The 53,341-nt window shown below is 46.0% G+C and carries 37 protein-coding genes (1 of these 37 cut by a window edge); 23 read left to right on the forward strand and 14 right to left on the reverse strand.

Annotated features, from left to right (window positions below; translation table 11 throughout):
* From oadA to R3P39_RS18040, 3 genes are all read left to right on the forward strand, one after another.
* A protein-coding gene (oadA, locus tag R3P39_RS18030; RefSeq protein WP_336569185.1) for a sodium-extruding oxaloacetate decarboxylase subunit alpha crosses the window boundary here: on the forward strand, positions 1 to 1,448 show its 3' portion. The gene continues 334 nt to the left of window position 1, outside the view; 1,448 of the gene's 1,782 nt are visible here — the last part of the coding sequence; its start codon lies off the left edge, out of view; it ends in the stop codon at positions 1,446 to 1,448.
* Between the two features lie 12 nt (positions 1,449 to 1,460).
* Positions 1,461 to 2,591 (forward strand): sodium ion-translocating decarboxylase subunit beta, encoded by a 1,131-nt coding sequence (locus tag R3P39_RS18035; RefSeq protein ID WP_336569186.1) that lies wholly within the window; start codon positions 1,461 to 1,463, stop codon positions 2,589 to 2,591.
* 237 nt (positions 2,592 to 2,828) lie between these two features.
* Complete coding sequence (locus tag R3P39_RS18040) at positions 2,829 to 3,035, forward strand: hypothetical protein (protein ID WP_336569187.1); 207 nt, start codon at positions 2,829 to 2,831, stop codon at positions 3,033 to 3,035.
* 8 nt (positions 3,036 to 3,043) lie between these two features.
* Here the strand turns inward: R3P39_RS18040 and R3P39_RS18045 are convergent, their stop codons facing one another.
* Positions 3,044 to 4,030 (reverse strand): alpha/beta fold hydrolase, encoded by a 987-nt coding sequence (locus tag R3P39_RS18045; RefSeq protein WP_442962044.1) that lies wholly within the window; start codon positions 4,028 to 4,030, stop codon positions 3,044 to 3,046.
* A 183-nt stretch (positions 4,031 to 4,213) separates the two neighbouring features.
* On the opposite strand from R3P39_RS18045, the gene R3P39_RS18050 reads away from it, so the two are divergent.
* Positions 4,214 to 4,396, forward strand: a complete 183-nt coding sequence (locus R3P39_RS18050) for an alternative ribosome-rescue factor A (RefSeq protein WP_336569188.1) — start codon at positions 4,214 to 4,216, stop codon at positions 4,394 to 4,396.
* A 32-nt stretch (positions 4,397 to 4,428) separates the two neighbouring features.
* Here R3P39_RS18050 and R3P39_RS18055 read toward each other — a convergent pair whose 3' ends face one another.
* The 3 genes from R3P39_RS18055 to R3P39_RS18065 all read right to left on the reverse strand — a co-directional run bounded on the left by R3P39_RS18055 (position 4,429) and on the right by R3P39_RS18065 (position 7,277).
* Entirely contained in the window at positions 4,429 to 4,878 is a 450-nt protein-coding gene (locus tag R3P39_RS18055; RefSeq protein ID WP_336569189.1) for a nuclear transport factor 2 family protein, read from the reverse strand.
* Positions 4,879 to 4,993: 115 nt separating this feature from the next.
* The gene (locus tag R3P39_RS18060; RefSeq protein WP_336569190.1) at positions 4,994 to 6,568 is read right to left on the reverse strand and encodes a sensor domain-containing diguanylate cyclase; all 1,575 of its coding nucleotides are present in this window, start codon (positions 6,566 to 6,568) and stop codon (positions 4,994 to 4,996) included.
* A 148-nt stretch (positions 6,569 to 6,716) separates the two neighbouring features.
* Complete coding sequence (locus R3P39_RS18065; protein WP_336569191.1) at positions 6,717 to 7,277, reverse strand: hypothetical protein; 561 nt, start codon at positions 7,275 to 7,277, stop codon at positions 6,717 to 6,719.
* A gap of 443 nt (positions 7,278 to 7,720) precedes the next feature.
* On the opposite strand from R3P39_RS18065, the gene R3P39_RS18070 reads away from it, so the two are divergent.
* The gene (locus R3P39_RS18070; RefSeq protein ID WP_336569192.1) at positions 7,721 to 9,184 is read left to right on the forward strand and encodes a serine hydrolase domain-containing protein; all 1,464 of its coding nucleotides are present in this window, start codon (positions 7,721 to 7,723) and stop codon (positions 9,182 to 9,184) included.
* A gap of 20 nt (positions 9,185 to 9,204) precedes the next feature.
* Here the strand turns inward: R3P39_RS18070 and R3P39_RS18075 are convergent, their stop codons facing one another.
* Complete coding sequence (locus R3P39_RS18075) at positions 9,205 to 11,358, reverse strand: tetratricopeptide repeat protein (RefSeq protein WP_336569193.1); 2,154 nt, start codon at positions 11,356 to 11,358, stop codon at positions 9,205 to 9,207.
* A 178-nt stretch (positions 11,359 to 11,536) separates the two neighbouring features.
* On the opposite strand from R3P39_RS18075, the gene R3P39_RS18080 reads away from it, so the two are divergent.
* The gene (locus R3P39_RS18080) at positions 11,537 to 12,115 is read left to right on the forward strand and encodes a YqaA family protein (protein ID WP_336569194.1); all 579 of its coding nucleotides are present in this window, start codon (positions 11,537 to 11,539) and stop codon (positions 12,113 to 12,115) included.
* Here the strand turns inward: R3P39_RS18080 and R3P39_RS18085 are convergent.
* Positions 12,112 to 13,167 (reverse strand): hypothetical protein, encoded by a 1,056-nt coding sequence (locus tag R3P39_RS18085; RefSeq protein ID WP_336569195.1) that lies wholly within the window; start codon positions 13,165 to 13,167, stop codon positions 12,112 to 12,114. The genes R3P39_RS18080 and R3P39_RS18085 overlap by 4 nt on opposite strands.
* Before the next feature lie 189 nt (positions 13,168 to 13,356).
* On the opposite strand from R3P39_RS18085, the gene R3P39_RS18090 reads away from it, so the two are divergent.
* The 4 genes from R3P39_RS18090 (at position 13,357) to R3P39_RS18105 (ending at position 17,513) form a co-directional block, all read left to right on the forward strand.
* Positions 13,357 to 13,821 (forward strand): CreA family protein, encoded by a 465-nt coding sequence (locus tag R3P39_RS18090; RefSeq protein ID WP_336569196.1) that lies wholly within the window; start codon positions 13,357 to 13,359, stop codon positions 13,819 to 13,821.
* Positions 13,822 to 13,891: 70 nt separating this feature from the next.
* Positions 13,892 to 14,065: a hypothetical protein gene (locus R3P39_RS18095; protein WP_336569198.1), complete on the forward strand. Its 174-nt coding sequence runs from the start codon at positions 13,892 to 13,894 to the stop codon at positions 14,063 to 14,065.
* Between the two features lie 597 nt (positions 14,066 to 14,662).
* Positions 14,663 to 15,349, forward strand: coding sequence for a transposase (locus R3P39_RS18100; protein ID WP_336569199.1), 687 nt, complete (start codon positions 14,663 to 14,665; stop codon positions 15,347 to 15,349).
* Between the two features lie 295 nt (positions 15,350 to 15,644).
* Positions 15,645 to 17,513 carry a DUF885 domain-containing protein gene (locus R3P39_RS18105; RefSeq protein WP_336569200.1) on the forward strand — a complete coding sequence of 623 codons (1,869 nt, stop codon included), beginning with the start codon at positions 15,645 to 15,647 and terminating at the stop codon, positions 17,511 to 17,513.
* Between the two features lie 42 nt (positions 17,514 to 17,555).
* Here the strand turns inward: R3P39_RS18105 and R3P39_RS18110 are convergent, their stop codons facing one another.
* Together R3P39_RS18110 and R3P39_RS18115 are read right to left on the reverse strand one after the other, a co-directional pair.
* On the reverse strand, positions 17,556 to 18,593 hold the full coding sequence (locus tag R3P39_RS18110; protein WP_336569201.1) for an endonuclease/exonuclease/phosphatase family protein: 1,038 nt from the start codon (positions 18,591 to 18,593) through the stop codon (positions 17,556 to 17,558).
* A 74-nt stretch (positions 18,594 to 18,667) separates the two neighbouring features.
* Complete coding sequence (locus tag R3P39_RS18115) at positions 18,668 to 19,495, reverse strand: sterol desaturase family protein (protein WP_336569354.1); 828 nt, start codon at positions 19,493 to 19,495, stop codon at positions 18,668 to 18,670.
* Between the two features lie 105 nt (positions 19,496 to 19,600).
* Here R3P39_RS18115 and R3P39_RS18120 point away from each other — a divergent pair, with 105 nt between their 5' ends.
* Both R3P39_RS18120 and R3P39_RS18125 read left to right on the forward strand, forming a co-directional pair.
* On the forward strand, positions 19,601 to 20,590 hold the full coding sequence (locus R3P39_RS18120; RefSeq protein ID WP_336569202.1) for an AraC family transcriptional regulator: 990 nt from the start codon (positions 19,601 to 19,603) through the stop codon (positions 20,588 to 20,590).
* Between the two features lie 904 nt (positions 20,591 to 21,494).
* Entirely contained in the window at positions 21,495 to 23,225 is a 1,731-nt protein-coding gene (locus R3P39_RS18125) for a hypothetical protein (protein WP_336569203.1), read from the forward strand.
* An 88-nt stretch (positions 23,226 to 23,313) separates the two neighbouring features.
* On the opposite strand, the gene R3P39_RS18130 is transcribed toward R3P39_RS18125, so the two are convergent.
* Complete coding sequence (locus R3P39_RS18130) at positions 23,314 to 23,505, reverse strand: hypothetical protein (RefSeq protein WP_336569204.1); 192 nt, start codon at positions 23,503 to 23,505, stop codon at positions 23,314 to 23,316.
* Between the two features lie 283 nt (positions 23,506 to 23,788).
* Between R3P39_RS18130 and ggt the strand changes: the two genes are divergently transcribed.
* Entirely contained in the window at positions 23,789 to 25,477 is a 1,689-nt protein-coding gene (ggt, locus tag R3P39_RS18135; protein ID WP_442962063.1) for a gamma-glutamyltransferase, read from the forward strand.
* Between the two features lie 49 nt (positions 25,478 to 25,526).
* Here the strand turns inward: ggt and R3P39_RS18140 are convergent, their stop codons facing one another.
* Positions 25,527 to 26,417 (reverse strand): DMT family transporter, encoded by an 891-nt coding sequence (locus tag R3P39_RS18140; protein WP_336569206.1) that lies wholly within the window; start codon positions 26,415 to 26,417, stop codon positions 25,527 to 25,529.
* A gap of 158 nt (positions 26,418 to 26,575) precedes the next feature.
* Between R3P39_RS18140 and R3P39_RS18145 the strand changes: the two genes are divergently transcribed.
* The 5 genes from R3P39_RS18145 (at position 26,576) to R3P39_RS18165 (ending at position 34,108) form a co-directional block, all read left to right on the forward strand.
* Positions 26,576 to 27,523, forward strand: coding sequence for a homoserine O-succinyltransferase (locus R3P39_RS18145; RefSeq protein WP_336569208.1), 948 nt, complete (start codon positions 26,576 to 26,578; stop codon positions 27,521 to 27,523).
* On the forward strand, positions 27,513 to 28,592 hold the full coding sequence (locus tag R3P39_RS18150) for a homocysteine S-methyltransferase family protein (RefSeq protein WP_336569210.1): 1,080 nt from the start codon (positions 27,513 to 27,515) through the stop codon (positions 28,590 to 28,592). The genes R3P39_RS18145 and R3P39_RS18150 overlap by 11 nt, the downstream gene beginning before the upstream one ends.
* A 10-nt stretch (positions 28,593 to 28,602) precedes the next feature.
* Entirely contained in the window at positions 28,603 to 31,230 is a 2,628-nt protein-coding gene (gene metH / locus R3P39_RS18155) for a methionine synthase (protein ID WP_336569211.1), read from the forward strand.
* Positions 31,231 to 31,385: 155 nt separating this feature from the next.
* Positions 31,386 to 32,270 (forward strand): hypothetical protein, encoded by an 885-nt coding sequence (locus tag R3P39_RS18160; RefSeq protein WP_336569212.1) that lies wholly within the window; start codon positions 31,386 to 31,388, stop codon positions 32,268 to 32,270.
* Positions 32,270 to 34,108, forward strand: a complete 1,839-nt coding sequence (locus R3P39_RS18165; RefSeq protein WP_336569213.1) for a GGDEF domain-containing protein — start codon at positions 32,270 to 32,272, stop codon at positions 34,106 to 34,108. The genes R3P39_RS18160 and R3P39_RS18165 overlap by 1 nt, the downstream gene beginning before the upstream one ends.
* A 127-nt stretch (positions 34,109 to 34,235) precedes the next feature.
* On the opposite strand, the gene R3P39_RS18170 is transcribed toward R3P39_RS18165, so the two are convergent.
* A complete protein-coding gene (locus R3P39_RS18170; RefSeq protein WP_336569214.1) occupies positions 34,236 to 35,324 on the reverse strand; it encodes a hypothetical protein in 1,089 nt (362 codons plus the stop codon).
* Between the two features lie 62 nt (positions 35,325 to 35,386).
* Complete coding sequence (locus tag R3P39_RS18175) at positions 35,387 to 39,037, reverse strand: hypothetical protein (protein ID WP_336569215.1); 3,651 nt, start codon at positions 39,035 to 39,037, stop codon at positions 35,387 to 35,389.
* A gap of 353 nt (positions 39,038 to 39,390) precedes the next feature.
* On the opposite strand from R3P39_RS18175, the gene hrpB reads away from it, so the two are divergent.
* Together hrpB and R3P39_RS18185 are read left to right on the forward strand one after the other, a co-directional pair.
* Positions 39,391 to 41,895: an ATP-dependent helicase HrpB gene (gene hrpB / locus R3P39_RS18180; protein WP_336569216.1), complete on the forward strand. Its 2,505-nt coding sequence runs from the start codon at positions 39,391 to 39,393 to the stop codon at positions 41,893 to 41,895.
* A gap of 143 nt (positions 41,896 to 42,038) precedes the next feature.
* Positions 42,039 to 43,139, forward strand: coding sequence for a hypothetical protein (locus R3P39_RS18185; RefSeq protein WP_336569218.1), 1,101 nt, complete (start codon positions 42,039 to 42,041; stop codon positions 43,137 to 43,139).
* Between the two features lie 54 nt (positions 43,140 to 43,193).
* Here R3P39_RS18185 and R3P39_RS18190 read toward each other — a convergent pair whose 3' ends face one another.
* Positions 43,194 to 45,662: an EAL domain-containing protein gene (locus R3P39_RS18190; protein ID WP_336569219.1), complete on the reverse strand. Its 2,469-nt coding sequence runs from the start codon at positions 45,660 to 45,662 to the stop codon at positions 43,194 to 43,196.
* Between the two features lie 240 nt (positions 45,663 to 45,902).
* Here R3P39_RS18190 and R3P39_RS18195 point away from each other — a divergent pair, with 240 nt between their 5' ends.
* Positions 45,903 to 46,865: a GGDEF domain-containing response regulator gene (locus tag R3P39_RS18195; RefSeq protein ID WP_336569221.1), complete on the forward strand. Its 963-nt coding sequence runs from the start codon at positions 45,903 to 45,905 to the stop codon at positions 46,863 to 46,865.
* 24 nt (positions 46,866 to 46,889) lie between these two features.
* Positions 46,890 to 50,360 (forward strand): ATP-binding protein, encoded by a 3,471-nt coding sequence (locus R3P39_RS18200; protein ID WP_336569222.1) that lies wholly within the window; start codon positions 46,890 to 46,892, stop codon positions 50,358 to 50,360.
* Between the two features lie 135 nt (positions 50,361 to 50,495).
* Here R3P39_RS18200 and R3P39_RS18205 read toward each other — a convergent pair whose 3' ends face one another.
* Positions 50,496 to 50,951, reverse strand: coding sequence for a HugZ family pyridoxamine 5'-phosphate oxidase (locus R3P39_RS18205; protein ID WP_336569224.1), 456 nt, complete (start codon positions 50,949 to 50,951; stop codon positions 50,496 to 50,498).
* A gap of 218 nt (positions 50,952 to 51,169) precedes the next feature.
* Between R3P39_RS18205 and R3P39_RS18210 the strand changes: the two genes are divergently transcribed.
* Complete coding sequence (locus tag R3P39_RS18210) at positions 51,170 to 53,194, forward strand: methyl-accepting chemotaxis protein (RefSeq protein ID WP_336569225.1); 2,025 nt, start codon at positions 51,170 to 51,172, stop codon at positions 53,192 to 53,194.
* Positions 53,195 to 53,341 lie beyond the last annotated feature (147 nt).

Raw genomic sequence — 53,341 nt, forward strand, 5'->3', positions numbered from 1 at the left:
TGTTTCGTATCTTTGATGCCATGAACGATGTGCGCAACTTAGAGACCGCAGTAAAAGCCGCCATCAAAGTAGGGGCACATGCTCAAGGCACGATTTCTTACACTGTAAGCCCTGTGCATACTTTGCAGATGTGGCTCGACCAAGCCAAGCAGTTAGAAGACTTAGGCTGTCACTCTATTTGCATTAAAGATATGGCAGGACTGCTTAAACCATACGATGCTGAGGCGTTGATTAGCGGACTAAAAGAAACGGTGTCGATTCCCATCGCCATGCAATGTCATGCTACCACGGGCTTAAGCACGGCAACCTATCAAAAGGCAATTGATGCCGGCATTGATATGCTCGATACCGCTATCTCCTCCATGAGTATGACCTATGGTCACAGCGCCACTGAAACCATTGCCGCAATTGTGCAGGGAACTGAGCGAGATACAGGATTAGATCTGCTGGAACTAGAAGAAGTTGCCAGTTATTTCCGTGAAGTACGGAAAAAATACGCGGCATTTGAGGGCAGTTTAAAAGGCGTGGATGGTCGTATCCTTTCCGCTCAGGTGCCTGGCGGTATGCTAACCAACATGGAAAACCAACTTAAAGAGCAAGGCGCCGGTGATAAACTGGATGCGGTTCTTAAAGAAATTCCCAGCGTGCGTAAAGATTTAGGCTATCTGCCTTTGGTCACACCCACCTCACAGATTGTTGGCACTCAAGCGGTATTAAATGTCTTAACCGGTGAGCGCTACAAGTCGATAACGAAAGAAACGGCAGGAGTGCTAAAAGGAGAGTATGGCGCGACACCAGCACCAATGGATCAAACACTGCAACAACGCGTTTTAGAAGGGAGTGAGGCCATTACCTGTCGCCCGGCGGACTTATTAGAGCCAGAGCTCGATTCCTTGCATAATGAGCTCAGCGACAAAGCGCAAGCTGAGCAGATCACGTTGGCGGAAGATGCCATTGACGATGTTCTGACTTACGCTCTGTTCCCGCAAATTGGCTTGAAGTTCCTGAAAAACCGTAACAATCCAGATGCCTTCGAGCCTAAACCGACACTGGTTAAGAGTGATAGCAATAGCAATGCCGAGCAGACAAAGTCGTCACCGAAAGCCTCAGCTGAGCGTTACAGCGTTAAGGTCGATGGCAAGGTGTACGACGTGGTGGTGGCACAAGGCGGCGAATTAAAAGAAGTGCAAGTTAAAGACAGTGAACTTATTCCACAATCGACTTCGGTGAGCTCGAGCGAAACCTTAAATGCGCCGTTGGCAGGCAATATCTTTAAGTTAATGGTACGTGCTGGTGATGAAGTGCAAGAGGGTGATGTGGTTCTGATCATGGAAGCCATGAAAATGGAAACTGAGGTGCGAGCCACTCACAGCGGTCGAGTTGCTGAGTTGTTGGTTGCTGAAGGTGATGCCGTTAGCGCTGGCGATGCCATCATGTCATTAGCATAAGGGTAGAGTCGAATGGAAGGTTTATTAAACTTATGGCAAGCAACCGGCCTTGCCAACTTCACTGTGCCTGCCCTGAGCATGATGGCCGTTGGCTGTGGCTTGCTCTATTTGGCGATAGCGAAAGGGTTTGAGCCGTTATTGCTGGTGCCTATTGGCTTTGGTGCCATCCTCACCAATATACCGGTTGCAGGGTTGGCCGACCCTGGTGGTTTATTGTATTACGTTTACTACATCGGCATTGATAGTGGGGTATTTCCTTTACTGATCTTTATGGGGGTGGGTGCCATGACCGACTTCAGTGCGCTTATCGCAAACCCGAAAATGCTACTGCTCGGGGCGGCGGCACAGTTCGGTATCTTTGCGACTCTGTTTGGCGCCATTTTGCTGAACTACATTCCCGGTTTTGAGTTTACCTTACAAGACGCCTCAGCGATTGCCATTATTGGTGGCGCCGATGGTCCAACCGCCATTTTCTTGGCGTCGAAGCTGGCGCCAGAGCTTTTGGGTGCCATCGCCGTGGCGGCGTATTCTTACATGGCATTGGTGCCGATCATTCAACCACCGATCATGCGTGCACTGACCACACCTGAAGAGCGTCAGGTGGCGATGCCACAACTTCGGGAAGTGTCGAAAACCGAAAAGATCCTGTTTCCATTGGCGGTGCTGGGGCTCACCATTTTATTCCTACCTGCAGCCACGCCTTTAGTGGGCATGTTCTGCCTAGGTAACCTGATGAAAGAGTGTGGTGTGGTTGATAGATTAAGCAAAACGGCGCAAAACGAGCTAATTAACATTACCACTATCTTCTTAGGCTTAGCGGTGGGCTCAAAGCTTGCTGCCGATCAGTTCTTAACTGTTGAGACCTTAGGGATCTTAGCGCTGGGCGCCGTTGCCTTTAGTATTGGTACTGCAACCGGCGTGATGATGGCGAAGACTATGAATAAATTTAGCAAGACACCCATCAATCCTTTAGTGGGCGCGGCGGGCGTATCGGCTGTGCCGATGGCTGCACGAGTGGTGAACAAGGTGGGGCTGGAAAGCAATCCACATAATTTCTTGTTAATGCATGCTATGGGGCCGAATGTGGCCGGGGTACTGGGGAGTGCCGTTGCTGCAGGGATATTACTGGCGTTAGTTGGGTAAAACCCACATCCCGACACCGCCTTACTTCTCCAACCATTGCGTGGCCTTGTTGCCACGCTTTTTTGTGGCTAGACTCAATGTTTGTAGTGGTTTACAATTTATTATCATTTTAGTTTGTATCGCTATCACTTAGGTAAGGAATACCATGAGCTTACTGCCATTTCGCTTTTTACATTGTCCGGGTTTTGGTGCGGCATTTTTTTAATTGCTTTCGGTGTCTTCAAAGAGGTCATCACTTTGTATTACTGGGTAGTTGATGAGGCAGCTGAGCGGATGAGTTTCACTGCGGCGGTTGCTAAGCTCGACCTCCTTTCTCACCCAAATATCCACTTAGTGATTATTGGCTTGGTCAAAGTGTATTTTTCTTGTGGCTTAGCAGTAAAAATTAAAATGATGAGTGGTGCAAAACAAAAACCTTCAGAATCTGAGTTAAGCGACTACTGACTTTCCTTTTATTTAGCGACTAACTTAAGATGAGCAATATTGCCCTGTTGTGGCTCTGGGCGTTGGTGCTTTTTTTGTTTTTTCTTAAGTCGTTTGCGCTCCGCCTTAGTGCAATGTTTGGCAATCCATTTGCTGATTTTTTTCATTAAAGCTGGAGGAAAGTCATGACCCATACCCGAGACCAGTTTCAGTTTTGCTTTGCGTATTTGAGCTGCCGTTTGTTGTCCCGTTGTGGCGGGAAAAATGGGGTCGTCGGTGCCATGGATAACTAAGGTCGGGGCTTTGATTTTTTCAAGTTTGGGGAGTTGTGATTGACTGGCCACGATGGCAGCAAGTTGGCGCTTAAATCCTTGTGGGTTATGGGCACGCTCAAAGTTTTTTTCGGCTTGCTGCTGTAAAGTGGCATTGTCTTGAGGGTAGCCCGGACTGCCGATTAATTGGTTAAGGCGGATATTATAGTGAATCGATGAGACTCTGCAGTTGCGCTTAGGTCGACTTTTGGCAAGCGCCAGCATCACTTTGATGTTCGCACGAGTAAATTTCGGATAGCTGGAGGTAGACATTATGGTGGTTAAACTGAGCACCTTTTTTCTATGTTTGCGAGCCATGATTTGGGCTATCATGCCACCCATGGAAGCGCCTACCAAGTGAGCTCGCTTTATTTTTAAGCGTTGCATGAGGCCGACTACATCTTTGGCCATATCATTTAGGGTGTAGGGCAGGCGGGTTGCCACTGGTAACTTTTTACTCAGCATGGTTTTCATAATACTGGGCGAGCCTAAGTGGTCTAAGTGACTGGAGAGGCCTGCGTCACGGTTATCAAAGCGGATCACTCGAAAACCTTTATCAGCCAGGCTATGAATGAGCTCATCCGGCCATACTGTCATTTGTGCGCCCAAACCAATAATTAAGATAATAACCGGAGCGTTGCGCTCTCCTACCATGTCATAATGAAGCCTAATGCCATTGTTAAGGGTGATACTTTTTCCTGGCATGATTTCCTTACCTTTCTCATCAAGCCGACAGTGATATTAGCCTAGCAGGTTTATATGAACTTTTTTGACTGTGTATGAGTCACAAAAAGGTTAAAAGTAGTTGCATATTTTTACCGTAGCGCTACTATCGCCAGCGCCAATATCGGCCACTTTTAATGCAACAGCAAGACCATTGGAGTTAAGATGAAAAAAGTAAAACAGCATCGCCATGACCATCAGCGCGGTGACATAAAAGACAATGCCCTTAAAGCGCTAGTGACCAGTCCACTATTTAAAACCAAGATAGAAAAAAGCAAAAAAGGCAAGGGCAGCTATCAGCGTAAAGCTAAGCATCAAGGCCAAGAGCCTTATCTTAACGCAGCATAAGTAAGCGTTAAGATAAGGCTTTTAAGGCCATATTAATGGCCATAACTAATAACCCGGTGTAATTTCCAGCCGGCTTTATTGTGACGCCATATATGGGTAAAACGAAAGGTGCCACAGTCATTTTTACCATTAACAAGATGACAAAAACGGTGCTCTCCCATCTGCAATGCGCCGAAGTCCTTGATTGGGTATACCGTCAAACTCTCTGGAATAAGCGTTCTAGTCAATCCTAGCTTTTTTGCACATAACGTTTTGCTAGCCGCAATGCTTTGAGCATAATTATCTAAACCAGCCGTATCATGGTAAAACTCTAGCTGTTTCGAGTACATGCTTGCTAGGGCATCAATATCACAGCGGTTAAATGCTGCGAATAACTCTGTATCGAGCTGTTTGATTTGTTGATATAGCGAGTCATTTGGCGCTGCTAATGCACACTTAGTGGGTAAAATACAGGCCAATAATGAGGCAACGTGTTTTATCATGTTTAACTTCCCTAAAATAAAGTCATTTAGATTATTTATTGATATTTTTCACCAAGTTGTAGAGTGAAAAACTGCTTTTTGCAGGGAAGTTGCAAAGTATATACCGAACTAAGCATTATTTTGCTTGGGTTGCACGATGCTGCTGTTTGATTTTGTACATTTGGTCATCGGCTTGCTGTAATAGCGCTGTAAGATCATCGCCAGGTGCGGTGCTTAATGCCACGCCGACGCTGCCTTGTACATCAATGGAGTTATTGTCATCGCTGATACTAAGCGCATTAATTTGCTGCTGTAACTGTTCGGCTTTTTCTTTTGCTGCGGTTTTATCTTTGAACAAGCACGCCACCACAAACTCATCGCCCCCTAAGCGACCAGCCACATCACCATCGCGCGTATTAGCGGTTAATAGCTTGGCCACCGATTGAAGGGCCAGATCACCGACATCATGACCGTGCTCATCGTTTATTTGTTTAAACTTATCTAGGTCAATATAAAAAAGTGCTAAAACACTTTTATCAAGTTTTTGTTGTTCCAGTAATGGCGTGCACGATTTTTCCCAACCGCGGCGATTGTAGATACCACAGAGCTGATCAAAGTTCGCCTCGTTTTCGGCTTGTTGCTTTTGCTGCTTCAGGCGGCCGATCCGCTTGGACACGGCGATGGCCAGGAGTAAGGATTCAATGGCAAACGCAAACACCAAAGCATAGCGCTGCATAAATGGGCTATAGCCCACTAATAAGATGCGAAACACCATGCCCACCAATACTAAGCTTAATGCCGCAAAGACCAAGTTGGCCTCTTCAACACGACGGCGAGTTTGCAGTGCCGCAAGAACAAAAATAGTCGCCACAATGGTCAAAGTAAGGTAGCCCATCAAACGGCTTAGTAAGGTGTCTATGTGGTCTTGACTGACCGCTATTTTGCTAATGGCAAGCAGTAATACCAGTGCAGCAGCAAGTTTTAGCAACTTGGTGAAGTTGGGCCAGACTTTTGCTACGGCTAAAATACTGGTCATAAACCAAGTAGCCGTGACCACGGTAAGGCCTATGCAAAGTAAGTAGAAATGCTTTAACAAGGCTTTGTATTGTGGGGCAATAAATAAATTGAGCTGACCCTCTTGGAACAGCACAAAGCCGCACAAGCAAAGAATGTAGGCGCCGTAAAGCCGAAAAATCGAATCGTTTAAACGACTGCCAATGATCATCACATAACAAATTAAGGTAAAACATAAGCCATAAAAGGCTCCCATGATCAGGCTGTTCTTTTGGCTTTGCACCACGAAACTGGGCATGGAATATAGCTTTAGCCTTAAGCTATGAGACTGAATTGCTTGCGCGTTAAGCTCTACGGTGGTGGTACCTGCAGGTATTATAAACGCTGGATTGGTGTATTTTATGGCTTGTAGCGGATCCGCACTTTGCTGCCAAGCAAAATGTTTCAGGCCGACATCGACAAAGCTCAGCACGCTTTGCTGCGATAGTTGGCACTCGAATGTTAGGGTGAAATTCCCTTTGGGGACGTTATCAAAATGGCTTTGCTGATATTTCAGCGTAAAGGGAGTAATACTCGAGTGGTTGCTGCTCACTAGACACTGATTGGCCCATGTCGTGGTGGCGGTAAAACACATCAGCAAGAAGAGGATATGGCGAGTAAACTTTACCAAAATGCAATAGTGATACGGCGCGGTCATTATGCTTTCTATTAATACCCCTTGGTAACGCAAGGCCAGAGTATACTTGCTGTTGTGTTAAATGTAACAAACCACAGCGCGCTAGCATAGTGAATTTTACTTTAGCTGGAGGATTATTGGGTTGCAGCTGCAACCCAAGGTAGGGCAATTAATGCTTAGCAAAGCAAGGGGCTGACGCACTTTCACCGGACTTAATCACGCGATAGGTGATGTTGCTCTGATCATTAGTAAGCGGAGCAATTGCCTGCTCGAAGCGACTGACCGCATTGCCAACGCGACTGGCGTGTTGATTGAGTGCGTCAAAGTGCTCTTGATGATTGTCTAATAGTGCGTCTATTTGCTTTGCTTTCGCTTCTTGTTTAGCCATAAGCTGCTCATCGATAATGACTTTACCTTGTGAGCGTTGTACCGCCATTTGCGCGATTTCTTCTATCTCTTTACCCAGCTTAGTTACTTTTTCCTCAAAAGCGCGGTTGGGTAAGCTGATGTTTTCCATCGCTTGTTCGGCTTGCTGAAGTGCTTGGTAGGCTGCGACTTGTTCGGCATTTAGTGGTTGCCGTTCAAGTTGTTGGCAATACTTGTAAGTAATTAACTGATAGTTATTATCGACGCCGCTGTCATTATTCTGATTTGGCTGAGCAGTTGCAATACCGATACCAGTGGCTAATAGCGCTATGCTGGGTAGTAATAGAAATTGTGTCTTTTTCATGGGCACCCCATTATTGTGTTAACGATACAGTGATGCTGAGTTAGTCGTGGCGGCTCTAAAGAAAAGTTGTAATCACATAAAAAGATAAAAGTAACAAAATATGATTTTTAACTCTCCAAACGGCAGTGTTGGCTAGCAAAATATCAGGGTGATAAATAGAAAAACCGCACTGAATGGCTTTAAACCGTTATAAATACACAGGTTGAGCTGGTGGTCACTGCAAGTCTGAAGGAGCTAAGTTAAGGTGTGCCAAAGCTAATCAAGAGGCCAGTAACTACTTGTTATAAAATAATTTTAGCGTTAAGGTTTAGACGCTTTGTGTATTCTTTGAGCTCACAAACAAAGCGAAATAATTGCTGTCACCAAGATACCACAAGCGTTTTTCGTGGTGCAGCCCGTGCAGGATTTAACCAATTACACCCCCTTATTTACAAGGATATGTCATGAAAAAATCATCCTCGGCCGTTCTCATGTGTACGGCTTTACTGACGGTATCTTACTTTAGCCATTCACAAACAATACATTCAGACACCACCCTTAATCAGGCCAGCACTAAGCTGTTACCTCGGGTTAGGGTGGCAGGAAAAGCCTACTCTAGCGCCTCAATTGTTGAGCGTATGCAAGACACCCACTTACCCGGGTTGAGCGTGGCGGTATTAAAAGATGGCCAACTAAAATGGGCGCAAGGTTTTGGTATTGCCAACAAAGAACACAATACTCAGGTCACCACGCAGACGTTATTTCAGGCCGGTTCTATTAGTAAGCCCATGGCAGCGCTTGCTGCACTCAAGCTCGTCGCCGAAGGTAAGCTCGCACTCGATACCAATATCAATCAATACCTAACCTCTTGGCAAATACCTAAAAACGCTTTCACTCAACAGCAGCCAGTGACCTTGCGACAATTATTAACGCACACCTCAGGCTTGAGCCAACATGGCTTTCCTGGTTATGAACGCTCTGCTAGCATCCCTGGTGATGTGGCGGTGTTAAATGGCGGTGGTAATACCGATAAAGTCGTCGTCAATAGTTTGCCTGGACAAAGCTGGCGATATTCCGGTGGCGGTTATACGGTTATGGAACTTCTGGTTCAGGACGTGAGCAAAATGCCGTTTAGTCAGTATATGCAACAACACATTTTGCTTCCCTTAGGTATGACAAACAGCACTTATGCTCAGCCACTGCCAAAATCCCATTGGTCACAAGCCAGTGCCGCTTTTGATGGTAATGGTGAACAAATTAAGGGGGATTGGCATGTTTACCCTGAACAAGCGGCTGCAGGACTTTGGACAACCCCCAGTGACTTAACTAAATACATAACAGCAGTGCAACGAGCTAGGGCAGGTACCTCGACTGGCCCGATCACACCCGAGTTAGTCAATCAGATGTTAGAAATTCACCATGATACTTGGGGGCTCGGACCTGAGCTAAAACAACATAAACAAGGCTTAGTATTCTTTCATGGTGGCAAAAATAAAGGCTTTACCAATTACTTAGAGGCCTACGCGGATAAAGGAGATGGTATTGTTATTATGGCCAATGGCGATGCTGCTGGCCCCGTTATTGGTGAGCTTCGTATTGCTTTGAGTGAGTTGTATGATTGGGACTTTAAAGCGGCTAAGGAAGTCAAACCAGTGGCACTGACCAAAGCTCTACGAAGCGGGCTTCCTGGGGTGTATAAGTACGAGCAAGATGATAACTTTAAAATGAAAGTATCCGTAGCAGATGAGCAAATTCGCATACTCGATATGTGGCGAAATAATGACATGGAGTTTGTTGCCAGTGATGAAAAAACCCTAGTATGGCTTGAAAGTGGCACTGAGGTGGATATTGAGCATGACAGCCATGGTGATGTTGCTGCCATTGTGTGGGCAGGTGAGTATCGCTTTGTTAAAGCTGCAAACGAGTAAGTATGGTTAGTTGGGCTGCGCTAGGACAAGGGCAGCCTAATTTCAACCAATAAACCACCAAGGTTACTCTGCTCTGCTTTAATCTGGCCTTGATGAGCGGTGATAATTTGCTTACAGATAGCCAAACCCAATCCCGAGCCGCCATGATCACGACTGCGAGACGACTCGCAGCGGTAAAGGCGCTCAAATATCAAATTTAGTTCTTCGTTGGCAACGCCAGGGCTTGAGTCTAAGATGGTAATGATAACTTGGCTGTCATCTGTATTAAGGGAAACATGACATTGCCCTTGTTCGTGGGTGTAGAAATGGCTATTGCGTAAAAGATTCAGAAACACTTGCTTTAAACGCTGAGGATCAGCGCAGAGGGTAATGTTGCTGTTTGTAAGCGAACAGTGCAATGTTTGAGATTTACTGGCAAACAATGGCCTCAACTCCTCGCAGGCATCGCTTAAAAGCTGGCTAATCTCACACTTGCTAAACTCTAATGTCATGACATTGTTATCATATTGCGCCGACTGATAAATATCACTAATGAGGGTATCTAACTCTTTGACTTTGCTCTCTATTTTTCTATAAGCGCGTTCAGGGTCTGGCTCTATGTTGAATAAAAGCGCCTCGACGCTGAGTCTAAGGCTGGTCAAAGGGGTTCTCAGCTCATGAGAAATATCCGCCAAAAGTTGATTTTTTTGTTCTAACGACTGCTGCGTTAATCGTTGTTCTAGGGCTTTATATTTGGCTTTTTGTCGCTGTCGCCAGTAGTAGCTTGCCATGGCTGCCAATACCAAGAGCAGCATAGCGACGCTAAATTTACGTTGTAATTCAAGGTTTTGTAACTGGGCCTGCTGAAGTTTTTGTTCTTTTTGCAAGATTGTGAGCGCTTGTTCCTGTTTTACCAGTTCAATATTTTCTGCCATTTTAAGCGCTTTTTTTTCGTCACCTACTCGGCGCAACTCATCTTGCTGTTGCTGAAATAATTGCAGGTGCTCAAATGCCGCTTGGTAATTCGCTTGAGCACTAAAAATCTCGCTGAGTTGCTTATGAATAGCGCTACGCATTTGTGTGGCTAACTGCGGCGCTTCAAGCAACTGCTCTAATTGCGTTTTTGCTAATTGTGGCTGAGCCATTGCTAAGTAGGCATTGGCCAGTGATAGTTTGGCAGCTCGTTCGGTTCTTTTGGCTCCACTGTTGACGGCAAGCTCAAGGGCCTCTTTAGCATGACTGAGAGCTTGCTCTTGCTCTCCTAGGGCTAGCTGCACATTGACTAAGTTACTAAGTTGCCAAGCGGTGTCGCTGTCAGCTTGCATTTCTCGTGTTAAAGCTAAGCCTTTTTCAATATTACTTTTGGCCTCGGTGTGTTGACCCAACTGCAATAATACTTGTCCTACTTTGCCATAGCTGTTGGCAATGTGGCGAGGGTTACCTAAGGTAAGATCAACTTTGAGCGCCTGGCGAAAATAAGACAGCGCACGTTCAAGTTCTTCTAAATCTCGGTACAGTTCAGCAATATTGTAAAGTGAATTGGAAATGCCTTGTTGGTTATTTAGCGTCCGCTGCTTTTGCAGCGACTGTTCATGAGCATTGAGTGCTAATTCAATTTTTCCCATGTAATCTAGAGCAATACCCAGTTGGTTATAAAAGCTTGCTAAACGGCTATCATCTTGGTGTTGTTCTGCGATGGTTATGGCTCGCTCGGCATGGGCTCGCGCAGTTTTGTAGTCTGCCCTGAGACGATAAACGTGGGACAAATTAGAATAGACATCTGCAATTACTAACTCATCTTGAGGGTCGAGAGCCAATATTTCATTGAGCTTGTCAGCGGCTTCTGCGATTTTATTTTGGCTTTGTAACAGATTAGCGTGGCGCAATAAAAGCATGCTTTGTTGGTTTGGCTGCTGAACACTCTTAAGCGTGGTGTGTAACTCAGAAATGTGTTGCTTGGCACTTTGATACTTTCCCACTTTAATTAGCGCGTCAACATATAATAGATGTAACTGAAAACGCGTTGCCGAGGACGCCTTAGTTGTGTTTGTTAACTGCTGCTCTATGGTGGTCAAAGCTTGATTGGGAGAGTCACGGAGCAAATGTTTTAAGGCGTCTAAATCAGTTTTTGCCAAGGTGGCAAATGCTGATAATAACAAGCACAGTAAAGTGATTATGCCGAGTTGTTTTATCATGAGAGGATGCATTTACCTGAAGAAACACCATAAATAATGCGTTTAGTATATGGCGTCAGTAGCAGAAAAGATAGCTTCGGCAATTTATGCTCAAAGCATATCGTTCAGTTTGCAGCAAACTCGTTATGTTAAAGTGCTACTTACTAACACAGCATAGATTGAAAGGAGCTAGGTTGTTATGTCACAAAGGATTAAACAAAAAACCCAAGAGCTGGTGGAGTCGAGCCAAGTAGGCCGTGCCATTGCCGTGGCTTCTTTTTTGGAGTCAACCATAGTGCCCATTCCCCTTGAAGCGGTAATGGTGCCCTTGATGCAGGCGCGGCGGGAAAAGTTATGGCATATTGCTGCTTTTGCCACGTTAGGCTGTGTACTCGGCGCTGCAGTGGGCTATGCCATTGGCTATTATTTGTTTGATGTTTTTGGCGCCAGCTTAGTCGAGTTTTTCTCTACCCCAGAGCAATTTGCGCAAGTCAAACAACAGATACAACAACAAGGGTTTTGGTTTGTGTTAACGCTAGGCGTTGCCCCTGTTCCGTTCCAAATTGCGATGCTTAGTGCTGGCGCGACTCACTACTCCTTAAGCATGTTTTTGATAGCCACGGTCATTGCCAGATCGTTGCGCTATTTTGGCCTCGCCTTAGTGGTTTATTACGCTGGAAATCGAGCCGAGAATCTGATCAAACAGCACAAAACCAAGGCGGTGTTGGCATTAACCGCGCTGGTGTTGTTGCTGTGGTGGGGCAGTGCCCAGCTTTAATAAGGGCGATATAAAAATCGATATTTATTTTGTGACTCTGCGAATGCCAGCAACTTCGCTGTGAGCGGCAAAGGTTGCCTAGTCAGTGCTTGATATTGTTTAGACAACTTATCCTTTGACAGTGCCTTGTTTAATGTCGCTAATGCGTGATGCCCAGAGGTGACGTATTCATTGTAATCTTGCGGCCGATTCAACAACTGCACATAGGCGTCATAAAATGGTGCAAACATTGGCAGTGCTTTAGGGTAAACCCGCTCTAAAGTCATTTTAACATTAAACAGTAATTCACTTTCATGCTGCAGTGCTCGAATAAGCGCCTTATGCTTTTTATCCATCATGGTGTATACCACCCGCTCAGTAAAATTACGGACTTTATCATGAGCACTTTGGTGCAGTTGGGTGAACTTTTCTAAGTGAGCGTGGCTTATTTGTTGCTGTACGTGTTGTAATAGCAAATGCTGCTGTGTTTGCAGCCGCACAACTACATCATGAGCTATTTGGAGTGTCTCTTGGTAAGCTGGCAATGCTCTGTTTTCAGTTGCCACTGCTGACATCTGTTTTTTGACTTCAGCGATGGCTTGGTTGATGGCGCTGAGCTTCTTATTTAAGTCAATTATTGACCAAGTCTCCAGCGGATCATGAAAAAAAGATGTTAAGCTGAGTCTCGCCCGTGATGCCTCATCATTAAGCTGTACTAACGCATTGATCAGCTCTGTTAGAGGGTAGCGAGAACCCAGCTCTCGCAGTAATTGATCGATTTGAAAAGAGTTATTAAGCGCCTTTGATTGCGCTGCACTTAATTGCGCGTCTAAGAATTTTCCCTGATCGTATTGTTGTTCAGCTTGGTGCAATAACAGCTGTGCACGTTTTGCTTGCTGCGCGGGTTGCTGAAACTGTTGATCGTATTGTGCCAATTTGCTCAAACTACTGACTTGCTGATTTAAGTCACGTTGTTGTATTGCTAACTCGAGTTGTGATTGTGCTTGGCTAATATCTGCGGGGGTGCACGAAGTTACAACTAAAAGCAACGCTGCCAGCGCAAATGGTTTCATTATTGTTTCCATTAATAAAATACTCCTTCACCAAAAAGCTAACACTTGGGGACATAATGAGCAAGCGTAACGCCGCTATGCAAATGCGAAATCATGAGTCACTAAGTATTGCAGGCATAGACACTGGGTGTGCTTTTCGAAATGCTAAAAATAGCTTAGAGTAGGTACTTTACTGTTCAAGGAATTGCGATGAAGAAATTAATAATAAGCCTAACGCTGGTGGCTTTATCTGGCTGCTCCGACAGCGAAGTTGGGGATGTGTCCTTAGGGTTATTTACCCTTAAAGACATTAAGCTTGATTCAATGGTTGACCCTGTGGTGACGGGAGTAACTTGTCATATTGCCAGCGTTGAAGACAACCTCAGTTTTGCCGATCCGAGCGACAGCTCCATCGCTTGTCGTCAAACCAGTGAGATCACCGCGCAGATGTTAGCCAATATCGATAAGAGCGATTCCGGTGAAGTGGTATTTAAAAAATCGAAAAGCGTGTTTTTTAAATCAATGAAAGTACGGCGTATTTATGATGCTAAGAACCAAACTTTGATGTATCTTGCCTATACCACCAAAGAAACTTCTGGCAGTTTTAAGCATAGCTTGTCAACGGTTCCGCTGTGGGGCACTCAGGCTTATCAAACCGGTGAGCAAAAAAAATAAAGCGACTTTAAACCAATTTAAAGAAAAAATCGTCTAAGCTTAATGAACCCTCGTAGCAGGAGCTGAGACGATGCTGAAAACTCGATTTTTTAGAAAAACGCTTAACCTAGTGTTTGCCGTTGCCACAATATCGTTTATTGTTTTGATCCAAACGACGGATGCTCATGGCGTATCGGCGCAGTCTGAGCAACCTGCCTCGTTAAAGCAAGCGAAACTACCACAGCAAAAGCGCGAACAAAACTAGGTTTGCTAACAGTTTGCATCGCTCAGCTATTGCAATAAGTTAACCTACTATCCTTGCTGCCTTGCAAAGTGCAGTCAGGTTGCCTCACCTTGCTGTCTGTTACATTACGACTCCAACCTTAAATTTAAAATAATTGTAATTATAATGTTGAAAAATATTTATTCCCCATTAAGTTTAATTAAGCAGTAAAGGTATTTATGCGCCTTTGGGGGAGCAATAGCGCTGCTCATAGCATACTTATACTGTGGAATTTATTGGCACTTTGGCGGCTGCAAGGAGTAATACCAATCTGCATTAATACTTGCTCAATTTGAGGGAGTAACTTTGACGCTAACGGCGTTAAAAGTTTCTTATTTAGAACAACTAAATAGCAAAATTTTGCCTTGCCTATATAGATGGAGGTACCAGGGCGATAGCAGGACGCGGGAGCGGTGTTATCGAGAAAATTTACTTGCCTCAAATAGATCACTTAATTAAGCGAATTGATATAAGGCGTTGTTATGGGCTGATACGAATGAATCAAGACTTGCTAACTTGGGCAAACTCATCACTGAGTTTACGCCGAAAGTTAACACCAATTAGCAACAAGGAAGAATGATGGCACAATTTTTTAGTAACTTTTATAGTCATGAGGTACTAAGCTTCGAACATTTTATCAATTGCGTAAAAAGCTTATACAGTGGGCCTGAGAGCCTCGACTCCAACACCTTACACTTACTAGCAGAAATGCTCTACCAATTGGCACAAAACAAAAAGTTTTTAGCGTCTCAGGTCTCGTTGAGCAAAAGTTATCAGCACCATACGAAAGGGCTATTAGATAACGACGATCTTTACGTTTTATACCAAAACCAGCGACCCTTTTTTAAAGTTTGTGCACAGATCTGGCATCCGATCCCAAAACGCGGTTCATTAAAAAACAGTGAACCCATTCTCAGAGACTATAATTTCGCTTCTTTAACCACCAATTATTTTGGTCCAGGCTGTGCAGCGCAGTTATACAAATATCAGACCCGGCCAGACCTAAACGTTGGGCAGCACTGTGGCTTGGCTTTCAACCAATTTCATCAACTCAATAGTGATGAGGTCATGTTTGTTGAAGCCTCTAAAGATGTATTGGCCCAAGCTCTACCAAAAAGCTTGAGTATCTCCATTAGCTTAATGTTTGAACAAAATAAGCGTTCCAGCTTCACTTTTGATCAGTTAACCGGCAGGGTGCGAAGTAAAATAGCCGAGCAGCCACTACAGCAAGGCGCTTTGGTGGCTGAGCCGGCCGTTACTTTTTAACAACACTATTATACCAACCTATGACGCCAAACGAGCAACACGTGTGTATGCCTCGTTTGGCCTTATTTTGCCGCTTATAGCTGCAACGTCTAGTTAAATGTGTTAATAAAATAGCTGCGCAAGGTGGTATCGCAGTGTCGATATTGGTTGATTATACCAATACGCTTAATTAATAGGTGTATGTGCGTTGAAGCAAGTTACTTTTAAAGCAGTTAGCGTCACTTAACGCCCTTAAATTGCGTAAGCATTAATACGGATTGGTAGTACAATAAATAATAATAATAGAGGCGTCATAATGAAAAGGTTTAGCCTGGTTGCTGCGGCAGTTACCCTAGGGTTGCTTGGCTGTGCACAAGAAAGTACTCAAACGAATAACACTCCAGCGGTGACCAGCTCAGAGACAATATCACGAGCAGAAATAGACACTGTGGTGGAGCAATATACGCAACATTTTATTGCGCATCAGCCAGCATTAGCGACTTCATTAAGGCTGCCGGTCGCACAATACGGCAATTACAGTATAAAATTACCCGACTATTCCGTGGTCGGAATGCAGGCTTTGCAAGTCGACATGAATGCGGCTGCGCGAAAATTAAAGCGATTACAAAGTAAGGCGGCAAGCGCTGATGACTTATTGCATCTCAAAGTGAATGAAGTCATCGCTCGTTATTATGCCGGGTTCAAAGGGTTTCCAGCTGGGTATATCGATACTTGGGGTGGCCACCTTCCCTATGTAGTGAACCAGCTTTCAGGACCTTTGCTCGACATTCCCAATGTCTTAAAAGATCAACACAGTATTGCTAATAAACAAGACGCTTTGGATTACTTGGCGCGTTTAAAGGCGTTTGCCACAGTAACTCAGCAAGTGGCAACTAAAGTACAGGCGGACGCGCAAAAGGGCGTGATTTTACCTAAGGTATTATTCCCTAACACGCTGGGCTATTTGAACAACTTTATTGCACCAGCCCCATCAGCCCACCCATTGGTCACTTCATTTGCCGATAAGCTCGCAGCTGTGGATAGTTTGGATGAACAAAGCGCCAACGCGCTAGTAGCTGAAGCGAGCACCATCGTTGAGCAGCGACTTTATCCAGAGTTCAATCAGGTATTAGCGTTAATGCAAAAGTTGCAACCGCAAGCCCCAGAAGCGGTTGGCATTTGGGCTCAACCTAATGGGGAAGCCTTTTATCAACACGCCATTACCTACTTGGCCGATTCGGATTTAAGTGCCGAAGAAATCCATCAAATTGGTTTGGCTGAAGTGGCGCGCATTTCTAAGCGCATGGATGAAATCTTAACTGCCAACGGTTACAGTCAAGGCTCTGTGTCTGAGCGCATGCAACAGCTTAATGACGAGGAAAGGTTTCTATATGCCGACAGCGATGCTGGGCGTGAGGCGTTATTAGCATTCTTACGCGGTGAAATTAAGACCATTGAAGAACGTGCGCCGCAGTACTTTTCTACCTTACCACCACAACCTGTAGAGGTGAAGCGCATACCCAAAGCCGTGGAGGCGGGAGCGCCTGGCGGCTACTACAACGGGCCATCGTTAGATGGCAGTCGGCCAGGAGTATTTTCCATTAATTTGAAAGACATGAAGGCGGTTCCTCGGTTTGGCATGAAAACCTTAACCTATCACGAGGCGGTACCGGGTCATCACTTTCAAATCGCACTGAATATGTTGCAAACGGACATTGGTTTAATGCGCCAAAATGCCTCTTTTAATGGCTACATTGAAGGCTGGGCGCTTTACTCTGAACTGTTGGCCTTTGAAATGGGAATGTACAAAAATGACCCCTTTGGTGATTTAGGTCGATTGCAAGCAGAGGCATATCGAGCGGCGCGGCTGGTGGTCGACACCGGTTTACATTATAAAAAGTGGACTCGACAGCAAGCCATTGACTACTTTGCCGAAGCAACGGGTACTGCCATGAGCGATGTGGTATCGGCCATTGACCGCTACATTGCTTGGCCAGGGCAAGCCTTAGGCTATAAGTTAGGGATGATAAAGCTCGTGGAGCTTAGGGAGTGGGCCAAACAACAACTTGGAGAGCAGTTTGACATCAAGGCCTTCCACGATGTAGTGCTATTAAAAGGGGCAAGGCCATTGGCTTTAGTCGCAGAGGATGTGCAGGCTTGGGTAACAGCAGTTAAAGCCGGCTAAGTCGCGTAAGTGGTAAAGCCGTTTGCTGCTTTACCACTAGATTTAAGGCGTTGTTTCAACCTTTTCGATTATTTCCTCACCCCGTTTTTTGTCTGCCTCATCTGGCTGCAAACCATTATGTCGTTGCTCTATTTCAGGTTCGTAGGCTAACTCAGCGTATAAAGCAAAATGATCCGAACCAAACTTAGGCAAGCGCTTAAGTGCACTGACGCGAAAGTGGTGGCTACAAAACAAATGATCCAGTGGCCAGCGGGCAAAAGCAAATCGGGTATGGAAAGTGTTAAACATACCACGACCAACTCTTGGGTCTAAAAGGCCGCTTATTTTGCGAAACAAACGTGTGGTCGGTGACCAAGCAACATCATTAAGATCGCCGGTGATAATGGTTGGCCGTTGGTGTTTGGCAACCCGTTTTGCCACCACCACTAATTCGGCATCTCGCGGCTCGGCACTTTCGTTTTCGGTGGGACTTGGTGGCGCCGGGTGTAAAAAGTGGAAATCGATTGCAACACCACTTGGTAAGCTGATTTGGCTGTGTATCGAGGGGATATTCTCTTCAATAATGTATTCGATGGCGGTGTGCTGTAATTTAAATCGTGAGTAAACATGCATGCCATACAGGTTGGACTGGGGGCAGACAACACGATAAGGCAAGATATCGGTTAAAGAGTCTAACTGTGCTTGCCAATGTTGATCGCTTTCTAATGTGACTAAAATGTCTGGATTATATTCACGGACTAGGCTCAATAGCGGCTGGTATTGGCGATTGTTTTGTAACACATTGGCGGTAATAATCCGCAGCCTTTGTGCACGCGGGCTGGCCTCTTTCACTTCTTTTGACCAGCAGGGCGTGTAGGGCAAAATCCAACTTATCTGCCACAGTAAACAAGGTAGCAGCAGCGTTAAATAACCCGGCGAAAGCGAGCAGATAAATACCGCCATCGTGAGCGCTGCAGTGATGGTAGCCAATTGTAAACGGGGAAACTCAAACGAGCGAACAATCCAATGCGGGTGCCGAGTGAGGGGGAGGAAGCTGGCAACAACAACAAATATAACCATCCCGGTAAAAAACCAATTCATGGTGCTCCTTTGGCACGAAGTTAACGCTGCAATACGTTTATCTTAACTCAGTTACCTAGTAATGAATAGCGACGTTAAGGTTTTCGCTCAGGCAAGTGAGAGGGGTAGCCAAACAAAGCCTGGAACTTGCCTTTTATGCCCTTGGCTTGGCGGGTGAGCCTAAGCATGTGCTGCCACTGGGCAAAGTTAACGGCCACAAAATGTGGCTCTGGTGCCTCCCCGCGAATGCCATATTTAATCTGAATGTTGTCTCGATAAGGGGCAAATGTCCCAAACAGCTTATCCCAAATAATAAGTACCCCGGCGAAGTTTTTATCGATGTATTCTGGGTTACTGGCGTGGTGAACACAGTGGTGTGTTGGGGTATTGAAAATGTGCTCTAGCCATCCGAGCTTCCCCAGCGTCTGAGTATGAATAAAAAACTGAAAAGCTAAATTGACGCTGACAATAGTAAACACTAACTCAGGCGAAAAACCGAGCATAATCAGTGGCAACCAAAACAACCACATACCTACGATGGGGTACAGTAAGCTTTGTCGAAACGCGGTGGAAAAGTTCAGGTAGGTGGAGCTGTGGTGCACCACATGGGCGCTCCAAAACCAATGAATATGATGGCAAGCGCGGTGGAACCAGTAGTATAAAAAGTCTTGCAGAACAAACCCACATAACAGAGTTAAGGGCGTTATTTCAATATCAAAAAGACTAAATTGGTGTAACCACCCGCAAAGTGGCAAAAGCAATAATAAAGCCACAGCATCGCTAAATTGATGCGATAGGGCAAGGAGGGTATTTAGTATTGAGTCTGAAATACGGTAATGCTGACGATATCGCCGGTACTCCAGTGCGATACAGAGTAAGAAAAGAGGGCTTATAAACAACATTAACAGGGTAACATCAAACATTTCGAATGCATTTTTGACCAGTTGAGGTTTGAGCATAACGATGTTTGCTATTGACAATCTTGCCAGAAAACGCCAAAAATTTATCCAAATGCGACAGGATGGATCATGCACTCAACTTCCTATATCTATTTTTACAGTGCCTACCAAGCTCTGATACAACGATTGCCTCAAGGAGAAACGCTATTTAGCGACTTTCACCCCCTTGTTGATGTTCGTCCCGAACGGGTGCCAGTTAGCAGTTATGATGCGCTGTTAGAGCAAGCGTCAAAGTACAGTCAACAAGCGTTAATAGGGTTTGAGTTGGGGCGAGACATTCAACTGGCTGACTACGGTGTGTTGGGGTATTTAGTGGAAACGTGCGATACCTTGCAGCAAGCGCTGCAGGCATTATGCCGCTACGACGCCCTAGTTGCCGATATTGGTCGGGTTAAGTTTGACAGCGATGGCGACGTTATGACGATTGTTTGGCAGCTCAACACGGCCGTGGGGAAACAGACGATATTACGTAATATGACCGCTTGGGTGAGTGCCGCAAGACAGGTTTTAAAGTCGCAACTGGCGCCGAGTGGGTTAAGCTTGAACTTTGCCCTTACGGACTCTGAACGGCAACAACTGTGCAGCTGGTTTGGCTGTGAAATACACCCAAATGCTGAGCAAAATGCCATACACTTTCCTCGCGACTACCTTAGTATTCCACTCATCAGCGCCAACAAACAACTGAACCAACATATGGATCAAATGGCGGCATTGGGGCTACAACAGCTACAACAACAGCAATTGTTGGCTCCTAGAGTGACACAAGTATTGCAAGCCAAACAAAGTTTAGATGCAGTGGTGCAGAGCGCAATAGCAAAGCTATTCAACCTAAGTGTGCGCTCACTGCAGCGGCAGTTACAACGAGAGCAACAAAGCTTTCGAGGGTTACTCGAGCAAGAGCGAAAAAGGCGCTTTGAAACTATGATAGCACATGCTCCGCTGAGCGAAATTGTGGCAGAGCTTGGATTTGTGGAGCAAAGTGCTCTGAATAAGTTTTGCCAAAAACAGTATGGTCAAACGCCTACGGCACTGCGGCTTATGTATCGTGATAGTTCGTAACTGTTGATTTGGTTTGTCCTCGTGTCGGGTTTTGACGCCCGTCCATGGGCGTCAACTGACTTTATCGATGCTTGGCTAAAGAAAAGTAAGCAAAAGAAAGGGCGCTGCCAACATCACCTTGGGAACTTCAAGCCAGCAGACATTTTAAACGTTACCAGCATGTAAGTGTTTTAAAAGGACAGCCACCTTTTCACTTTAGTGGATTGGTTTCGTTGTCCTCGTGACGGGTTTCAACGCCCGTCCATGGGCGTCGACTGACTTATCGACGCCGCCCAAAGAAAAGTAAGCAAAAGAAAGGGCGCTCCCAGCATCACACTAATACCAGTTTGATTAATTAAAGGGTCGATTCTGAGGCAAGTAAATCTCGTCAATAACAAGGCAAAAATTTTGCAATTTGGTGCTGCCAAATAATAAATTTTTAACGCAGTTAGTGGCAGATTTACTCCCTCAGAATTGAGCATGTATTAAGCCAAGCTGGTATCGTCCTCAAGTAATCAGCCAATTTTAACGTTACCATCATGTAAGGGCCGTCCATGGCCCTGACATGCTTTTTCGCGCTATCCCGGCGCGAAATATGTTAATTGGCTGCTGACTTGAGGGTGTGATGAGGGAGGTTAGGTTGCTGCAGGTTCGTCGCTTTTAGCTAACAGTCATTGGCGGATACCAGTGAGGAGCGAACTGCATTTTATCGGGACAGCCACTTAACCTTGAGGATATTGGGTGTGCTGTCTAGGTGGTGCAGTCAGGAATTAAGGGAGAGATATAGCCAATGATGTATTAGTAAATTTGCTTTTAAATGGGTACAATTATTGTTTAACACGACCTAAATTGCTCGCAGAGTGTGCAATATAAGGGATGACATTTTATTCATTGCTAAAACAATGAATAGCGAAAAGGAAAAACCATGAATACTAAACTATTAGCCGGTATTGGTGCTGTGGCGATTGCCGTGGGTGCCTATATAGCAACACAACCTTCGAGTTCTAATGCTCATATCAGCCTCCCAGAACTTGATTATGTCCCTGCCGATACTGCCGTTTTCTGGGGCCAACTAACACCTTTTGAACAAAGTAAATACATGACGTATTTGCCAAAAGAGTTGCGCCAAATTCAACAGCTTGAGCAAATAACAGGGGCATTTCGTCAGCAAGACAATAAAAACCTAGATTTTTTAGCGACGTTAATGGAGCAATACAATCTGGCGCTAACTTCACCTGAAAGTATGAAACAGATTCTAGGCTTTGGTTCAAGCTTTCGCGCGCTGGCCTATACCGTTGGGTTGTTACCGACTATCAGATACGAACTAGCCGATCCTGAAGCTTTGCTAACAACTATTAAAATGGCGGCGCAAGATGCTGAAATTAGCTTTAGTGACGAGCAAATCAAAGGAGTTAATATTACTCGTTACAAGCTAGAGCTGGCACCCGAAGCGGAGCTTGAATTAGTTACTTCGGTACAAGGAAATTGGGTTACAACCACCATTAACACGCCATTTAATACCCCTGAAGATCTTGAGGTTGCGCTGGGTATTACCAAGCCTGCACAAGCTTTAAGTGAAACAAATAAGTTAGAAAACTACACTGAGCAGTTTGGTTTTGATGGCAGTGCACTGGCGTTTATTAACCATATCGCCATTGCCAACGGCATCACAGCCAATAAAAACACCGCACTCACTCGAATGTTAGATAATGCTCTTGAGCTTTCAGGTGACAGCACGACGCTTGCCGCTGTACGAACTCCCGCATGTCAGGCCGATTACAGCGATATTGCTAGTCAATGGCCGGCAACCGTGATGGGGGTAAAAGCCTTTAATTTCACCCCAGAGCAAGTCGAAATTGATGCCGATACCATTGTGGTGGCAAACAACACAGAGATGTTGTCAACGCTTGCAGAACTTCGCGGCTTTATTCCTCAGCAGCAAGAGCAACATAGTACTATGATGAGCATGGCCTACGGTATTGATGTTGCGCAGCTTGCACCGACCTTGAATACCCTCTGGCGGCAATTTACTCAAGCTGACTTTCAATGTGCTGAGTTAGTCGCATTGCAAAACCAAGCTAAGCAAAATAACCCCATGGCTGTGGCCATGATGACTGGGATGGCCAATGGCATTAAAGGCATGAGCGCATCGGTTTTTGCTTATACTTTGGAGCAAAATCAGCAAGGTGAACCTGAGCCTAAGGCATTTGATGCCTTGCTCAGCTTGTCGGCCGATGATCCTATGATGCTAGTCAACACAGCTAAAGGTTTGGCACCAATGTTGGCAGACTTAGAAATTCCTACGGATGGCAGTGCGGTATCCATCAAGCAATACCTTCCAGCGCCAACGCTTCTGGACGTTGACGTTAAACTGGCACTGAAAGGCCAGCACCTAGTGTTGTTTAGTGGCGATACAAGCACCCAGGTTGCCACTAAGTTGGCCGGCCAGAAACTGGAGAAGAATGGTATGGTTGCGTTTGAAATTGACATGCAAGCGGCAATGCAACCGTTAATGGCTATGTTGGCGGCTTCTGGCGAACCCTTACCCAAAGAATTCGCTGCACTGTCTAAACAAAACATGCACTTAGCCCTAAGCATGGATGTCAGTGATAAAGGCCTAGTGCTTGGTAGTGATATTGTGCTTAAGAAGCCTTAAATTAATTGAGTTCACTCTGCAATCAATACTAACAATGACATGCCGACTTTACGTCGGCATTTTTTTACTTAATGGTCATCAACGGCTATTAATCACACATATAATAACGGTTTGTAAAGGCACAGTTGTGATCGCCATAGCATGATACCGCCGCCGTTAAGCAATCTTGGCGATTAGTGGGAATATCATAGCCGCCAGCAATTTGCGGTGTTGCTTTATGCGCTAAGGTCTTATTATTCGATAGGTTTTTCAGCGGCTTTTTCGCTAATTTAATTTTCATAGTCATTTCCTTTGTTTTGTCATTTCACACAGGTTCAATGTGCGTTAAATAATCTTCACACTGCCAGTAAGAATGCTTTTCCTTTTTAGGGAACGACAGGGAAGTTTAAAATGTAATATAAATGATAAGTTTGTCAAATAAATGTTTTTAATGCGATTTGTCTCTGTTCGTTTGTCGGCTATTTTCATCCATGTCACACTGAGCGAAATCAGAGATTAGCAAGATGGATTTGTTTATGACTAACGTGAGTAGATGGTTATCTAGCTGCCTGTTGAGTGCAGCTATGGTGTTGTCGCCTTGGGGGAACGCCAATGAAACGGCGATATTTAGCTCCAAAGCTACCGCTCAGCCACAGTGGGCAGAGCAGGGGATGGTTTCCAGTCAAGAAGCGCTGGCAAGCCAAGTCGGTGTCGATATTTTACGGCAAGGTGGTAATGCCGTTGACGCTGCCGTGGCCGTTGGCTTTAGCCTTGCGGTAACCTTACCGCGAGCTGGCAACCTTGGTGGCGGCGGCTTTATGCTGGTGCATTTGGCTGAGCAAGACAAAACCATTGCTATTGATTATCGCGAAATGGCGCCAAGTAAAGCCCATAAAGATATTTTTATCGGCGAGGACGGTAAAGTAGACTCCAAGCTCAGCCTGCAACACGGCTTAGCCGTAGGCGTACCTGGCACGGTAATGGGTATGGAGCTGGCGCTAAAAAAATACGGCACCATGACCCTAAGTGAAGTCATTCAACCGGCGATAAAACTAGCGCGCAACGGTATCAGGGTGACGTCGGATTTAGCCAACTCATTATCACATGACTACATCCGAGCGCGAATGTTAGATGTACCGGCATCGAAAGCCATTTTTTATAAGCAAGATGGCAGTAATTACCAACCTAATGAAGTCTTAGTACAAACGGATTTAGCCGACTCACTGCAGCGTATTGCCAAACGCGGCAGTGCCGGGTTTTATCAAGGTGAAACCGCCGAAAAAATCGTTGCCGCGGTGCAAGCGGCAGGCGGTATTATGTCGCTCGAGGACTTAAAAAACTATCGCGCGTTGGAGCGTCAACCGGTGACGGGCCAATACCGTGGCTATGAAGTGGTGTCCATGCCGCCCCCTTCCTCAGGTGGCGTGCATATCATTGAAATGCTCAATATGTTAGAGCAGTACCCAATTAAAAAGCTCGGCCATAACAGTGCCGCCACCATCCATCTGATGGCAGAGGTGATGAGACGCGCCTATGCCGACAGAAGTAAATACTTGGGTGACCCCGATTTTTATGATGTGCCAGTGGCAGAGCTCATAGATAAGCGCTACGCAAAAAAACGCAGTTCCGATATTAATCCAGACACCGCAACACCTAGCAGTGCAATTAGTCCAGGTACGCTGCTGCCCTATGAGAGCAACCAAACAACCCATTACTCGGTCGTCGACAAGTGGGGCAATGCCGTAAGTAACACTTATACCCTGAACTTTAGCTATGGCTCCGGCATTGTGGCTGCGGGCACAGGGATACTTTTGAATAATGAAATGGATGACTTCTCTGCTAAACCTGGGGTGCCCAATGGCTTTGGCCTGATCGGTGGCGAAGCCAACGCGGTTGCCGCCAATAAACGCCCTTTAAGTTCCATGACACCCACCATAGTGATGAAAGACGGTAAGCCATTTTTGGTTACAGGCAGTCCTGGCGGCTCGCGGATCATTACCACCACGTTACAAATCATTATGAATGTCATCGACCATGGCTTGAACATTGCCGAAGCCACCGTGGCTCCGCGTATTCATCACCAATGGTTACCAGATGAAATACGCATTGAGCGCAGTTTAAATGTCGACACTCGACGCTTACTTGAAGCAAAAGGACATAACTTGTCGGAAAAAAATGCCATGGGCTCTACGCAATCCATTATGTTGACCGACAAAGGGATATTTGGTGCTTCAGATCCCAGACGTGCCGACAGCGCAGCACTTGGTTATTAACACTGCGGCGACTTAATCGCTGTTAATAAGGGGCAAACAGCCCCTTTTTTTATCCCTGTAGCAGTAAAAACACGCCCAGTAATGCGATGACACCACCGCTTATCATGGTTTTGGTGATGGCCTCACGTTTTATCACCGCCATAGTCATTACCATCAAAGGCGCGGTGGCAAAAATAGTTTGTGCTATGGCCGGATCGGTGTGGTTTACCGCAATAAGCTGTAGCCATAAGCCTACGAAAGTGCCAAAAAAGATGGCCGCAAACAGCCAATTTTTAGCATCAATTTGCTTAAGGGTCAGGGCGCGATAAAGGCTTTGCGAGCGCAGAAACGCCACCAACATGGCAACAAACAAGGTACCAGAGCCAAGTCTTATCAATGCTGCCCACAAACTGCTGATGTTTTCGTGGTTGAGCGCGCCTTTGGACAGCACCATACCTGCGGCTTGGCATGTGGCGGCAGTTAACGCAAAAACAACCCCCAGCAGGTAGTGCTTTTTATCCATCACCGGTTGGCTCTTGCTCGGTTTTATCGCCAGCATGACTCCCAAGGTCGTAATAATAATGCCCAGCCACGCTGATGCACTGAGGTAAACGCCTAATATGACAATATTCAACATACCGGCAATGGCAGGCGCTAAACTTTCAATCACCAGGGTTCTGGCCGGGCCAATATTTCGTAGTGCCGCAAAATAGGCACTATCACCAATGGCAATGCCTAAGATGCCACTGGCAATAAGCCAACCCCAGCTAGACAGTTGGCTAGGTAACAAGGTGTCTGAGGTAACAAGGATAGCGAATAACATTAACGCCGCGGCGATAACGCCCTTGGTGACATTCAACTCAAATGGGCTGAGATGGTGACTAAAGCGTTTATAAAGTACCGTTGAAAAGGCCCATAAACATGCGGCAGCGATTGCTGCTCCTTCACCAAGTCCAATCATAAGTCGTTTAGTACCTCATTAAAAATGTATTAGCAGCGTGCAGTATACGTGGATTGGCCAGAATAATCTCAATTGTATTTGGACGTCCATCCATCTAGAGGTTGATATTTTCTGGTTTCGGTTCATAATAACGGCATTCGATTTTTTAGGAGCATGGTATGCCAATCACGGTTACTGACGAACTTCCGGCCATTAGTCAATTACGTCATGAAAATGTTTTTGTGATACCGCAGAGTCGGGCTTCAACTCAAGAAATCCGTCCGATGCGCCTTGCTATCCTTAATTTGATGCCCAACAAGGTAGAGACCGAAGTACAGTTTATTCGACTGTTAGCCAATACGCCGCTGCAGGTCAACGTCGACTTACTGCGCCTAGACACCCACCGCAGCTCAGAAAACTCAGAGCAGCATTTGGATATGTTTTACCGCTATTTTTCGGATGTAAAAGATAAAAACTACGATGCTTTAATTGTCACGGGCGCACCGCTGGCGCACCTGGAATACCATCAAGTGACGTATTGGCAAGAGCTGTGTGACTTTTTTGATTGGGCCGAGCATCATGTGACTTCGACCCTGTTCTCGTGTTGGGCGGCTCATGCGGCCATCTACCATCACCATGGTTTAAAGCGCGAGCTAAAACAAGACAAGCTTTGTGGGGTGTTTAAGCACTATTGTTATTTTGAGCACGGTGCTTTAACTCGAGGGTTTGATGATGAGTTTCTGGTGCCGCATTCGCGTTATGGTCATATCGATTTTGCCCAAATACAACGCTGTGAAGACTTAGTGGTATTGGCAGGCTCTGAGACTGTGGGGGCGTATTTACTTAAAAACCAGTCAGGAAGTCAGGTCTATATTACCGGGCATCCAGAATACGATGCCGACACCTTGGAAAAAGAGTACCAGCGCGACTGTGCAAAAATGGCCAACGCGCCTTTACCACAAAACTACTTTCCCGATGACGACCCCAGTCGGACGCCATCAAAAACCTGGCAAAGCCATGCGTTTTTGTTATTCTCAAACTGGTTAAATTATTACGTTTACCAGACCACCCCATACGATATCAACCTGGTTAGCCAAGATGTAAGGACTAACAATTATGCCGAGTAATTCTGCCGTGAACGGTGAACAAATCAGTCAGCAACTGGCTCATGCCATGAGTCAGCGCATCCTTATTTTAGATGGTGCCATGGGAACCATGATCCAGCAGCATAAACTTGAGGAAGAAGATTATCGTGGCGAACGCTTTAAAGACTGGCACGTGCTTATTAAAGGCAACAACGACCTGTTAAGTCTGACTCAGCCTGAGATCATCAAACAAATTCATGGCGATTATTTGGCCGCGGGCGCTGACATTATTGAAACCAATACCTTCAATGCCACGACCATTTCCATGGCTGACTATGACATGGCGAATTTAAGTCGAGAAATTAACCTTGAGTCGGCGAAACTGGCCCGCAGTGTGGCCGATGAGTTTACCGCAAAAGAGCCCAATAAGCCCCGTTACGTTGCCGGTGTTTTAGGCCCTACCTCGAAAACTTGTTCGATTTCTCCCGACGTCAATGACCCGGGTTTTCGTAACATCACCTTTGATAAATTGGTGGCGGCTTACGTCGAGTCAACCTTGGCACTGATCGAAGGCGGTGTGCATTTAATTTTGATTGAAACCATTTTTGATACCCTAAACGCTAAAGCAGCGTCATTTGCCGTAGAAGAAGCATTTGAGCAAGCAGGGGTTACTTTACCGGTGATGATTTCTGGCACCATTACCGATGCTTCTGGGCGAACCTTGTCGGGGCAGACCACAGAAGCGTTTTATAACTCCATCCGCCATATCAAGCCGATATCCATTGGCCTCAACTGTGCACTGGGCCCAGACTTATTGCGTCAATACGTCGAAGAGCTCGCCAGTGTTTGCGAAACCTATACCTCTGTGCACCCCAATGCCGGTCTACCCAATGAGTTTGGTGAGTATGATTTAGAAGCGCAAGAAATGGCGCAAGAAATCATCGACTGGGGCCAAGCGGGTTTTATTAATATTGTTGGAGGCTGTTGCGGTACTACGCCTGAGCATATTCGCGCCTTTGCCAAAGGACTCGAACACACCGCGCCACGGCCCTTACCTACGCTTGAAGTGCGGATGCGCTTGGCTGGCCTTGAAGCATGTAACTTAAATTAGGATTTTCACCATGACCCAAACCGCAGTATTTACCAATGTTGGTGAACGGACTAACGTCACAGGCTCTGCACGATTTAAACGCCTGATTTTAGAAGAAGATTACGAAACGGCATTGGAAGTAGCCCAAGAGCAGGTGGAAAATGGCGCGCAAATTATTGATATCAACATGGATGAAGCCATGTTGGACTCCAAAGCCGCCATGGTTAAATTTCTTAACCTGATTGCTTCTGAGCCAGACATCTCCCGAGTGCCCATTATGGTCGACTCATCAAAATGGGAAGTCATTGAAGCTGGGCTCAAGTGCATTCAAGGCAAGGCCATTGTTAACTCTATTTCGCTTAAAGAGGGCGAAGCGCCTTTTATTCAACAAGCGAAAACCATTAAGCGTTTCGGCGCTGCTGTGGTGGTAATGGCGTTTGATGAAGACGGCCAAGCGGAAACGGCCGACAGAAAGTATGAGATCTGCGCCCGCTCCTATGACATCTTGGTGAAGCAACTTGGCTTCCCGCCAGAAGACATCATTTTCGATCCTAATATCTTTGCGGTGGCCACGGGGATTGAAGAGCATGACAACTACGCCGTTGAATTTATTGAGGGCACGCGGCGCATAAAACAGAATTTACCTCACTGTAAGGTGTCGGGTGGGGTGTCGAATGTGTCTTTCTCTTTTCGCGGCAACAACCCCGTGCGCGAGGCCATTCACTCGGTGTTTTTATATCACGCCATTAAAGCGGGTATGGACATGGGGATTGTCAATGCCGGGCAATTGACGGTGTATGATGACATTCCCAGCGAACTGAGAAATGCCGTTGAAGATGTGATCCTCAATAAAGACCCCGGCGCTGGTGAGCGCTTAGTGGAGATCGCGCCAAAGTACTCTGGTATGGCACAAGCCGAGAAACAAGAGGACTTAGAGTGGCGCAGCTGGCCGGTTGCTAAGCGCTTAGAGCATGCTTTAGTGAAAGGGATCACGGAGTTTATCGATGAAGATACCGAAGCCTGTCGCCAGCAATTTGATAAGCCCATCCAGGTCATTGAGGGGCCGTTAATGGATGGCATGAATGTGGTCGGCGATTTATTCGGTGCCGGCAAGATGTTTCTTCCCCAGGTGGTGAAATCGGCGCGCGTGATGAAGCGAGCCGTGGCTTACCTCGACCCCTTTATTGAGGCAGAAAAAGAAGAGGGGGCGACTAATGGTAAGGTGATCATGGCCACCGTTAAAGGCGATGTTCACGATATTGGTAAAAACATCGTGGGGGTAGTGCTGCAATGCAATAACTACGAGGTGATTGACTTAGGGGTGATGGTACCGGCAGAAAAAATTCTGCAAACCGCCATTGATGAAAATGCTGATGTTATTGGCCTGTCAGGGCTAATTACGCCGTCACTGGATGAAATGGTGCATGTGGCAAAAGAAATGACTCGGCGTGGTTTCGATATTCCGCTGTTAATTGGCGGTGCCACGACCTCAAAAGCCCATACCGCGGTGAAAATTGAGCCGCAATACCAACATGGTGTGGTGTACGTGAATAACGCCAGCCGTGCGGTGGGAGTGGTATCAAATCTATTGAGTCAATCACAAAAGCCGGAGTTTTTAGCTAAAACCACCGCTGAATATGAAAAAGTGCGAGCCCAACAGGCGCGCAAAAAGCCCCGCTCCAAGCCGGTATCCCTTGCTCGAGCAAGAGACAATGCGGTCAACATTGATTGGCAAAACTACACCCCTCCGGTGCCTAACAAGCTTGGTATTACTGAGTTCAAAGACGTCACAGTAGAAACGTTACGTGATTATATTGATTGGACTCCTTTTTTCATGACGTGGTCGTTGGCTGGAAAATACCCGCGTATTTTAAGCGATGAAGTGGTGGGAGAAGAAGCGCAAAAGCTCTACCACGATGCCAACGTTATGTTGGATGATTTAGCGCAATCAGGGCATTTACAGCCACTGGGAGTAATTGGATTATTCCCAGCTAATCGCGTTGGCGATGACATTGAAATTTATCAAGATGAGCGCCGCGATAAAGTGCTGTTAAGGTCGTGTCAGCTGCGTCAGCAAACCGAGAAAACCGATTTTCCTAATTATTGTTTGTCTGACTACATCGCGCCAAAAGGCACGGCAGATTATTTTGGTGGCTTTGCGGTGACGGGAGGCTTGGAAGAAGATGACTTGGCGGCTGCGTTTGATGCTCAGCAAGACGATTACAATAAAATCATGATCAAAGCCGTGGCGGATCGCTTAGCCGAAGCCTTTGCTGAGTATTTACATGAGCGTGTACGCAAAGAATACTGGGGCTTTGCTGCCGATGAGTCACTGTCGAACGAAGAGCTTATTCGCGAAAACTATCAAGGGATCCGACCGGCACCTGGTTATCCGGCTTGTCCAGAGCACACCGAAAAAGCCAAGATTTGGCAGTTACTCGAGGTTGAAAAGCGCCTTGGTATGAAGTTGACCAGCTCCTATGCTATGTGGCCTGGCGCTGCGGTATCAGGGTGGTATTTCTCTCATCCTGAGTCAAAGTACTTTGCGGTAGCCGGGATCCAAGCCGATCAGGTAGCAGACTATGCTGACCGCCAAGGCATGAGCCTCGCAGAGGCCGAGCGTTGGTTGGCGCCAAACCTTGGTTATGAGCCGCAATAATAAGCTTAGGCCAGTTTCAGAGCTCTGTGACTGGCCTAACTGAAGTTTAGCCATTCAACCAAAGTTATTAATTTATGTATTTTTATGGTTAACAAAAGCACAATGTTTCCAGTATACTGCCAAAATCCATTACGATATTTGAGCTACACACAATAATGGCAAAACTGGGGTTGTGGTTACTTTGTTTGTTGTCGGCACCGAGTTGGGCAAATAATCAACTGGTGGTTGATATTATTAGCAGTGAAAACTTCAGCCAGCGTTATCAGCAGTTTTTAAATGGCAAACATGTCCTTGATGTCGATAGCTTTTACCCCTCTACCAAAGGCTCCCATATCGAAATCGTAGAAATGGTGCTATTACAACAGGCGCTGTTTCTTGGCGGTGAAACACGAGAAGTGGTATTTCGGCCTAAACCTGCAACCAACATCCTCGAATTTTCTGACTTACTTTCGGGTGAAAGTTTGATTTTGGCCCGCTCTGTGTGGCATGAAAATATTGTTGATTTCCGCGGCTCTGTGTACATCTCCGAACCCGTGGTTGAGTTTGGCGATTACGAAGCCGGCTTGTATGTCAGTGAAGACAATGTGGCCGCGCAACAAACCCCTTTTTCGCAATTGAAACAGTTAAGTGTGGTGTCTAATCCGAGGTGGCAAGTGGATTGGCGGGCGTTATTAAACACCGAGCTTAACCTGGTGAGCTTTATTGGTCCTTGGGAAACCATGCTTGCCATGGTAGAAAACGAGCTGGTGGATGCCATGTTAGTGAACTTTAGTGTCAGTGATGAGCTGACATTAAACTACGCGGATAAACGTTATGTGCCCATTAATGGTATTAAAGTGGTGTTGCCGGATTCTCGCCATTTTGTGGTGAGTAAGAATCACCCTGAAGGCGCCGCGGTATTTGCAGCGTTAAATCGTGGCTTAGCAACATTGCGCCAGCGCGGCGTGTTAAAAAAAGCCTTAGAGCAGTCTGGCTTTATTAATCCCCAAGTGGCCAATTGGCAAGTGGCTAATCACAGTATGTTGGTTGAGGAGCAGTGATGCCATTACGTTGGTTAGCGGTGTTGTTACTGGTCGGTCAGGCGTCTGCGTATACCTCCGCGCTAGACTTAGCCGAACAGTTTGTTGAGCTTGAAGCCAAGGTCGAGGCAAATTACGACTTGCACTTATTGCCAGAGGTTAAAGCGCAGAAACAACAAGCAAAAGGCCAAGGTCAGCAAGCATTGTTACTCCAGCTGTTATTACTTGAGGGAAGTATTGTACAGCATTATGGTGATTATGAGCGCGGTCTCGAGCTACATAAACAGGCGCTGCAATTGGCTAATCAATTAGGCGATGCGGCACTGAAAGTAAAAGCGTATTTGGCCATTGCGCATTTAGATATTGATTTAGAAAACCTAAAACACGCCCAAGACTACCTCAATAAAGCCACACAGTTGGCCGCACAACTGCACACAGCCAATCAACTAAAAGCGCAAGTGGCACTGTGGCAGGCGCGACTTTATGTCAATAAAGGTGCCTATCGCTTAGCATTGCAACACAGCAATATCAATTTACAAAACGTGGATAACAAAACCGCCAATCGCCTTCGTCTTACCCGTGCTCAAGCCTATCTTGAACTGGGCCAATACCCGCAAGCCGAGGCACTACTCGCTCACGTTGGTCGCAGCGAGTCGGTAGCGCAGGATCAACAAATGCGTATTACAAATGCCTTATTAGCGGCACGGGTGCAATTGCAAGCCGGAGAGTTTGCCGCGGCGATTGACCTGGCTGAGCAAGGTTTACAAGAAACCTTAGGCACGCGCTTCTTACAGCAGCAATCGCAGCTGCAGTGGACCTTGGCTTCGGCCTACGCTCAGCTTGGCAACTACGCTGAGGGCTATCGTTTTTTGAAGCGTTTTTCATTGACCAAACGCGCGTTAAACCTACAAAAACGTAATAACAAACTGTTAAAGCTCGAGGCGCAATACGCCTTAGCGCAACAGCAGCAAGCCGTAAGCGAGCTTGAGCGTGACAACGCCATTCAAGCAAAGCAAATTTTAGCCCATCAGCAACAGCTGGAAAACGCCCAGCTCACCCAACAGCGTTGGTTGTTAGTTGCGGTATTAGCGCTTACGCTGGTACTGGTTTTTTACTGGCGCTGGCAAAATCGCCGTTACACCAAGTTACTCGAACAACAAGTGGCGCAGCGCACTGAAGAGTTGGCGGAGCGAAATCAAAGGCTACAAACACTCAGCTTTACCGATAGCCTCACGGGGTTAAGTAACCGGCATCATTTTTTTAGTGTGATTGATGGTACCGTTGCAGCAGTGGATCAACGCTTACAACAAGCAGGCCCCGATGGTCGGAGCGATTTAGTGTTTGCCATAGTTGATATTGATCACTTCAAAACCATCAACGACAGCTATGGCCATGCCGCAGGAGACATCGTGCTGCAAGACTTCGCTGCTATTTTAAAGCAGTGTACTCGGGAGTCTGATTTACTGGTTCGTTGGGGGGGCGAAGAGTTTTTATTGGTAATGAGCGGCACCGAGCGCCAACGTGTTACCACTGTCATTGAGCGCATCCGGCAACAGGTTGAGAGCTACCCATTTATGGTGAACGATCAACCGATTAATTGCAGCTGTTCGATTGGCTTTGCAGCTTACCCCTTTAATCTAGCACATCCACAGCAGCTCAGTTGGGAGCAAGTACTGGAACTGGCGGACGCCGGGTTATATCTAGCTAAAGCATCGCAGCGTAATGCTTGGGTAGGTATTGAAACTGGCAGTGAGTTGCTCGATATAGCATCGGATAAGTTAGTAAAACGTGCGCACCAGCTGATTAAAGAAGGCAAGCTCAAGCTGAGCACAAATATCAAGCAGTTAAATCCTGATTGAAGTTAATCATTTAAGCCCTGAATATCCTAGTTCAACTACACAAAATGCAATACTCATTGCCCTTTGGAACAAACTCGTATTATGGTAAAGCTGGCACTTCACCAGCTGCCTGCCGCTTTATGGGTATTTATAGTTCTAGCCTGAAAAATGCACCTAAAGACAGTTGCTTAGCTTGATTTGGCGTAATATCATCCATGGCTATAGTGAGGCCAAAGTGACTATTACTTAGGCTTATTTCAGGGGTAAAGTGTTTGGTATCTAGTAATAGCTTCAGTCGTAGGCTCTCATGTATGGGAAGCTCAGCCCCAACCAGAAAAAAATTCTGTTCGGCTTGGTGGTTTAATCTTGCGATAAAAGTGACAAATTCAGTAGCCTGTGTTGCCGTGAGCTTAATCTGTTTTGGCAGTCGGTAGTGGTAGCTATCTTCTCCCTCGAACCCCCTCAATAAAGGCCTAAAGCTGTTAAACCCCTCATTTTCAATAAAGCTGCCTTTAGTATTGATATTGGCCTCAGAGTAGCCAGCGTCATTCGCCTCGAACCTATTTAGCCAATCTTTGACTGCAACAGCAATAGTCAGTGCAGAGCTGAGTTGCCAGTGGGCTGAGAAGTCGACAGAGTAACCATTGCCTGAATCTTGCCAGTCGCCATTATTGGGACGTTTCAAAAAGTTGTTATGAGAATAGTGTTCATAATAGTCTAAAGATCCCAGTAAACTGTTATCTTGTCGCCCGCGCACTTCACCATTGGCCACGGTATGACGAAAATAATCTACATACCAATAGTTAGCTTGAAACTCTAAAGTTAAGGAGTCAGTGAGAGTGTGTTGATATGCTATTCCTGCCCCTTTACTACGATTTGCCATGTACTCTAATTGAACAGCATACGTTTCTTTATCTAAAAGAGGTAAGTTATTGTGTTCCTGATAATACCCAAGAGCAGTGTCCGGATTGGTATTAATAAAATAATCAGCACGTTGCAGTAAATGTATACTGAATTTAGGAGCGAACTCAGGCGCTAAGCTTACGCCAAATCGTGCTTGTGCATGGCCATTATCAGCATCACTCTGCGGTCTAACTTGCCACTTATCTTTAGCAATATCCATGATTGGTGAAATATTGCTAAACGCACTGGTGTCTGAGTAAAACTCGAGCTGTTGTGCTGTTACTTGAAAGCTGAGTAAAGCCAGTATTGAAGCAATCTTATAACTATTTTTCATTACTATATACTATATAAAAAAGGCCTACGTTGAAGTAGGCCTGTGTTGTTGTTAGTTAAGCATTAAAGTGTTTCTACAGTACCGTTTTCGTATACAATTAACACTAAGCCGTCACGTTTTACAACCTCTGCTGCCTTTTCATCAGCTACCATAATGGTGCCGAGCACGACTTGACCATCAGTGTTGTCGTTATCATCGTTGTTGGCGATCGACAACTTTACACCCTCTGCGTTATTGGCGGTGAGTGTTGTTGTAGCGGTATCGTAATTAACAGTAAATGTGCGTAGCTTGTCGCTCTCAGGGAGCACATAACTAATATCTAGCTCTAATTCACCGTTTTCATAAGCGGTGCGCTCGCCACTGAGGTTTAATTCCATTTCATAGTCAGAAACCTTAGCTTGGAAATTAAGAGCGGCATTGATATCAAGGTACACGTCTTCACTTTCAAGCTTAGAACCCAGCTCTGGCTGAGCAAGGTACATGTCTATACTATAACTTGCCCCTGCTTGCCAATTGACCTGTTCAGCAGCAGTAAAATCAGCCGCAACACGGCCAAGTCCTTTAATATGGCCATAGAAGGTTTTAAACTGGAAACTGTCACCATTTTGGATCGTTAAGGGTCTATAATAGTCTCTGTATGAGCTTAATCGGCTAACAAAAGTATCAGTTGCTGTTATTGCGTTAATGTTGTTGCCATTGATACCGAAACTGCCTAGCATCCAAGATTGTGAAATAAAATAGCTTAAATCTTCATATGTTCCGCAATCATAAGCTTCTTCCGCAAAGTTAATAACTCTGCCCTCACCATCTACATAGTTGCCATCATTATTAACGTCAGTAAAGTTAATATAGCGGCAAGAGTAGTATTCAACGCGTTGCTGATCTTCGCTTAATATAGGTGATAGAACTTTGTATTCACCCCAGTGTGACTCTTCATTAATACCATAGTAGCGTTGCTCAAGCTCTAGATTTTGGCCGACATCTAGGGCCTCACTGGCTACCGTTAAAGCAGATTTACTATCTACCGCTCCAGATTGCGTATAGTATGTGTGCGAAACGGCGAAATCATTACTGTTGCTTTGCGAGACATTAACGGCTTGTGAGGTTCCAGCTTCCACTTGTGCTACTAGGTTGCTGTTGTCGCTGTTTACATCAATGGTTAGCTTGTCTTCCAATATGGGTGAAACTAAGTAACCATTGGCAGAGGTGGTGGTGTTTGGCTTAAGGGTGTCACTGACGCCGTCACTTATTAATCTAAGCCAACCAGTATCGGGTTTAAAGGTACTGTAGCCAGACTCCAATCGAGGTTTGAAATAGCCAAGCGCAGACTCTGGATCTTGAGTAACTCCTGCCGAAACATAGCTTTCAGCCTCTTCCATTGAATAAAAGTTACCATTATTAACAAACTCTAGGTCGTCGATAGCAATTTGATTACCGTCTTCATAGCTTAATACCCCGTTACTGAAGTTAGTAAAATAATCAAAGTTTGCGTTTAGTTGATAGCTTCCATACGCATCATTAAAGTCAATATATTCTACCCATGCTCGTTGAGCACCGGTTTTTTCATTTTTAAAATTTAATAGATAGTATTGGCGCGTACCCGAGTTATAGGCCTCACGCAAGATATCACCAGCAAAAACCATATCACTGCTACTGTTTTGTTGAATAGATACTCGGTAGTTACCAGCGGTCGCAGCCGTTTTTTGGTATTGATAAGCAACGGTTGTTAGGCCGCTACTTTCATTGACCGTGAGATTATTCCCTGTGTCATCCACAGTGATGGTGGCAACATCCTCAAACTTCTTGCCAAAACCGGAAAGCTCTGGCGGCATATATTGTTCGAGATCATTGATGTTAATGGTTGCCGTTGCTTTAACAAACTCATCTTGGGCTGTTGAGAACTCACCACTTAAACTGATTAACTGAGGTAAGATCAAAGTGTCTTTTTCAAGGTGATAGTCAAATGCCGATTCCTCGCGATAATTTTTCGGAGCGACAGAAGGTACCTCGACGGGCAATAGCTCGGCATTGATGCTACCTGCAAAGCTTACCGGGTTGGTAACGCTATCCGTTGCTTTTTGAGCCAGAGTCACCGCAAGCTTCAGTTCCCCTTTGGTTGGCTCCACGGCCACGTCACCAGCTTCTATTTGTGCTCTAGTTAACGCTCTATCGAGGCTGATTGTAGCGTGACTATCATCGCTAATAATGAGCTGTGCTGCATCGTTTTCTGCTTTACCAGACAAGGCCAACTTATACTGGCTATCGTTCTCAAGTGCAGTAATGGAAATATCGGCGGTTAATGACTCAGAACCTGCAGTGGCTGTAACACTAAACACTAAGTTTTCTTCATCTAAGGTTACGGTGCCGGTGCCGCCAGTGGTAAGATATTTACCTAAGTTAAACTGCGTACCTTGAAGCTCGCCACTTTCACGTAAAAGGTTGATTTGTGTTATGGCTTCCATTACATCGCTTAGTAATGCGAAACTGTCGCCTTGTTCCGCAACCATTTGTCCAGCAGTATCTACAACAGATACAAACTTTTCACCTTCGGTTGTGAAATCCTCACCTGAACTATTGGTTACATCAAATAAGTTGGCAAATAAACGTACGTCATCCACCATGGCACTGGCTTTAGCAATGGCATCACCTTGAGTTTCATCGCTTGCTTTGCCTTTAACACGGCCATCATTATCAGCTTTTGCAACTTTTACTTGAATTTCATTGGCAATGTTAGTGGCTGTCTGCTCCAGTGTTTCAACATGTTGTGCTAGATTTGGATCGTCTGCAATAACCTTAGTTAGCTCAGTTATAGCTTGACGAGAGCCGTTTAATACATCCTCTATTGTCAACTCAAATTCATCGTCGTCGTCAGCTGCATTCGCGACTAAAAAAGCTCCATCTGCAGCGGTTAAATCGGTAATGGCCGAGTTGAGTTTGCTGCTCATTGGTAGATCGGATTGCTCAGAATACAAACTATTTGCAATGCCCGCATTTATCAAGGCATAACGCATGCTGTTTTTGTTATCATCGCCAAATAAGCTTGCTGGTTTCTCTAATTTGCCCGGCTGAAGTTGGTCTAATGCGCCAACTAGACCAAATACGTTTGCTATTTGGGATTTTGCCTCTTGAATGGCTTGCTCTGAGGTGTCTCCTCGGCTTTGTGCAAGTGCCATAGCCATATGCGTAAGTGGCGTTATGTTGGCTGTGTAAGTTGCGTCTGTTTGTTCATCTGCAACATTAAAAAACGTTGCAATAGAAAATTCAGGGTCGGTAACAGTTAGGTTGACGTCCTCCCCATAAGCAATGGCGGCACCCTCATTATTTGTGCCACAGCCTACAGGTGCATCACACACCATAAGAGTGGGAGAGCTGGTGTCTTGACTCGCACTAATTTCTACTTTGACGACACCTGAGACATTGTTCAGAGTTACCGCATACTCGCCGTTTTCGTCGGTCAAAAGACTAGAGTCTCCCAACTCTTCAGCGTTTAATTCGACTTCATTGCCGTCTACATATTTGTAGAAGGTGAGTGCCGCGTTTTTTAAAGTTCCTTTACTTGCCGCTCCGGCAATATTACTGGTTATACTTGAGCCGTTATCAGGTGGTGGAGTAGTCGGTGTGGTAGGTGTTTCTGTTTGTTTATCAGATGATCCACCACAGGCAGATAATACCGAAATAACGCTCATTGCAAGCAGTGTTTTTTTTAATTCCATTTTCGTCCCTCTAAATATCAGTTTCAAGCTGTTATGGCTTGTATATGTACAATTTGCCATTGTTAAAAGTAAAAAAGGCCTAATTAAAGGTAAAAATCAACTTTTAATATTGTTCATATTACATTAATAAATGTGAATTGCTATGACTTTAGTCATAGTTTTCAGGTGTTAGTGGTGGTGTTATTCCTACTTTTTTATTGTATTCCCCATGTTATTGCAGCTGCCGTAGTTAAAGAGGGTTGCTTTATTGTGTGCCAATAAGGTTTTTATCTAAATGTGAGACTAACGCAGCAGCATATAATTTCTGTTATAGTCAACCTATTATTAAGCTGTTTAAGTTATATAGTTGCATTTTGTTACCCATTGAAGAGTTTATCCCGCAAATACACACCATTTTAAGTGAGTCAAACCGCCTGGTGCTGCAAGCCGAGCCCGGAGCCGGTAAATCGACAGTGGTACCACTTAGGTTACTACAAAGCAATCTGTGTGATGGCAAAAAAATCATTATGCTGGAGCCGCGCCGCGTTGCGGCAAAGTCTATAGCCACGTATTTGGCGCAGCAATTGGGCGAGCAAGTGGGGCAGCAGGTGGGGTATCAAATCCGTAATGAGCGTAAGTGCTCCGCCCAGACGCGGTTAGAAATTGTTACCGAAGGAGTGCTTACCCGGCGTTTGCAGGCCGACCCTGAGCTGCCCGATGTCGGCTTGATTATTTTTGATGAGTTCCATGAGCGCTCCATTCATGCTGACTTAGCATTGATGCTGGCATTTGAAGTACAGCAAGCCTATCGTGAAGACCTTAAGTTGTTGGTGATGTCGGCCACCATCGACCGTGAAAAAATAGCTCAGTATCTGGACGGTGCTAGTACTTTAGCTTGTCCGGGTAGAAGTTACCCCGTGAGTGTAGAATACAAAGCAAGCAATGGCCGTTATTTGTCAGAGCAAGTGAGCAGTGCGCTAAGTCATGCACTTGGCTTAGAAAGCGAAGGCGACATCTTGGTGTTTTTACCGGGCCAAGGAGAAATTAAGCGTTGCATAACAGCATGTGAAAGTGTGGTGAGCGCTGACGTTTGCTTACTGCCCTTGTATGGTGGCTTACCGCTGGCAGAGCAAGAGAAGGTGCTCAGGCGCCAACAAGGAGCTGGGCGACGGGTTATTTTTGCCACCAATATCGCGGAAACCAGTTTAACCATTGATGGCATTACCATAGTGATTGACTCTGGGCTTGAGAAGCGACTTAGCTTTGATGTTAAAAGTGGCCTGTCGCGATTGCAGACCACCATGATCTCCAAAGCTTCTGCAACTCAACGTGCAGGGCGAGCGGGGCGCTTGCAACCAGGCCATTGTGTGCGCTTATGGCGAGAAAGCGAGCAGCAAAGCCTGAGTGACTTTCAAGCGGAAGAAATCGCCACCACCGAGCTGACCAATTTAACCTTAGAGCTCAGCGCGTGGGGGATCACCCAATATCAGGATGGCCACTGGCTTACGCCGCCACCTGAGCAGCATTATGAGGTGGCCACGCAACTCAACCAATCGCTGGGGCTGATGGATAAACACAATAAAATATTACCCAGCGGTAACCGTGCTCTATCTTTGGGGGTGGAGCCTCGTCTTGCCAGTATGTTGTTACAAGCCAAAAGTAGCACAGAAAAGCAGCTGGCCTGCTGGCTTGCGGCATTGTTAAGTGAGCGCGATGTGGTGGTGAACGCCAGCGGCAGCGACCTGGTAGAGCGATTGATGTTAGTGCGTGAGTACAGCGAAAAGAAATCCACTGTCAGCAGCCATATGTTGCACCGTGGCAGTGCCGAGCAGGTGCTCAAGTTGGCTAAGTCGTTTGCTGCTAAGCTGGGTGTCAATCATAACATCGCCAGCATCTCCCTAACTCAGATGCAGGTGATCGCCGGCGAGCTGCTCTTACATGCTTACCCAGACCGGGTGGCACAAAAGCGTCCGAGCAGTGATAATCGCTATCTGCTCGCCAACGGCAGGGGAGTGACTTTACGGGACGGTGACGCCTTGCAAGGCTCGGCGTTTTTAGTGGTGTGTGATGTCGACGGCAAAAATAAAGACGGCACGGTATTTTTGAGCTGCGCCATTGACCAAGCGACGCTGATGAGCGAGCTGCAACCACAGCTGCAACGCATCACCCACTATCGCTTGGATGATAAAAAAGAGTCCATTATAGGCCGTGAGCAAACCAAGTATCGGGCCTTAATTTTGCAACAGCAAAATCTCAGCACCATTCCCAGCAGCGAGTTTCAAGCGTGCGTTCGCGATATTTTGACCGCGGAAGGCTTAGATATGCTCAACTGGACAGCCAAAAGCAAGGCGTGGCTGGCGCGGGCAAAGTGGCTTGGCAGTCAGTTGCCGGACTTTCCAAGTATCACAGAAGCCACCTTAATTGCCCAGCTAGATACCTGGTTGCTGCCCTATTTAAATAATGTCAGTTCGCTGAAGCAGTTAAAACAAGTTGATATTTTTAATTTGTTGCAAGCGCTGTTGGACTGGCCGCAGCAACAGCTATTAGAGCAACAAGCGCCAGAATTTTACCTTACGCCAAGCAATAAACGCGTTGCCATTCGCTACGATGCCCATCAAGGGCCCACGGTGGCAGTGGTATTGCAAGAAATGTTTGGTGAACTGGAGCCTGTGATGCTTGCAAATGGCCAAGTGGCGGTCAGGTTTGAGCTGTTATCACCAGCAAAGCGGCCCATTCAAACCACCAGTGATCTGGCGAACTTTTGGCGCACTTCGTATTATGACGTCGCTAAAGACATGCGCGGCCGCTACCCCAAACACCGCTGGCCTGAAAACCCGTTAGCAGAAAAGCCTGGACGCTCAATTAAAGCGAAACAGTAAGTACCTTTTTCTTGTTTGTAAAATTCCCAAGCGAGCGCTAATGTGGGTGTCTAGTTTACTCGAAGATAATGATGAGATACCGAATTGTGCTATTACCGATATGGACTGCGATAACAGCTCAATGCGCCTATAGGCATGAATAGATGAAAAATAAACACATAATGCTCAGTGTGTTAGTACTGAGTTTGGTGCTGCTAAGCTGGTTGCCACAGTTTAATGTGGCGATGACCAACTTTATTGATGAGGCGTTGCTGCAATCTTCTGTGGTCTATGCCGCAGCGCGCGGTGTGAATGGAGCCATTTCACTATTGCAATCGGCTGAAGTGGGCATTGGGGTGGCGAGTATTCAACCGGCACAACTGCTTGATCCTATAAACGATCTTGCTGAATATATCTCGGATATTATGCAAATCGCCATAGGTTCGTTATTTATTCAGCGCATGCTCTACACCATGTCGACCCACGTGTTGTTTAGCGTCGCTTTTACTTTGTCGGCACTAGGCTTTTTGCTTTGTTTATATTTTCAAAAGTGGCAGCGCCTCAGTAGCCGATTATTAGCCACTATGTTATTGGTGCGGTTTGTGGTGCCTTTTGTGGTTTTGGCCACCGGGTTATGCAGTCAGTTGCTACTAGACCAAGAAATAGAAAAACAAAGCCAAGTGGTCTCAAATACCGTGGATGTGTTTCAATCGCAGGCGCACAGCACTCGGGCGCAACATGTCAAAGTCACAGCCAAAATCAATAACCAAAAGCAGTTACATCAGCAGCAAATTGCCGAGTTAACCCAGCAGCAGGTTGCACTTCATGGTGAAGCAAGCGAACTCAATGGTGACATTGCCACTATAGAGCAACAAGTAGCCGCCGCGCAGGCAAATAGAAGCTTGTCTGAATGGTTAACCTTCACCCAAACCGAGGAGGCCAAGCCGTTGATCGCCAAGCAACAGCAATTGACCAGTGAAAAAGCCAAATTAGAAGCGCAAATAGCCCTATTGAATCAACGAAAAGATCGCCACCTGAGCGCCATAAAGCGCCTCGAAGACGAGCTACAAGGTGACAGTCAAGGAGTATGGAGCCGGGCTATTAAGGCGGTGTCAGGAGGCATAGATGAATTAGTGCACTCGGCCGAATCCTTGTTTATCGACTTCTTAAACGTAGTGTCGTTGCTGCTATTAAAGCTACTATTGATGCCACTGCTGTTTTTCTATCTTGCCAGCAAGGCCTTTAAGGCGATTTGGCGGGTTTAGTGTACTCAATAGCAGGCCGAGACGACGGTTAAGTACATGGAGCTATTACCATGGTTAGTTGATCTCGCGTTTTAGCACCTCACTGAGGTAGCGTTTAAACGCCTTAACTGCCACTGGTTTGGAGAAAAAATAGCCTTGCCCTTGAGAGCACCCCATGTCGATAAGTGCCTGCTGGTGGTCTTGAGTCTCTATGCCTTCGGCAACCAGCTCTAGTCCTAACGATTGCGCAAGCAATGTCACTGTTTGCACGATATCGCGGTCTTGCTTATCTTCGAGCATATCCATGACAAAGCTTTTATCAATCTTTAGGATATCCAGCGGCAGATATTTAATATACGAAAGGCTGGAGTAGCCGGTGCCAAAATCGTCTATTGCAATGGTGATCCCCAGCGCCTTTAACTCATCCAGTAAGGCCTTGGTTTCATCGTAGCTTTCTAACAAGGTGGTTTCGGTGATTTCAAACTCAAGCACCTCGCCCTTTAGCTGATGCTGCTCAAGTATGGCTTTGGTGGTGGCAATAAAATCCGCTTTATGAAGCTGCTCGGCAGAAATATTCACGGCAATACGCAGTGTCACTCCTTGTTGGTGTAACTCTTTGGCAAGGAGTACAGACTGCTCTAGCACAATATCGCCAAGCCGATGAATAAGCCCGGTTTGCTCCGCCACCGCAATAAATTCATCAGGAAAGATAAGTTGGTCGTCTTTGCTGCGTAAGCGTACTAGGGCTTCGGCACCGGTGATGTCACCACTATTAAGCTTCACTTTAGGTTGAAAGTGCACTTCAACCCGCTGATTTTCTAATGCATCGCGCAGTTGGGTTTCTACCGCTTGCCTGGCCTCAATACGCGTTTCTAATTCGCTAGAAAAGAACGATAAACGATTTCTGCCTTCCTCCTTGGCGCGAAACATAGCGGCATCGGCGTGAGCCATCATTTGCTCAACGTTGTCGGCGTCGTTGGCGTATATACTGGCACCAATGCTCACGGTTAATCTTAAGGTTTTTTGCTCCACTTGGTAGGGTTGGCTTAAGTCATGCAAAACTTGATTGGCAAAATTGAGGCACTCATCTAAGGAAGTTAAGTCAGGGAGTAACACCACAAATTCATCGCCACCAATACGGGCAACGGTGTAATGGTCCAAGGCCCCAGCGCGTAGACGTTTGGCTACTTCTTGAATAACGAGGTCGCCGACACTGTGGCCTAAGCTGTCGTTAATGTACTTAAATAAATCCAAATCAATCAGTAACAAGCCAACACTTTTTTCGTGGCCATCGGCACTGATAATGGCTTGATGAATTCTATCATGAAGTAAAATACGATTAGGTAAATCGGTCAGTTGGTCGTAGTTGGCGAGGTGTGACATCTTAATGGAGAGGGCGACAAACTCGCTGACATCATGAAAAACAATGATGGCACCAGTCAGGTTGCCATATTCATCGTGAATGGGAGCGGCAGAGTCTTCAACACGATAAATGCGCCCGCCATAGCCCACCAGTTGGCTATTCAGCGCCATGGCCGCCACACGTTGTTCTTTAAGAGCTATTCTTACAGGGTTTACAATAGCTTCTTGGCTAGCAGCATCTTGTAAGGTCATGACCTCTTCAATGGGGTGCCCTTCGCCGTGGGCAGCGAAAACGCCTGTCATGGACTCGGCAATGGGGTTCATAAAGGTAACACGGCCATCCAAGTCGGTGGCAATAACAGCATCGCCAATGGAGCGCAACATAATATTGAGCTTTTCTTTTTCACCTTGCAATGCCAGCTTGGCGTTTTTTATTGCGGTGATGTCCGTAAGAGTAATAATGTGGCTTTCGCTCTCGCCGTCGCCAAAACGCTTTTGTACCGACACTTCAATGTGCTCTATACCATTACTGGGTTGCGCTAAGCTGACATCAAATATGCGGGCATTATTATGCCCTAAGTTATTCTTAATAGCATGCGCTAGGTCGTCTGGGAACACCTCAAAAAGCTTCTTACCGTGCACTTTGCTGCTGTCTTGGTTAAACCAGCGTCCAGTTGTGTCGTTGCAAAAATTGCACTCTAGTGACTTATTCCAATGCGACACAAACACCGGGATTTTAGCAACCAGCTCATGCAAGTCTTTTCTGGCTTGAATAATCGCGGCCTGTTGCTGCTGTAAGCGCAAATGGTTTCTTACCCGCAATTGGCAAGTTAAGGCATCAATGGGCTTACTAATAAAATCAACGCCGCCAAGCTCCAGTGAATAATGCTCGTAATGGCGCTCTTGGTGGCTAGTAATAAAAATAACCGACGGTTTTGGGGTCGGGCTTAGGCGTTTTATGTAATCAAAAACCTGAAAGCCATCAATCCCTGGCATTTCAATATCGAGTAGAATCAGATCGTACTCATGGTTTTTAATGCACTCGATAGCTGCTTCACCACTATCACAACAACTTACCTTGCCAAGGGGTAAGAGTATGTCTTTAAGTGCAATAATCACCCCAGGGTCATCATCAATAACTAAGAGTTGCGGTTCTTTTTCTTTACTTTCGCTGAACAACATTGCGCGTCCTTATAATAACTACTAAGCTCAAGTTATCGTTGGTTTTTTATGCATCCTTTTATAAAGCGTCGCAGTATTTACTTCATAAATCAAGAAAAGCCAACTATAACTTAGTTGAAAATTTATACAGCTTTACGGGGTGAGCCCAATAATGGCTTATCTTGGTAGAGTTGATACGGTTTTGTAGGATTTTAGTTAAGTTGAAAATGATTCATTTAAGTTGGGTTCTAAGGGAATGGTATGCCAAATTTAGCTGCTTCGACTGTTGCAAAAAATAAAATTTCTCATGCTCGGGTGTTGGTGTTAGACGATGACCTCAGTAGTTGTTTAATTTTGGCTGACTTCCTTGGCCAGTTTTGTCATGTTGATCACCTTACTGAGATGACAGACATCCACGAAGAGCTGGACCGCTATAAGCCCGATCTTATTCTGTTGGACATTTTTTTTGGCCCGCATTCGGGCATTGAGATCTGCAAAGCATTGAAGCAATCGGCGTTGTATGCTGATATTCCGGTTATTTTTATTACTGCGGCGATTGAGCAAGAAGAGCTGGAGGAGTGTTGGGCGGCGGGATGCGTCGACTTTATTTCTAAGCCGTTTAGTTTTACCACCTTGACCAATAGGGTAAAGGTGCATTTATTGCTGCGTTTTCAGGCGCAAATGCTGCAAGAAAAAAGCTATAAAGATGGCCTTACTGGACTTTACAACCGCACTTACCTTAATCATGTTTTTCCATTGCACTATGCTCAATGTCAACGCGAGGGCGCGCCACTGACGATATTGCTGTTAGATATTGATTGGTTTAAGCGCTACAACGACCACTATGGCCATGTGCAAGGCGATGACTGCATTGTTGCGGTGGCAGAGGCCATCGTCAGTCAAACTCGACGACCTTTGGACATGGTGTTTCGCTATGGGGGCGAAGAATTTTTGTGTTTGTTACCTAACACAGACAGCAAAGGCGCCGAGAACATCGCCCAGCAAATACTGACCAAAGTACGTGGTCTGGAAATTCCACACCAGCAATCTGATTTTGCTATTGTCACGCTCAGCATTGGTGCTTTCACCGCGCAGAGCAAAGAAGCCCAAGCCCTTACCGAGCTTGTTGAGCTTGCCGATAAAGGGCTTTACCGAGCCAAACAACAAGGCAGAAATCAATTTTGTCGCACTGAACTGGCAGCAGCGGAAATTACTAAGGAGTAGCCGCAGCAGCGTTAAGGAGGAACAATGGAGCGTTTATTAAAACGTCACAATAAAAATATCACATCTTATCTGTTTTCAGGGTTAAACATTACCTTTTTACTGCTGCTGCTTGCCGGTGGAGTGTTTTTTCATCTGCAACAAAGCGCCAGTCAAACGGCTTTTTATCAAAAAGAGCTGAAAAATAACGCCGATGAAATCGAGAGCCATTTCGCTGCGGTGTTGCAGCGTTATCGCCGCGGCCTGGGGTTTTTGTCTAATACCCCACCCATTTCTGGGTTACATCGGGCCGAGATGAATGCCGGTGTAGACCCTTTGGATGGTACCGAGTACCAACAGTGGGTTAAGCGACTCGAAACCATATTCACTTCTTACATGCAGTTTAATCCTGATATCGACCAACTGAGAGTGATTAAAGCCACTGGTGAGGAAGAAATCCGCATTGAGCGCGAGGAGGGGCAGATTGCTCCTGCCATTGACCTGCAAGATAAGTCCGACCGCAGTTATTTCAACAATGCGATGCAGTTGCCGCGCAAAAAAGTCTACGTGTCGGCGATTGAGTTAAATAAAGAGTACGGTGAAGTGGAGTACCCTATCAAGCCGGTAATTCGTTTTGCTATGCCTTTATACAATGGCGCCGATACGCCTTGGGGAATCATTATTCTAAACCTCAAGGCACAACCACTGCTAAACAAAATGCAAGCCCTGCTTGAGCCCCCTGAGCAATTGTTGCTTATTAACAACATGGACCATTTTATCCTCCATCCAGATAGCAATTTGATGTTTTCGCAGTACTTAGCAGAGCAGCGCACCTTTGCGGCAACCTACCAACAAAGTGCTGAGCTCGGAGCATTGACTGTGTTTTCGGATAAAGCAGGCAATGAGCTACTTGGCCTGTCTCGAGATTTAAAATTTGGTTTTGACGATGGTCAAATGATGCAAGCCGTGGTGATGTTACCCAAAAGTGCCTTGACGGCAGCGGTCATTAAGCGCGATATCACCTTTTATAGTGTGCTGTTGCTGATTACTGCGCTGCTCTACGCCGGGGTGATTTTTTATCGCCGTATGGCGCAAAAAAGCAGTGAGCTTGCCGAGGCCCAGCAATTGGCCGGCAGCATTGTGAATCAGTCTTTTGATGCCATTCTTAGTGTCGATGAAAATGGTGATATTTTAAGCTGTAACCAAGCGGCAGAGGATTTATTACAAGTATCGGCTGCGAATGTGGTGGGAGAGCCCATTAGCTCTGTGGCTGCTTTTCACGACTTTGATGTTAAAAAAGCCGTTGCCGGCCTCGCTAACGCCAACAACAAACATCGCATTCTGGATTGGCACATTCCTGCCTCAGAGCAGGCGGAGGATAAGCAGTTAACTTTAAGCTTAAGCATGATAGCGCCTAAAGCAGGAGCCAGTCATTTGGCCATTATTATTCGCGATGTCACTGCGCAAGTAAAAGCTGAAGCCGAAATTAAGCAAATGAACCAGATGCTTGAGCAAGAAGTGACGGAGCGCACCAAAGAGTTAAAACAAGCACGAGATGAAGCACAAAAGAGCAGCGAGATTAAGAGCCAATTTATATCCAGCATCAGTCACGAGATACGAACCCCGCTAAACGGTGTTATTGGTGGGCTGAAGTTACTGCGTAATGAGCCGCAAACCACTAAAGCTCAACATTATATTGATTTAATCGACACCAGTACCGATGCCTTAGGGGTGCTTATTAATGATGTATTGGACTTATCTAAAATTGAAGCTGGCAAATTAGAGCTGGTGACTACTCAGTTCTCAGCAAAGGATTTAGTGGAATCTTTGTGTAAATCCATGGCCATAAAAGCCTACGAAAAAGGCTTAGAATTGTTTATTGATGTCAGCGGTGTGAAATCTGCCCAAGTGGAGCAAGATAAAAACCGGCTCTCACAAATTCTCAATAACCTCATTAATAATGCCTGTAAATTTACTCACAAAGGCTACATTGCGGTTAAGGCATGGGAAGAGCCTATCGATGACAATTACAGCCACTTATGCATTAGCGTCATTGATACCGGCATAGGGATCTCTGAGCAACAACAGAGTAAATTGTTTGAATCATTTTCTCAGGCTAGCCCCAATATCGCCGCGCAGTATGGCGGCACAGGATTAGGCTTATCAATCAGCCGTCAACTGGCCATGATGTTAGAAGGAGACATTAAGTTTTCATCCACACAGGGGCGTGGCTCTGAATTCACGGTCAGCGTTAAGGTCAAACAGATTGAAACGGATATTGCTGTGACTAAGCCACTCAAGCAGCAACGAATTGCCATTTGTGCCGCCAACCGCCATGTGGAAAGCTGGTTACGTGAGACCTTAATAGGCTTAGGAGCCAAAGTGTTTGATGCTGACTCATTGCCTAGTGAAGGCGATGATACCCACTATCAGCTAAAAGAGGTCGATGCCTTTATTGCCGAGCAGGAATGTTTACTGGGTTCGCCGTTTTATCAAGCGATCCAAACGCAGCCTGGCGATAACTTGCCGCAAGTGATTTTACTCACCGCCCCAGGTGAGGAGTTGCAGTTTAAATATCGCGACAAACCGGTGACTCCCCTTAATAAGCCTGTGGCCATAACCGAGGTGTTAAAGTTACTGACAGGGTCAAAGCACCGTAAGCACGCAGAAAAACAAGAGGCGGTGGAGCAACAGGTATCAGAGTTGCTCATTAAAAAAATCAGCGGTGCCAAAGTGATGATTGTCGATGACAACGAAACCAACCTGGCCATTGCCAAAGGGGCATTAGAGTCTTTACCAATTACCATTAAAACGGCCTGTAATGGGCTGGAAGCGGTGGACAAGTTAAAAAATATGGCAGCAAACGCTGACCCCTGTCATTGTGTATTAATGGATTGTCAAATGCCGATATTATCGGGGTACGATGCCACCCATAGGATCCGAAATGGCAAAGCTGGCAGTGACCATGAAAACGTCGCCGTGGTTGCCATGACCGCCAGTGCCATGTCTGGGGAGAAGGAAAAGTGCATCGCCAGTGGCATGGATCACTATATTACCAAGCCCATAGACTTTACTGAGGTGCAGCAAGTGGTCACCGAATACCTTGCTAAAAATTACACAGCCTCGCCTCAGCAAGCGCAGCCAGAAATGAACGACGACAGCGATGAATTGGCGGCGGCGGTATCATGGGACAAACAAAGCGCGCTGCAACGATTGCGTGGTAAAACGGAGTTATTCAAACAAATTTGTCAGTTGTTTGTTGACCGCGTACCGGAAAAAATTACCGAGTTAGAAACCGCAATGAATGAAGAGTCGTTTGATGACCTACGCAAAGCGGCTCATGCGCTAAAAGGCATGTGCTCGGACATTGGTGGCAATCAGCTGGCTAAAATATTGCAAGACATTGAAACAGGTGCCAGCAAAGGCAGTGACGTTCAAGAACTAACCGATATGCAAATACAAGCGGTTAACTTGCTGTGGCAGTTAAGGGAGATAGTGGAGCACTATATTCAAAAGTAACGGCTTCACAGCAAAACATCACACAATAACTTACCGCTAACGTGTGCTCCGCTAGAGCTGAAGTTAGCCGGTAAGGTATGCCAAGGCACCTTAATACTTGCCTCAAAATAGGCCGGTTAATGAAGCGAATTGCTATTACTCGTACCACTGCTGCTTTTCTAACCAAAAAGCCTGACCAAAGCCACCAATATAGCGCACTCGCTCCACCGTTAAGCGCCAAATATGAAAGTCGGCAAGCTCAGCGTATTGCGCCGCTTTAGGATGTTGTTGAATAAACTCTGAAAGAAGTGCTTGGCTGTTCTCGCGCGCTAGCTTTTCCGCAGTGGCCATTACGGTGACTCGAGGGTTCTCGGCGTCATCTTGCTGTTGCTGGTTGAGGATCATAAACGACAGCTGTGGATGCTTGGTTAGGTTTTTACTGTGCTGGGCAATATCGCTAATGAATAAATAAAAATGCTTATCTGTGCCGTATAGGTATTGGGCAATGGATGCGAAGGGAAAATCTTTTCTATTATTGGATAAGGTTGATAAAAACAGGCTGTTATGGCTAGCGCAGAGGGTTTGTGCGTGTTGTAACGCGGCTTGTCGCATCAGTAAATTCCTTGCTTTAGTATAAGGGGTAATGAGAAATACTCTCATTGAGATTGTAACGCTAAGCAGCATAAAGAAAAAGTATAATAAAAACTAAGCTAAACCATGAGATACGACTACTATTAAATCAGTAACAGTGATGAAAACTTAGAGTAATTACTTGGTTTTTAAGTCATTTTGTAACATAGTTTGTTTACTCAACAACGAGCAATACCATTATGCTAAGTAAACTAACAATAAAACAAAAAATTACTTTAGGCTTTAGTGCCTTAGGCATGCTGCTAGTGTTAGCGTGCGTGCTGGCTTATGCGGCGTTTGCGCAAATTCAAGCGGCAAACCAAAATATGGCGCAGGTAACCCTGCCAATTCAGCGTGGTGCCGATGAGCTGCAGCTGGAGCAATTGAAATTAAGTAAGTTGATCTCGCAAGCATTCACTTACGATGACGCCCAGCAAATACAGCAAGCTCAAGATAAGTTTCGTCGTCAGCAGCAGCTCGTTGATGCAAAACAGCAACAGCTGGTGGGCTTAACGGCCAATATGCCGCAAATCTCTCAGCAATTGCAGCAAACCTTTGCCGTAGGTGAACAGCTCAGTGACGCGGCACAACAAATGCTGCAAGCAAAAGCCAATGCGGTGGCCGAGCTGCAAGCAATTCAGACACAGTTTCAAGCGTTACTGCAAGTCAAAACGCAGGCCAGTAATGCCATGCTTGATATCGAGTTACTCGAGACCGAGCAGGCACGGCAGTTAGAGGAAATGGTAGGCACCGGCATTCGCATTGATGACATGCTGTTTACTTTAGAGAACAACAGTAAGCAAATCGCCAGCTTAAACCTAGAGCAAATCGAATTGCACCAGCAAGACATGTTGTTTTTACTGGATAACATTAAAACCAACATGGCCTTTCTTGAACGCCAAGCCTATGGCATTGATGCCGATGAGTTATTAACGCAATTTAATCAAGCCATGAGTGAGCTTAACCGCTTACTGCGGGAACCCGGCACTTTATATCGTGCCGTGGAAAGTAAACTACAGCAACAACAGCGGGCAGCAAACATGTACCGTCAAGCTGAGCAGCAAGCGCAAACGGTGATCAATCAGCTAGAGAAAGTCCAGCAGCAAGCGAACTCGACGTTTAAAACATCGCAACAGTACACTGATACCTTGATCGCGCGCGCGCAAAACATGGCGATTATTTTGGTGGTGATCTTTATTTCTCTGGGCGCTTTTATTTCTGTGTCTACCAGTAAAGCCATGCTGGGGCCATTGGCTGCGGTGAATAAAATGCTTAACCACTTGGCTGCAGGCGACTTTTCTCGCTCAATGACCAAGCGTCATGACGATGAGTTCGGTCAGTTAATCGATAACATCAATCAAGTAAAAGATAACCTGCGCAGTTTGCTCGAGGCGGTTAATCATCAAGTCCATGAGTTAGAAAGCCTGTCTGAGGGCTCCTTAGCCGAGAGCAAACAAGTCGCGAGCAATGCCAACGAGCAAATGCAACGGCTGCAAAGCGCTAATCAATTGGCACAAAACATTGCCACCAGTGCGGTGTCGGTGTCAGAACGCTCTGCGGAGAGCTTAACCAGTATCCACAGCGCCAATCAGCACAAGTCTTCGGCCAGTGAATTTACCCAAAATAACAAGCAACATATTCTGTCGTTAAGCACCCGTATGTCTGATGCGGTTGCTTCGATGACCAAACTAACCAACCACAGCGAGAGCATTGGCAGTATTTTAGATACTATTTCGGCCATTGCTGAGCAAACCAACTTATTAGCACTTAATGCGGCGATTGAGGCGGCGCGAGCAGGCGAGCAGGGCCGAGGCTTTGCCGTGGTGGCCGATGAGGTGAGAACCTTGGCGTCACGGACGCAACAGTCCACCAACGAAATAAACGAGAAAATAGCCGCACTGCGTCAAGATACCCAGCAAGCTTCCGAGGCGATAAACCAAGGACAGCAAGACGTAGAGCTATGCGTTGCACAAAGCGAGTCGTTGTCACAAGCAATGGAAGAAATTGCTTCTGCCTTAACCCAGGTGACGCAGTTGAGTGAGCAGGTGCATCAGGCCGCAGACACTCAAGCGACGGATTGTCAGCAAATTGAGCAGGCGATGGTTGAAGCGGAGCACACCGCTGATGATAACGCCAAAGCAATGCAAAATCTTGCCAAAGGCAGCGAGTCATTGAGCCGCTTTTCGCACCAGTTAGCCACCTTAGTAGAGCGCTTTAAACTGTAGTCGCTTTGAGCTGTATGGTTAAAGGTTGCGCTTTTAGCAGGGCAACCTTTGCTTTTGCTTAAGGGATTAAGTGGCCATGTTTAGTGGCTACTCTTCTGGCGTGATAAAATCCTCAAAAAACCAAGCTGCAAAGGCATGGCGGCCTTC

Origin of the sequence: Pseudoalteromonas sp. UG3-2, from assembly GCF_037120705.1 — a bacterium.
Classification (GTDB): Bacteria; Pseudomonadota; Gammaproteobacteria; order Enterobacterales; family Alteromonadaceae; genus Pseudoalteromonas.

Excerpts from the sequence above, each read along its gene's own strand:
- R3P39_RS18035 (WP_336569186.1), top strand. The coding sequence starts at position 1,461 with ATGGAAGGTTTATTAAACTTATGGCAAGCAACCGGCCTTGCCAACTTC.
- R3P39_RS18045 (WP_442962044.1), bottom strand. The coding sequence starts at position 4,030 with ATGCCAGGAAAAAGTATCACCCTTAACAATGGCATTAGGCTTCATTAT.
- R3P39_RS18050 (WP_336569188.1), top strand. The coding sequence starts at position 4,214 with ATGAAAAAAGTAAAACAGCATCGCCATGACCATCAGCGCGGTGACATA.
- R3P39_RS18055 (WP_336569189.1), bottom strand. The coding sequence starts at position 4,878 with ATGATAAAACACGTTGCCTCATTATTGGCCTGTATTTTACCCACTAAG.
- R3P39_RS18060 (WP_336569190.1), bottom strand. The coding sequence starts at position 6,568 with ATGACCGCGCCGTATCACTATTGCATTTTGGTAAAGTTTACTCGCCAT.
- R3P39_RS18065 (WP_336569191.1), bottom strand. The coding sequence starts at position 7,277 with ATGAAAAAGACACAATTTCTATTACTACCCAGCATAGCGCTATTAGCC.
- R3P39_RS18070 (WP_336569192.1), top strand. The coding sequence starts at position 7,721 with ATGAAAAAATCATCCTCGGCCGTTCTCATGTGTACGGCTTTACTGACG.
- R3P39_RS18075 (WP_336569193.1), bottom strand. The coding sequence starts at position 11,358 with ATGATAAAACAACTCGGCATAATCACTTTACTGTGCTTGTTATTATCA.
- R3P39_RS18080 (WP_336569194.1), top strand. The coding sequence starts at position 11,537 with ATGTCACAAAGGATTAAACAAAAAACCCAAGAGCTGGTGGAGTCGAGC.
- R3P39_RS18085 (WP_336569195.1), bottom strand. The coding sequence starts at position 13,167 with ATGAAACCATTTGCGCTGGCAGCGTTGCTTTTAGTTGTAACTTCGTGC.
- R3P39_RS18090 (WP_336569196.1), top strand. The coding sequence starts at position 13,357 with ATGAAGAAATTAATAATAAGCCTAACGCTGGTGGCTTTATCTGGCTGC.
- R3P39_RS18095 (WP_336569198.1), top strand. The coding sequence starts at position 13,892 with ATGCTGAAAACTCGATTTTTTAGAAAAACGCTTAACCTAGTGTTTGCC.
- R3P39_RS18100 (WP_336569199.1), top strand. The coding sequence starts at position 14,663 with ATGGCACAATTTTTTAGTAACTTTTATAGTCATGAGGTACTAAGCTTC.
- R3P39_RS18105 (WP_336569200.1), top strand. The coding sequence starts at position 15,645 with ATGAAAAGGTTTAGCCTGGTTGCTGCGGCAGTTACCCTAGGGTTGCTT.
- R3P39_RS18110 (WP_336569201.1), bottom strand. The coding sequence starts at position 18,593 with ATGAATTGGTTTTTTACCGGGATGGTTATATTTGTTGTTGTTGCCAGC.
- R3P39_RS18115 (WP_336569354.1), bottom strand. The coding sequence starts at position 19,495 with ATGTTTGATGTTACCCTGTTAATGTTGTTTATAAGCCCTCTTTTCTTA.
- R3P39_RS18120 (WP_336569202.1), top strand. The coding sequence starts at position 19,601 with ATGCACTCAACTTCCTATATCTATTTTTACAGTGCCTACCAAGCTCTG.
- R3P39_RS18125 (WP_336569203.1), top strand. The coding sequence starts at position 21,495 with ATGAATACTAAACTATTAGCCGGTATTGGTGCTGTGGCGATTGCCGTG.
- R3P39_RS18130 (WP_336569204.1), bottom strand. The coding sequence starts at position 23,505 with ATGAAAATTAAATTAGCGAAAAAGCCGCTGAAAAACCTATCGAATAAT.
- ggt (WP_442962063.1), top strand. The coding sequence starts at position 23,789 with ATGGTGTTGTCGCCTTGGGGGAACGCCAATGAAACGGCGATATTTAGC.
- R3P39_RS18140 (WP_336569206.1), bottom strand. The coding sequence starts at position 26,417 with ATGATTGGACTTGGTGAAGGAGCAGCAATCGCTGCCGCATGTTTATGG.
- R3P39_RS18145 (WP_336569208.1), top strand. The coding sequence starts at position 26,576 with ATGCCAATCACGGTTACTGACGAACTTCCGGCCATTAGTCAATTACGT.
- R3P39_RS18150 (WP_336569210.1), top strand. The coding sequence starts at position 27,513 with ATGCCGAGTAATTCTGCCGTGAACGGTGAACAAATCAGTCAGCAACTG.
- metH (WP_336569211.1), top strand. The coding sequence starts at position 28,603 with ATGACCCAAACCGCAGTATTTACCAATGTTGGTGAACGGACTAACGTC.
- R3P39_RS18160 (WP_336569212.1), top strand. The coding sequence starts at position 31,386 with ATGGCAAAACTGGGGTTGTGGTTACTTTGTTTGTTGTCGGCACCGAGT.
- R3P39_RS18165 (WP_336569213.1), top strand. The coding sequence starts at position 32,270 with ATGCCATTACGTTGGTTAGCGGTGTTGTTACTGGTCGGTCAGGCGTCT.
- R3P39_RS18170 (WP_336569214.1), bottom strand. The coding sequence starts at position 35,324 with ATGAAAAATAGTTATAAGATTGCTTCAATACTGGCTTTACTCAGCTTT.
- R3P39_RS18175 (WP_336569215.1), bottom strand. The coding sequence starts at position 39,037 with ATGGAATTAAAAAAAACACTGCTTGCAATGAGCGTTATTTCGGTATTA.
- R3P39_RS18185 (WP_336569218.1), top strand. The coding sequence starts at position 42,039 with ATGAAAAATAAACACATAATGCTCAGTGTGTTAGTACTGAGTTTGGTG.
- R3P39_RS18190 (WP_336569219.1), bottom strand. The coding sequence starts at position 45,662 with ATGTTGTTCAGCGAAAGTAAAGAAAAAGAACCGCAACTCTTAGTTATT.
- R3P39_RS18195 (WP_336569221.1), top strand. The coding sequence starts at position 45,903 with ATGCCAAATTTAGCTGCTTCGACTGTTGCAAAAAATAAAATTTCTCAT.
- R3P39_RS18200 (WP_336569222.1), top strand. The coding sequence starts at position 46,890 with ATGGAGCGTTTATTAAAACGTCACAATAAAAATATCACATCTTATCTG.
- R3P39_RS18205 (WP_336569224.1), bottom strand. The coding sequence starts at position 50,951 with ATGCGACAAGCCGCGTTACAACACGCACAAACCCTCTGCGCTAGCCAT.
- R3P39_RS18210 (WP_336569225.1), top strand. The coding sequence starts at position 51,170 with ATGCTAAGTAAACTAACAATAAAACAAAAAATTACTTTAGGCTTTAGT.